The sequence below is a fragment of the Bacillus sp. ISL-4 genome, assembly GCF_018613275.1.
Lineage (GTDB): Bacteria > Bacillota > Bacilli > Bacillales > DSM-1321 > Peribacillus > Peribacillus simplex_E.
The window spans coordinates 1-57,671 of the sequence record NZ_JAGGQN010000043.1 but is presented as its reverse complement, the minus strand read 5'-3'; the positions used below and the strand labels follow the sequence as shown (position 1 = coordinate 57,671).

The window sequence follows — 57,671 nt, the reverse complement described above, 5'->3', positions numbered from 1 at the left end:
CGTTATTGTCCTTTTAATGAACATAATGAACACTTTCTGTTCATTGTTCAACATCGAGGTCATCATTTGCTGATTGTATAAGCCTATTGAAACTAATTATACTATAAAGGAAGTTAGTTAATGAACATCTGTACAATAAGTATCACTTCACTAGAATGAATGGGGGAGTTCAAATGAAATTACAAGACAAAGTTGCAGTAGTGACAGGCGCAGCATCTGGCATGGGGAAACAAATTGCTATAGATTATGCTAGAGAAGGGGCTAAAGTCGTCGTATCGGATTTAAATCTTGATGGTGCGAACGAGACGGTAGAAGAAATAAAAGCGAATGGCGGAATGGCCTTTGCCATTAAAACGAACGTAGCGGTGGAGGAAGATATTCAACATTTGATTGATACCACGGTCAGTACGTATGGTACGGTGGATATTTTGGTGAATAACGCGGGCATCATGGATGGCATGGAACCTGCTGGAGACATTGAAGATTCTAGATGGGATCGGATTTTTGCCATTAACACGACAAGCGTCATGCGTTCGACTAGAAAGGTATTGCCGATCTTTTTAGAAAAACAAAAAGGGGTCATCATCAATATTGCTTCAGCTGGCGGTTTGTACGGTGCTCGAGCAGGCGCAGCATACACTGCCTCTAAGCACGCAGTGGTCGGGTTCACAAAAAACACGGGCTTCATGTATGCCAATAAAGGAATTCGCTGCAATGCAATAGCACCAGGCGGAGTTGAAACTAATATCGGTTCCAGCATGACGAATATCAATGAGTTCGGCATCTCTCGCCAACAATTGGGTATGGCCATCAATCCACGCAATGGCAAACCTGAGGAAATCGCTAAAGTGGCTTTGTTCCTTGCTTCTGACGATTCCAGTTTTGTTAATGGTACTGTCATCACGGCAGATGCTGGTTGGAGTGCATATTAAGCAGTAAATTAAAAAGAGGATGGTCAGAACTTGGGACTGATACATGCATTCCTGCTAGTAAGCAGGGATGCATTTTTTTTGAGTGGAGCTTTGGATGGGGATTTTGGTCAGCCAACAATTTGCAAGAGGAAGGTTTCGCCTTCATCGGGGAACATTTTCATTTCAATCGAAAGTGGATAAGCGGGGGCTGGATAGTTAAACTACTATCCAGTTGGTTTTAAAAAAATTATGCTATCAATTGGATTTAAAAGATAAGTTGAACTCTGAAATCTTGGAAGCAAAATAGGTTCCCTGAAAAATCCACTTTCCCTATGAAATTAGATCATTGAGTGATCCATTAGTTCGCTGCGATTACTTCCATCTTCCACACAAACGATATATTAATTTGCGTGAGAATATTGAAGGACTTTCTGACGGACGTAATCAAGGTGCTTGTACATTTGACTGAATGCTTCATGTGGATCATGCGCTGCAAGTGCAGCATAGATGGCTTTATGATACTTTACAGTCAGTTCCCGTTCCCTGAATTGTATCAGGCTATTTATTTTATTATGGGTAATCAATAAGGAATCAATCATGCCTTCAATAATGGGATTGTTCGCACTTAAAGCAATGATCTTGTGGAATTCTTTATCGGCCTCTCCATAATCGTTGTCTTCACTATTGGCAATCGTGTCAATCGTAACTTGCAGTTTCTCCAGCTGTTCGTCTGTGATTTTCTCGGCAGCCATTGTTACCAGTCCCAACTCCAATGCCATTCGTGCTTCGATGATCGCTGGTAAATTATTCGTAGCCAGCGCCAGCATGACAGAGAATGGATGTGTACCGATTTTATCGTTAAAAAAGGTTCCTTCACGTGTTTTCCGTGTAATGACTCCTAGTGTATCAAGTGCACTGAGTGCCTCCCGTAAAACAGGTCGGCTTACTTCAAGTTCTTTCATAAGTTCCATTTCAGGAGGCAGTTTGTCGCCCGCTTTCATTTGTCCGGTGACGAGCAGATGCACGATTTGATCCACGACTTGTTGTGAAAGAGTGTTGCGATGTACCGATTGTACGCCTAATTTCTTTGACGATTCTTCCATTGTGTAACCCCTTTTCTGTTAAACCCAATATGTATTTATACTGTAAGACTAATTATATAATATAATACACTTATTTGCATGTGAGGAAGAGAAGCTCTATACCCCAAAAAAAGTAAAATGCGCCGCTCTAAAGAGAGAGACGCACGCATTGTTGGAAAAAATCATCTGACAAGGCAAGGTGATTTTGGATTGAACTCCCATCCGGAAATCAGGTATTGCATCGCCATTGAATCATCACGGGCACCAAGTCCTTTTTGTTTATAAAGCTGATGTGCCTTCTCGATTTGTTCCATATCCACTTCAATTCCAAGTCCGGGCTTGGAAGGGACATCGACCATTCCGCCGACAATTTTAAAAGGTTCTTTCGTCAAACGCTGCCCATCCTGCCAAATCCAGTGGGTATCGATCGCAGTGACTTTTCCTGGTGCGGCTGCAGCAACGTGTGTAAACATGGCAAGCGAAATGTCGAAGTGATTATTCGAGTGTGATCCCCATGTCAATCCCCAGTCGTTGCACATTTGAGCGACACGGACGGAGCCTTGCATCGTCCAAAAATGCGGATCGGCAAGAGGGATGTCCACGGATTGTAGTTGAATTGAGTGCCCCATTTGCCTCCAGTCCGTTGCAATCATATTAGTAGCGGTAGGAAGGCCCGTTGCGCGCCTGAATTCCGTCATGATTTCCCGGGCGGAAAAACCATTTTCCGCTCCGCATGGATCTTCCGCATAGGCTAAAACATGATGTTGATCCCGGCAAAGTTCAATCGCATCCTTAAGCAGCCAGCCGCCATTTGGGTCAAGGGTAATCCTGGCTTCAGGGAAGCGTTCCGCAAGTGCCGTCACCGCTTCGATTTCTTCTTCCCCGCGCAAAACTCCGCCTTTCAGTTTAAAATCATTGAATCCATAGCGAGAGTGGGCGGCTTCTGCCAAGCGGACAATCGATTCAGGTGTGAGCGCTTCCTCATGACGGAGGCGAATCCAGTCATCTGCCGCTTCAGGCTCGCTTAAATAACCAAGATCCGTTTTATTGCGGTCACCTATATAAAATAAGTAGCCCAGCATTTCCACCTTATCACGCTGCTGTCCTTCGCCGAGAAGGGCTGCAACTGGAACACCTAAATATTGGCCGACTAAATCTAGAAGTGCCGCTTCCAATGCTGTCACGGCATGGATGGCTATACGGAGATCGAACGTCTGAAGGCCGCGGCCTCCCGCATCCCGGTCCGCAAACTGCTTACGGATGGTATTCAGAATGTTGTTGTATGTCCCAATGGACTGGCCGACAACCAATTGTTTGGCATCTTCGAGTGTTTGGCGAATTTTTTCGCCTCCAGGAACTTCACCTACACCAGTATTACCCGCATTATCTTTCAGAATGACAATGTTCCGGGTGAAATAAGGAGCATGGGCACCGCTCAAGTTCAGCAGCATGCCGTCATGGCCTGCAACTGGAATAACGCTCATTTCTGAAATTACCGGTGTGCCGATTTTTACATGATCCTTTAGCATTTGATTGTTCATAATTTTTCCCCCTACCAGAATATTTAGTTAACTATGATTTTAACTCTACACGTTTAATTTCACCAACAAGGAATAAATAGCTGCAAATCGCGACAAGAGCATTGGCACATACGAAGACTAGCGCACCATTAAATGATCCTGTCGTGGCAATGATGTATCCGATGATAATCGGTGTTGTAATGCCTGCAATGTTACCGAATGTATTGAAAAGCCCGCCACTGACACCGGACATTTCCTTTGGTGAGGTATCGGCCACTACCGCCCAGCCGAGTGCCCCAAATCCTTTACCGAAAAATGCTAGGGCCATAACGAATATAACCACCCATTCCGTATCTACATAGTTTGCAGCTACCAAGCTCATCGATAGAAGCATCCCAACAACAATTGGCAATTTTCGGGCGACAGTCAATGAGAATCCCTTCCGTAACAAGAAATCCGAGAATGTCCCTCCGAGAATGCCGCCAAAAAATCCACAAATGGCTGGAAGGGAAGCGACGAGTCCAACTTCAAGAATGGTCATGCCTCTTTCTTGTACAAGGTACACAGGAAACCATGTAAGGAAAAAGTACGTTAACGTTGTAATGCAATATTGTCCGAGATAAACACCTAACAGCATACGGTTTGATAAAAGCTGCTTAATATTATTCCAGTTGACGCCTTTCTTTTCCTCCTTATTTGTAGTGGTTTGATCCATATTGATCAAAGCGCCGCCTGCTTCGATATATTCAAGCTCAGCTTTGTTGATGCGCGGATGTTCCTTTGGGCCATATATCGTTTTCAGCCAGAAGAAAGCGACGATGATTCCCAAGGCGCCCATAAAGAAGAAGACGTATTCCCAACCAAATTTATACGTAATGTAACCCATGATCGGTGCAAAGAGAACGGTTGCAAAATACTGGGCTGAATTGAAAGTGGCAGCCGCGGTTCCGCGTTCATGGCTTGGGAACCAGGTAGCAACGATGCGGCTGTTGGCCGGGAAGGAAGGAGCCTCTGCCAATCCAACTAAAAAACGCAGTCCGAACAATATTATGACAGCCGTTCCGGCAGAATCGAGAAATCCGATAAATCCTTGTAAAAGCGTAAAGGTAGACCATAGCGTGATACTCCAAAAGTAAACTCTTTTTGAACCAAAGCGGTCCAAAAGCCATCCACCCGGAATTTGACCAGCTACGTAAGACCATGCAAAAGCGGAGAAAACATAGCCCATCATGACTGAATCGAGACCAAGCTGACCAGACATGTCCGTACCTGCGATTGATAGCGTCGCACGATCTGCATAATTCAGAGCAGTAACCAAAAAGAGCATGAAGACAATGAACCATCGTGTCCGTGTTTTTTTCTGGGCATTTGGCAGTTTAGGAGATGCTTGAAAAACTTTTTCTTCAGCGTTCATATACTCACTTCCTTAAACGTATTTAATTATATTTTTCAGTTGATACCGCTTACAATGTTGCCGCTTCTCCCTTCGTGAAAATTCTTAATATTTAGTTTTGTCCAATGGTAAGACAAATAAAATTGTTTGTCAATGGCTTTTTTTTAATAAATCGTTTTTCATTTTTAGCACCTTAATTATCGTGTTTTTTTGTATATATTAGAAGCGAAATTATTGTGGGATGAGGCGATGCTTGATTTTTCAGAAAATAAAAAAAATACGATTGACCAGACGGTATATTTGTCTTACAATAAAACAATAATACACAAGGAGGAATAGAAAATGAATAAAATTCGCAAGGCGCCTAAAGGGATTCTCGGATTTCCCGTAGCACCATTTACAACGAGTAATAAGCTTGATGAACAAGCACTTGCCCGTAATATCCAATTTTTACTAGATGAAGGACTCGAGGCTATTTTCGTAGCATGTGCAGCAGCGGAATATCCATCGTTAAGTAAAGAGGAATATGAAGCGATGGTAGAGGTAGCCGTATCCGTTACGGCTGGAAAAGTCCCTGTATACACAGGGGTAGGCGGGAATATTCAAACGTCCCTGGAACTTGCCAGAATATCAGCGGATAGAGGGGCAGACGGATATTTAATATTACCTCCATATCTTGTTACTGGAGAACAGGCAGGTCTGGCGGCTTATTTCAAAGCTATCGCAGAGAGTACAGACTTAAATTCCATAGTATATCAGCGTGATAATGTTTCACTTTCAATTTCAACTTTGGAAGCGCTTGCTGAGGTCCCACAGGTGGTCGGCGTCAAAGACGGGCTAGGCAATATGGAGTTAAATGGACTCCTTACACAAACGTTCGGAAAGCGTTTCGGCTGGCTGAACGGAATGCCGCTTGCGGAAGTGACCATGTCGGCCTACGTTCCACTTGGCTTTGACTCTTACTCATCCGCGATATCCAATTACATCCCGCACATCTCACGGAAATTCTATAATGGCATTTTGAGCGGAGATCAAGAAACGGTCAAAGAAATTTACCAACAGGTCATCATGCCAATCAACAATATTCGTCGTCAGCGAAAAGGGTATGCCGTTTCTCTCATTAAAGCAGGTATGGAGATTATGGGAATGCCGGTTGGGCAAACAGTCAGATTACCAATTCTTCCGGTGGAAAAAGAACATTATGCAGAAATGCAATCGATATTAGAGAATGCTTTAGATCGTTTTCCAAAAGAAACACCAATTCAATCAATCTAATAAGGGCGGGATTATATATGATAACTACAGTTCAAACAAAAACGTATCTTAACTATATTAACGGTGAATGGGTTACTTCTATCTCAAATGAAGTTGAAAAAAGTTTAAACCCGGCAGATAATCAGGCAATTGTCGGATTTGTACAGAAATCAGCCAAGGAAGATTTGAACCTGGCTGTGGAAGCGGCGAAAAAGGCGAAAGACAAATGGCGCAAACTAGCTGGTTCAGAGCGCGGGGAGTATCTATATAAAGTAGCGCATATTCTTGAAAAGCGGATTGATGAAATCGCAGAATGTGCAACACGTGAAATGGGTAAGACCTTTGCAGAAACAAAAGGGGAAACGGCACGCGGTATTGCGATCCTGAAATACTATGCAGGAGAAGGAATGCGTAAAGTGGGGGATGTCATTCCATCCACCGACAGTTCAGCGCTTATGTTCACGACGCGCGTCCCGCTTGGTGTAGTGGGCGTCATTACACCTTGGAATTTCCCAATCGCCATCCCGATCTGGAAGATGGCTCCTGCTCTCGTTTATGGGAATACGATTGTGGTGAAGCCAGCCACCGAGACGGCCATCACCTGTGCGAAGATCATGGAGTGTTTTGAAGAAGCTGGTTTACCGGCGGGTGTTATCAATATGGTCACAGGGCCGGGCAGTGTCATCGGGCAGGGCATCGCCGATCACGAAGATGTAAACGGCATTACCTTTACCGGCTCAAACGGCGTTGGAAAAAGGATTGGACAAGCGGCGTTAGCACGAGGAGCGAAATACCAGCTTGAAATGGGCGGGAAAAACCCGGTAATCGTTGCAGCGGATGCGGATCTTAATCTGGCTGTAGAAGCAGTCATTACAGGCGCGTTTCGTTCGACGGGGCAAAAATGTACCGCGACAAGCCGTGTCATCGTTGCAGCTGAAGTTTATGAAGAGTTCAAGCAGTTGCTGGTGAAAGAAACGAAAGGCATTTCCATCGGGGATGGATTGGACAGCGGGACATGGATGGGACCATGCGCTAGCGAAAATCAATTAAAAACGGTTCTTTCCTATATCGAAAAAGGAGTCGAGGAAGGCGCTACACTTCTAACTGGCGGAAAGCGTGCTGAAGAAGGCACTCAGGCTAATGGCTTTTATGTAGAGCCTACGATCTTTGATAACTGCACGTCAGATATGGCAATTGTACAGGAAGAAATTTTTGGTCCGGTGATTGCTTTATTGAAAGCTGAATCAGTCGAAGAAGCCCTGCAACTTGCGAACAGCGTCGAATACGGCCTGAGTGCTTCGATTTTTACTGCCAATATCCAACATTTGCTTTCATTTGTTAACGATATGGAAGCCGGATTGATCAGGGTCAACGCTGAGAGCGCAGGCGTTGAATTGCAGGCACCATTTGGCGGCATGAAAAACTCCAGCTCCCACTCCAGGGAACAAGGAGAAGCAGCAAAAGAGTTTTTTACATCCATTAAAACGGTGTTTGTAAAATAATATAATGTGAATGCGGTCAATAGATAACGTTTCGAATGAATGATTAGAGTACTTATGAGGTTAATAAATCTGGAAGGAAGTTAAATAATGAATTCGCACGGATCGCCAATTATTACAGATATGAAGGTTATTCCAGTAGCAGGCTATGATAGTGCCCTACTCACACTAAGTGGCTGTCATGCTCCTTATTTTACTCGTAATATTGTTATTTTAGAAGATGAAACGGGGAATACAGGTATCGGTGAGATTCATGGCGGCGATGATATTACTAGAATGATAGAAAGTTATCGTCCATTTGTAGTAGGACAAGAGATTGCCAATTATAGAGGCTGTATTACTGCCATACGTAAAGGTGGTTTGAGTATAAAAGGTGACTCTGGTGAAGGGCTGCAAGGATTAAATTTAGCCAATTTAAAATTTGTTGTGCAAGCGGAAGCTGCTGTTGAATGCGCCATGATGGACTTGCTTGGTAAATTTGTTAATAAACCAATTGCAGCATTACTTGGCGATGGAGGTATTCAACGGACAGAAGTTCCTTTCTTAGCCTATTTATTCTATATCGCGGATATGGAAAAACTCGATCTTAATTATTCACGTGAAACACAATTTAAGGATGATTGGGATCGCGTTAGACGAATTGAAACATTAACAGCTGAAGGAATTGTCGCTCAAGCAAAAGCAGCTGAAGACCGTTATGGATTTAAGAGTTTCAAATTAAAAGGTGGAGTGCTTCGTGGAGAAGAAGAAATGGAAGCGATTCAAGCTTTACATGAAGCATTCCCTGATTCAAGAATTAATCTTGATCCAAATGGTGCATGGTCATTGGAAGAAGCCATTAAGCTTTGCAAAGGTAAAGGAGATATACTTGCCTATATTGAAGATCCGTGTGGTCCTGAAGCGGGATTCTCTAGCCGTGAAATAATGGCTGAATTCAAGATTGCCACCGGTCTGCCTGTAGCTACAAATATGATTGCGACAAATTGGCGTCAATTCCATCATGCAGCAGCACTTAGAGCAGTCGATATTGTGTTAGCTGACCCTCATTTCTGGACATTGAATGGCAGTATCCGTATGGCACATGTATTAAACGATTGGGGCTTAACATGGGGGTCGCATTCCAATAACCACTTTGATATTACCTTGGCGGCATTTACACAAGTAGCAGCTGCTGCGCCAGGAAATATTTCACCAATCGATACACACTATATTTGGCAAGATGGCCAAGAATTATGTGATGATCCATTACAAATTATAGATGGAATGATTAAACTGCCTGATAAACCAGGTTTAGGTGTAGAAATAAATATGGATAAAGTGATGAAAGCAAATGAATTATATCGCAGTCTGCCATATCATGATCGTGATGATTCAACTTCTATGCAGTATCTAATTAAAGAGTGGCAATATAACTCTAAGAAACCATGTATGGTGAGATAAACTTTTCGATTTAAATGAAGGGTAATTACCATGAGTAAAAGAATGGATATCTCAATCTATTAAAGATGAAAATATTAACATTCTACTCATGGTAGTTGCTAAAAATACATGAATTGTAAGCCCTTACTTTATTACAATTCTTTGAGAAAAAATAAAAGGTATTAAACTGAAATCATTTTTCTGAAAATCAAGAAAAAAAGGAGGAAGCTTATGAACAGTAGCGGTGCTCAACGCATCAGCAATGAGACTGAACATCCTAAAAAAACCAATGTGCGTTTTACGATACTTGCAATGTTATTTATCGTGACCGTCATTAATTATATTGACCGTTCTGCTTTGGGTATAGCTGCTCCAGTAATGAAAGAGGACCTAGCTTTCGATGCAGTGAAATTAGGTGTTGCTTTTTCAGCCTTTAACTGGGCATATACTGCATTTAACATTCCAGGAGGTTGGTTATTAGATAGATATGGAGCACGTAAAGTTTATGGTGTTGCTTTATTATTATGGTCCACATTTACCTTTTTTCAAGGATTTATCAGCACCTTACTTGGATTATTCATTTTAAGATTCTTGGTTGGTATTACTGAAGCTCCATCTTTTCCAGGGAATAGCAGATTGACGACGATGTGGTTTCCACAACATGAACGCGGACGGGCGGTATCGATTTATAACTCTGCACAATATTTTGGATTAGCACTTTTCACGCCAGTCATGGCATGGATATTACAAGAGTTTGGCTGGCACGATGTTTTCTTTGTTGCAGGAGGATTAGGTATCTTTGTAGCCATTTTATGGTTTGCATTTGTACGTGAACCATACAACCATCCACGTGTAAATCAAGCAGAAATCGATTATATTAATTCAGGTGGCGGGTTAGCAAATAAAGAAGAAAAAAGAAAAGTGAACTGGTCTGATATCCGTCTTTTGTTGTCAAACAGACAAATGGTCGGAATTTATATTGGTCAGTATGCGTTGAATACAATTGTTTGGTTTTTCTTAACGTGGTTCCCTACATATCTCGTAACAGAGAAGGGTTTATCTCTAATTCAAACAGGTTTTGCAGCATCGGTACCTTATATAGGAGCCTTTTTTGGAGGTATCGTTGGCGGGATCATGTCCGACAGATTATTGAAAAAAGGAAAATCGCTCGCTGTTGCACGTAAAACACCGATCATCACTGGGTTTCTTTTATCCAGCACTATCGTATTAGCTAACTTCACTTCAAATATTTTTCTTCTTATCCTAATCATGTCCATTGCCTTTTTCGCAAAAGGTTTGGCAGGTCTTACATGGTCTCTTGTCGGTGATATGGCACCAAAAGAACTTATTGGTTTAACTGGCGGTATTTTTAATACCATTGGGAATATCGCAGGTATTGTAACACCACTTGTCATTGGCTTTATTTTAGCCAAAACAAATTCCTTTAGCGGTGCCCTGATCTTTGTTGCAAGTGTATTGTTCGTAGGAGCTCTATCCTACATTTTCATAGTGAATAAACCTGAAAGAATCGTATTAATAGATAAAAATTAACAGAAGAAAAGAAAACGAACTTTTGAAAAATGAAGATCCCCAATAGCATAAGGAATCTAATTGAAGCCATTTAAAAAAGCAACATTTATATCTATAACAGACAAGTATGCTAGCTTTATTATATTGAAAGGGTTGGTAAAGTGGATACAAAAACGCAACTGACGGAGGTACCGCTTTATATTAAGGTTAATAGGATGGACAATGTCGCCATCGTGGTTAATAAGGGGGGCTTGGATCAAGGAACCGTTTTCCCTTGTGGGCTTGAATTGAAAGAAAGAGTACCACAAGGCCACAAAGTGGCTTTAATGGATATAGTCGAGAATGAAGCCATCATCCGCTATGGGGAAGTTATCGGTTATGCGGCTGAATCAATCAGTAAGGGCTGTTGGATTGACGAGTCACTGGTGATGCTTCCGGCTTCTCCGGATTTAAAGAAATTGCCGGTAGCAAATGATATACCCAAAACTTTACCCCCGCTTGAGGGATATACATTTCAAGGATTCCGCAATGAAGATGGCAGTGTTGGAACCAAGAATATATTAGGCATTACAACAAGCGTTCAATGTGTAGTAGGCGTGCTGGATTTCGTCGTGAACCGGATAAAAAAAGAGCTTCTCCCGAAGTATCCCAATGTTGATGATGTTGTCGCCATAAATCACAACTATGGGTGCGGAGTCGCAATCAATGCACCTGAAGCGGTTATTCCCATTCGCACGATACAGAACCTTGCGAAACACCCGAATTTCGGCGGGGAAGCCTTGGTAGTTGGATTGGGGTGTGAAAAACTGTCTCCAATGAGAATAAATCCAAGCGGGGACGATTCAGATATCATTTCACTTCAGGATCAGCAGGGATTTGCGGGAATGGTCCAATCCATTATGGAAATGGCCGAGGAACGTTTAATCAAGTTGAACCGCAGGCAGCGGGAGACGTTTCCGGTTTCCGAATTAGTCATCGGCACGCAGTGTGGAGGAAGTGATGCATTTTCTGGTGTGACAGCTAACCCTGCAGTGGGATATGCTACAGATCTGTTAGTTAGGGCAGGGGCAACCGTTTTATTTTCTGAAGTCACAGAAGTACGGGATGCGATTCATCTATTGACGCCCCGTGCAGTGAATGAAGAAGTAGGGAGAGCGTTAATAAAGGAAATGGACTGGTATGATAACTACCTTGCTTTAGGTGATGCCGATCGAAGTGCCAATCCGTCGCCAGGAAACAAAAAAGGCGGATTGGCCAATGTAGTGGAAAAATCATTAGGCTCCATTGCCAAATCCGGAGGCAGCCCCATTTCAGGCGTACTGGCTCCAGGTGAAAAAGCAACGGAAAAAGGGCTGATTTTTGCAGCTACACCAGCTAGTGACTTTGTTTGCGGAACGCTGCAGCTCGCTTCCGGCATGCACCTTCAAGTTTTTACAACTGGAAGGGGCACACCTTATAATCTGGCAATGGCTTCCGTCATCAAAGTATCTACACGAAATACATTGACCGAGCAATGGAAAGATCTGATTGATATAAATGCAGGAACTATCGCTACAGGTGAGGCAACCATAGAGGATATCGGGTGGGAAATATTTCACCTCATTTTGGAAGTGGCCAGCGGTAAAAAGAAAACCTGGGCAGAGCATTGGGGCCTGCATAATGATTTGGCACTGTTCAATCCTGCGCCAATTACCTAATAATGATTTACTAAGAAGGACTTCCTTTTAAAGGGGGGCCTTTTTTTTGTTGGTCCAATTTTTAAAGCCGTCATTATTTTTCCTTCAGAAAAGAGGACCGCCTAACTTTTAGTTGAAGTTATTAATGAAAGATTGGTTTCCATCATGACGAAAAAAAGGGCGATTCTGAACAGGAGGGATATTATGGTCACATTCAGGAATGCGACAGTAAAAGACTTAAGTAAAATAGTACGGATGCTGGCGGATGATGTATTGGGGAGGGAAAGGGAACGCTATGAAAATCCCCTTCCTGAAAGCTATCTAAAAGCATTTGCATCCATTGATGCAGATGAGAATAATGAATTGATCGTAGCATGTATTGGTGAGGAAATCGTTGGGGTGCAGCAAATCACGTTCACTCCATATATTACCCATCAAGGCGGTTGGAGAGCAACGATCGAAGGGGTTCGGACGGCATCTTCAGAACGAGGGAAAGGCATTGGAAGCAAATTGATTCAATATGCGATTGACCGTGCCAGGAAGCGGGGCTGCCATATCATTCAGCTGACGACCGATAAAAAGCGGGAAGAAACGCTGCGATTTTATGAACGTTTAGGATTTAAAGCCACTCATGAAGGCATGAAAATGAAGCTTTAATTCACCGTCTTTTGACCCCTTTTTCTGTGCACAACAATTCGTCTGGTATTATATGTTAAAATTATTTGTGAGATATTACTAGATGTGCAGGATCTGATGAAAGGGTGTGCTCGATGAAAAACGAAGCATGTATTCAGAGGAGGTACGGTGTAATTAGTTTTACTTCATTCATCATTGGAATCATTTGCTTTTTTACTGTTTTTATTACACCTATTAGAATGGCAAATATCGGGGGCATGACTGGTGATTATATAACTTTTTTCCTTACGATTGCAGGCATCGTCCTCTCTGTCATAGGAATTTTGAAGAAAACGGAGAAAAAAGTAATCCCGATCATTTCTTTGGTTTTTTCCTCGTCTTTCTTTATATTTTGGGTTATCGTCATCACTTTGTTGTTAACTGGGGAAATAGAATTGCCCCGTAGATCAATAAGATAAAAGGATTGAACCAGAATGGTTATGAAGCTTCTTGGGAGATAGATCTGACAAAAGGTGGTTTTTCAATGATAAGAGGTTTATATGAAGCACATTTACCGGTTCGTGATTTGAAACGTTCCATTGAATTCTATGAGGGGCTTGGTTTGCAGTTAGATCATAAGGTTGAAGACAACCTGGCTTTTCTATGGATTGAAAAGGACAAAAGTTGGTTAGGGCTTTGGGAAACGGAAAAAGTGGAGGTTGAGTATCATCCCTCCCTACGGCATATCGCTTTTCAAGTTTCATTGGAAGATCTAAAGAGCTCAGTCGCATGGCTTGAAGATAGAGGCTATGCGCCAAGAGAGGCTTTTGGATTTAAACCAATTGAACCTTTCGTGATGCCTCACGGGGAATACGCCCACGCTAAAATTCACTTTAATGATCCAGACGGAAACAGTTTGGAGTTTATTAGTAAATTGGAGAACCCCCAAAAAATCAAGAATCGTATGTATTTAAGTGAATGGGAACAGATAAATAAATACAGAAGTAAAAAAAGCGAATGACAGATGGGCGGAAATTCAAGAATAATAATCATTCATATAAGTTTTATGTCAGAGCGGAATGGAGAATCATAGAATGAATGTCAAAGCGGAATTATATTGGAATGAATTTTGGCAGGGGAAAGATGAAGAAAAACCCCAGGCAGTCAGTGCATGGCAATTCGGGTCTGATCCCGATCATTTGGCTCAATTAGTGATGGATGGGATAAAAACGGCTACGTGCTCTGGGTATGTTTTTTATGAAGAGGAAAATGAACCATTACCATCCGTGGGTGATTACAGCATTATTTTAAGTAGTGAGGATGAGCCCTTAGCCATCATCCAAACAGTGAAAGTCGAAGTATTGCCCATGAATGAAGTGAGTGAAGAGTTTGCGATTGCAGAGGGGGAAGGAGATCGAACATATACATACTGGTGGGATGCTCATGAAAAATGGCTGAAAAAACATTTGGACAAAATCGGCCAAACCTTTAAAGAAGATATGCTGCTGGTTTGTGAGCGTATTGAATTGATACATGTAAAGTGAATGCAGATGGTTCTTACGGAAGTGAGCAATAAGTGTATTAATAGAGTTTTACTTGTTATGATTGGTTTCTTCAAAAGGATAATCAACAACGTATAATAACCTTCGATTTTAATAAGGGGCAAGATAGGTTTTCATGTAAATGCTTGCCCTTGTCCACCATTCAATCCCTCGTCAAAGCGAATACCCAAATGATCACTAAACTAAATGGTCTGTTAATATCTAATTAGGAGGTGTTTAGATGAAATTAAAGAGCTTCATAGTTACCTTTGGTTCATTTGTATTGACGACAGGAATGCTTTATCTGGTTGGTCATATGTTTACTATTCCTTGGTTAATGTTCCATCACGAATATACAGTGAACGGAAACGGCTTCTTCATTTCAGCTGGTTCGTTGGTTCCACTAATTATCGGTCTGATTGTATGCTTTTTTGCAGAAAAGATTTATATTTACAAGTTCCGATAAAAACTTGGTTGATAATGCCAAGTTTTTTACGCTCTTAATTTAGGAATGTTTGTAAAATTTACTCGCTGACAGGAAGCGAGAAGCAAATCTTTTAGGCGTTCTTGAAAAGGCATTTTTTTATTCAACTCAAGAAATTGGTGCCAGAAAAGGTAATTATCAAGGTACTTAGTGGTTACTCCTTTAAAATGGTCCATCCACTTTTTTAAACGTTTGTGGTAGCCATTTACGTGCTGGATATGATAAATACATTTTCTTACATAGACCTTTTCACTTACGTTAATAGGTTCGTGCTGAAGACCTTTCATTATGGCGAATTTCTTATAGTTAGTGGCTGTATCAGTGCAAAGCAAAGCAGAGGTGTCGATGTGGCTTCCTAACACCTTGTCCAACTCAACAGCAGTAACTCGTCCTTTTCCTGCCATTTGGGAGAGAATTTGACCGTTTCTATCGTGTGCAACGACTACGCAGATTCTTTGGAAATACCACGTTTTTTCGCCACTCCTCCACTTTTTCGAGGTTTTCTACGAGTAATATTTTTCTTGCCCTTTTTGTTCCTAAGAAGAAAGCTTCATCACTCTCAATGCTATCTTTTAAGTGCTGATGACCAAGTGAGCGAATAGCATAAAAGATTTTATGCCGCCAATAGAGTGCGGTGGATATGTGTATATCCAGGGTTTCTGCTATTTTTATATAGTATGATTCCAATAGCAACAATCTATACGAAAACAGCTTTGAAGAATGACTGAGGCGATGAATATAAAGTTAAAGCGTTCAGTGATTTGCTATAATGGGTCATTGGATAAAAAAACTTATAGAAAGATAGGTATTTGCATGAAAAAGAAACTGATATTCATTGGATTGGGAATCCTGGTTGTTTTCCTGCTATTGCTTGGTACGTATAAATTAATGAATTCGAGAACATATCAGGTATTCGGAGGATTGACGGATAATGTCGAGACGAATGAAAAAGTGGTCGCTTTGACTTTTGATGATGGCCCATCGAAAAATGTGAATCAGATCCTTCCGTTATTGGCTAAATACAATGTAAAAGCTACATTCTTCCTGATTGGTAACGAAATCGAAAAGTACCCAGAGGAAGCGGGAAAAATAGCGGAAGCAGGACATCAGATCGGGAATCACACGTATTCCCACAAGCGAATGGTTTTTAAATCGCCTTCTTTTATCAAGGCGGAAATCGAGAAAACGGATAAATTAATTCAGAACTCCGGATATAAGGGTGAAATTGACGTCCGGCCACCAAACGGGAAAAAAATCATAGGTTTGCCTTATTATTTAAATGAAAATGATAGAGAGACCATTACCTGGAATCTGGAACCAGATAGCTATTACACTTCCGCTTCAGACAAAGTGAAGTATGTGAAGGAAAATATCAAACCAGGTTCGATCATCCTGATGCATCCGATGTATGATAATACGGGTAAAGAACTTCAAGCGATTGAAGGGATCTTACAAGAGTTAACGAACGAAGGGTATACATTTGTAACGGTCAATGAACTTCAAGAAATGTAATTTCAAAAAAATCGGGTTGCTGCGGCAGCCCTTTTTTATTTGATAATACAGAATAGTACAAAACGTGGGCTGCATATTGTTTCTTAACGGAATTCGTTATATGGGCATGCATTCGCATGAATTATTCCTTAGTGTTAATAAAGCTATTTAAAATGGGGCTGGTTACTTGTATCGAAATAAATATACCGCTCTGATCATCATTTTGTGTTTCCTGTTATTCCTATTTCTTGTCTTGCTCCTTTTTCGCCACATCACGGTATACTTCGTTTATAGCTCGGGCATCGGCCCGTTATTGTTTATCGGGGTAATGGTTTTGGGTATCGTTATGCTTTTTTTCAAGGGATATAAATAATCGAGTTTCTTCATTTTTTTAGGTTTGTGCAATTTGAACGTTGATTGGAACGTAGGGCACTCGCTTTTCCCGCAGGAGTCTCGTAGTTTTAAAATTTAGATAGAACTCCTTTTGTCTAAAAACTGGAGGCTGCTGCGGCAGCCTTTTTTATGTGGAAAAAAGTTCTCCGCATCGAGAGATATATAAAAATATAAAAATCAATAAAAAATTAACACTCCAACATTAGTAATATATGGTAATATTTGAAATGGAATTATTTTCTTATAAATTATATTCAGGGGTGATTTGTACGTGGAGTTTTTTACTAAGTGGTCATTTAAGAACAAGGCTGCCGTATCATTGGTAACCATATTTATTTTGTTGATAGGAGTTTTCAGTTATTTTAAACTGCCGATGGAATTTTTACCATCTGCTGATAATCCTCAAGTTACGATTATCACAATGGGGCAGGGCACCGATTCGAAAACGATGGAAGCACAAGTTACAGATCCGATTGAAAGAGCAGTCACTGGAGTTAAGGGAAAGAGCTCAATATACTCCACAACGGGAGATGGATTTTCAAAAGTAGATCTATTCTTTGAAGCCGGATCGGATATGAAACAAGCGAAACTTGATGTTCAAGAGGCTTTAGGCAGTGTAGCATTGCCACAAAGCATGACTAAGCCTACTGTTACACAGTTAAATACATCTATGATTCCCATTTCATTTGTTTCCGTTACTTTTAAGGATGGATTAACAGCTGAAAATATAGACTTTACCAAGAAAGAATTAGAGCCTCTGTATAAAGATATTAAAGGGGTTTCGGATATACAGACATTTGGAGTTTCCCAATCCGTTCTTTCAGTCAAAGTGGATAATGAAGAATTGGCTAAAAAGAAAGTCTCCATTCAAGATGTCATGAGCGTCCTTAACGGTCAAAATGCAGCTTTGGCCGTAGGCGAAAAAGTGATTGATGGGAAGGCAAGTAACATCAAGGTTATCGGGGATTTAACAAGTATTGAAAAATTAAAAGCGTTAAAGGTCACTCCAAATGTCACACTTGGAGAGATAGCAAAAGTTGAAGAAGCGAAGGATGGCAACCTTATCAGTCGTTTTAACGGAAAGGAAAGCATTGATTTAAGCATTATCAAGGACAGTCAATCAAATGCTGTCACAATCAGTAAAGAGGTTGAAAAAGTAGCTAAAGAAATTAATGAAAAGTATAGTGACCAGAAATCGACCATTTATTTATCTACAGCTGATATGGTGGAGACTTCCGTTCAGACGATGGTAAAAGAGGTTCTGCTAGGTGCGCTATTCGCCACGATTGTAATCATGGTCTTTTTACGGAATGTACGATCTACATTCATTACAATCGTATCCATACCGCTATCTCTTGGCTTTACGTTATTTTTGCTGTCATTGTCGGGAGTGACGCTGAATATTTTGACGCTGGGCGGTGTCGCTGTAGCGATCGGGCGCTTGGTGGACGATAGTATTGTTGTTATTGAAAATATTTTCCGGAAAATGCAGCAGGAGAAGATTTCAATTGAATTGGTAATGGATGCAACTAAAGAAGTGGGAGTGGCGATAACAGCTTCAACCCTAACGACTGTAGCCGTTTTCTTGCCGGTTGCTTTATTGAATGGAGGGCTTCAAGAGTTTCTTCTTCCTTTCGCTTTGACTGTCACGTATTCTTTGCTGGCTTCTTTAATCGTGGCATTAACGGTCGTTCCGTTAATGAGTGCAGGATTGCTGAAAAGGACGGAGCTGCCAAAGCATCGCCCGGCCAAGCGTTTTACCAAGCTGGTTACTTGGTCACTGAACCATAAATGGGTTGTCTTGATTGTTGCTATGCTGTTGTTCGTCGGTTCCATTGGTACATATTTTGCCATGCCAAAAGGGGCGATTGATAATTCTTCAGCAGACTATGTCTCCGTGACATTAACTTATCCAAATGATCAGCCCTATGAAAAAGTGAAGGAAAAAGCGATTGAACTCGAAGAAACGATACAGGGTATGAGTGAAGTGGATAATATTTTCATGCAATTAGGCAACTCTGCCGAATCAGCACAATATGGCGAAGTCACATCACCTACAGAAGCGATTTTCGGCATCCTGGTAAAGGATAAAGCAAATGTAGATACGATCCTGAAAAAAATGGAAAAGGAACAGGAAAACTATCCTGATGCGAAGCTTACGGCCACCGCCTCTTCATTTATGATGGGGGCATCAAAGACGAACATTACGATAGATGTGATCGGCAGTAATGTTGAAGATTTGGAACTGACGGGCAATAAGGTCAAAGAAAGTATAAAGGATATTAAAGGAATTGAAGAAGTAACAACGAACCAAGACGAAAAGAAAACCATATATTCATTCAAGGTAGATCCGGCTAAAGGCAATACAGAACAAATAGGTCAACAATTAGGTATCATGCTAAATAAAACGCCTATCGGAAATATAATTTTACAGGATAAGCAGACACCTGTCGTCCTTGAACCAATTTTAGATCCTAAAAAACCAGAGGATTTAAAAAGCATTCCAATCATGACAGATGGCGGTCTAACCCCAGTGTCAAAGGTCGCTTCTTTAAAGAGCGAAGAAAGTGCAACAACGCAGTTCCATAAAGATGGGGAAACGTATCTTCAATTGACGGCAACGGTCGATCCGACTAAGCTTTCCGATATTGCTAGCAAAATAAATCTTGAGATATTTGGAGATAAAGAGAACAAAGGCCTTGTTATTCCGAATGATGTAGATATCCTAGTCGGGGGAGCCAGTGCTCAGCAAACAGACGATTTTTCCGATTTGTTCCTTACTATGTTAATATCAATCGGCATTGTCTTTTTAATCATGGTTATAACATTCAAATCGATCAAAGCACCGATCGCCATTCTATTTTCCTTGCCATTCGCTGCCATTGGAGCGGTATTAGGATTGGTTATCAGTCGAATTCCAGTCGATATTACAGCACTGCTGGGTGCTCTCATGTTAATTGGAATTGTTGTGACAAACGCGATTGTGCTTCTGGATCGAGTCAAACAAAACGAAGAAAAAATGATTATCCGTGATGCAATCGTCGAAGCGACAGCTACAAGATTCCGTCCAATCATTATGACGGCTGTAGCAACGATTTGTGCCATGCTGCCACTTTTATATAAAAAAGCGGAAACAGGAAGCTTGGTTTCACAAAGTTTAGCGATCGTTGTCATTGGCGGACTAGCTGTGTCTACACTGCTCACACTTATCGTCATTCCATGTATATACGAATTGCTGTACTATAAAAAATCGAAAAAACAGAGAAAGAAAAAGAGAGAACCCGTTAACGAACAAATCGAGATGTAATAATAAAAAGTTTGTAGAGAAAGCAACGCTTTCTTTACAAACTTTTTTTCTAAAATAGTACTTGTTTTTTCGTTTTTTTAAAATAATGGTTGACTTTCTTTTAACCTGTAACTAGAATGGTTACAGCGGAGGATGATACAATCGGCTGTGCAGTTACTAAATGCAATGTTCTTATATTAATATTTTTTTGGTCTGTATTGTAACTGATTCGATTACAAGTTTAGCCAATGATGAAAAGTGAGGGAATATATGATGACAGTGAAAATTAAAGCGTATTCTGATTTTATATGTCCATTTTGTTTTTTAGGTAAAGGTCCTTTGGACGAAATCGTGAAGGAAAAGGATGTAGAAGTGGAATGGATGCCATTTGAATTGCGTCCGAGTCCATATTCCAAAATTGATCCATGGAATGAACCCGATAAGTTGAATTCATGGGATTCTTACATTCTTCCTGCTGCGAAGAAACTAGGAGTGGATATGCGTTTACCCCGTGTCTCCCCGCATCCATATACACATTTGGCGTTCGAAGGGTGCCATTTTGCAAAGGAGCACGGAAAAGGGAACGAGTTCCACAACAGAGTCTTTACAGCATTTTTTCAAGAGGAACAAAATATTGAAGATATTGAAGTATTGACAAAATTAGCGGGTGAAGTTGAACTTCCCGTAGATGCCTTTAGAGAAGCATTAGTGTCACGAAAGTATCGGGAAGTGCACCAAGAAGCACTAAAACATGCTTATGAAGAAGCAGATATCAGGGCTGTCCCGACGTTTATTATTGGTGATGAAGTTATTCAAGGACTAGCCAGCAAAGAAAGGTTAGCGCAAGTCATTGAGAAGGAAGAAGCAAAAAATAAACGGAATGAATTTGATGGCTTGCAATGTGATGGTAAGGGAAATTGCTAAAAGCCATTTGAGGATTAAATGAAATTAAATAAATCATAATTTGGAGGAATAAAAATGTCAGCAACTACAACAAATTTAAAAGAAGCAATTATCAATCGTCGTTCCATCCGTAAGGTGAAAAAGAACGAAAATATTACAAAAGAAAGAATTAATGAAGTATTAAAAACGGCTTTACATGCACCAACTTCATTTAATATGCAAAGTGGACGAGTGGTGGTAGTGATGGATGACGAGCATGAAAAGTTCTGGGATATTGTAAAAGAAACACTTCGTTCCCGTGTTCCGGAAGAGAGCTTTGCGGCAACAGTAGAACGATTACAAGGATTTCGTGATGGAGTGGGTACCATTCTATTCTTTGAAAATCAAAAAACAATAGAACAAATGCAAGAAAAAGCACCCTCCTATAAAGAACAGTTTCCATATTGGTCCCATCAAGGAAATGCTATGCTTCAGTATGCAATATGGATGACTTTATCAGCGGAAGGTATAGGGGCATCTTTACAACATTATAATCCAATCATTGATGAAGAAGTGATGAAGACTTGGGATCTTCCAGGGGAATGGTCGTTGATAGCTCAAATGCCATTTGGTGAGCCGAATGAACAACCAGGAGATAAAACGTTCCTACCTTTCGAAGATATTGTGAAATTTTATTAATTCAAAGATTTAGGGTTGGGATACTAGATTAACCAAGAGCGCGTTTACTCTTAATGAGTAAAACGTGCTCTTTTTTTGAAGAAACGTTCCAGCAGCATTACAGATACAGGGAAGGTAAAGCGAAAATATTCGTTCCTGATATTCATCCTGCAAATAATAGCGGAGGTAAATAATTGACAATGAGAATCATTTTCATTTATAGTGAAGTGTGTAATGAAAGTAATTCTCAATTAGAAGGTGATATAGATGAAGGTATTCATTGGTTATGTCAGTTTATCCGGTAATACCGAGAAAATGGCTATAAACATAAAGAATAGAATGAAGGCTGTCGGCTGTGAAGTATATATGGAAAGATTGGATACTGTTGAAGTTGATGCATTAAAGGATTTTGATTTGGCCTTTATTGGTTTATATACATGGAATCTTGAAGATTTACCGTATGAAGCACACGAGTTTTATGAAGAAATGGACCAAGTGGACTTTGCTGGAGTGAAAGTCGCATTCTTTGGTGCCGGCGACTTGACCCATTCGAAACCTTGCGCCGCGATGGATATCCTTTCCGATAAAATGAAGCAATGTGGATTTGATGTTTATGATCGAGTATTGAAAATACACCATGAAAGCAGTACGTACGAACAATTAAGGAAAAGTGAAGACTTTGCAGAGCATGCCCTTATATGGGGAAGCAATAGGAAGAAGTGGAGATTCTTCATGTGGGATCGGATGCTAGGCAGCCCAAAATACCAAAAGTCAGCATTTTTGTTAAGGAGGGTCCTTGATGATTACCCAATTAAGTTCAAAGGCAGAAGCAAAAAAAGAGGAACTTATACAAGAACTTCTGAAATTAGGGATTTTTAAAAAATATAATAAGCAACTATACGAGCTTCCGATAGTTGTTTTACAGAAGGAATTCAATCACTTGAGAGGTGAATTAAAAAATGTCTAGGAGAAGGAAATCTTATACTGAACTGCTAAAAGAAAACCGCGAACTTCTGTTGCATGACAAAATGGAAGTGGAACGCATCTATACAAAAATCGACCAAAAAGCTATCAATGAAAAAAAGGGAAGTAAGCAAGTACAATCATGACTCGTTAAAAATGAAAACCGAAGACCATTGTTCGATTTCGGTTCAGTCGATAAAATGAGGTTCAGATGTTTTTTTGAGGGTTTATGAAATTTGAACGTTGATTTCCACTCTAGGCACTCGCTTTCCCCGCAGGAGTCTCGAACACCCGCTCCAATCAACTGGACTGTATTTAAAGAAAAAACTGTAGGAGGGTCTCATCCCGAACCATGATTTTAAAACAAGGCTAGATGATCCTTGATGTTATTTTACTGTAACCCCTATTGGATGAAGAAATTTGCGACACTCCTGCCGAAATAATGGCTAGCCGAGACCCCGGTGACGCTTGCTTTGAGGAGGCTTGGCAGACAGTCGGCGGAAAGGGAGCGGATTTCTGAAATCAACTGGCACGTCTTTTAGAAAACAACTGCATGTAAAACTCTACAGTCTGAACCGAAATCCTTTTGTTGATTTCGGTTTTTTCTTTTGGGTCTGTCATTGAAAGATGTTGATTCCATATTCAACAAACCGTGCAGATTATTTGAAAGAAGGAATTTTCCAGTTGATTGCCGAATAAAAATCCTTACGCAAAAAAACTTAGGGGGAGTTCCACAATGGAAAATGTAATAGATGGAATCAATCATTGGATAGGTTTTATACCTGAAGAGTTCAACCGGATGACAGAAAAAGAATTAAATCATCGACCAATGCCACACAAATGGTCCAAAAAAGAGATTTTAGGACATCTATGCGATTCTGCATTGAACAATATGAATAGGTTTATCAAGATTCAGTACGAAGAACAGCCATATGTTATACAATCATATAATCAAGACCAATGGGTATTAGTTCAGAATTATCAAGAGCGACCAATGGATGAGGTAGTTAACCTTTTTTGTGCTCTAAATAAGCAAATCATACATATAATAACGAATACACCAAATGATAGATTATCTAATCTTTGTGATATAGGAAATAATCAACAAAAATCATTGGAGTGGCTAATAAAAGATTATCTAGAACATATGGAACATCATTTTAACAATCAAATTCTAATTAAAAAATAGTGATCTATATAGGTCACTAATTTTTTAATTTATCCATTTTTCAGAGCCTTTCTTTAAAGGGAAATGGGAGATTATATCTTGTTAGATAAGAAGGGAAGATGTCATCGTTAAAATTCAGTACAGATATTAAAAGGCTTCATGAATCCTGATTGTAATACCTTTAGGCCTTTACAGTTTTTGTTTGAAGGTCTGACACATAATTACATCTTTTTTTCTTCTTAATTTTTCACTTTTCGCAACAGCTTGTCATGAAGTTTGGACAAGGTAAACAATACAAGGATAGAGCCGATTAATGTTAACGACATATCCCATTGTGCGTCCCAGATATCACCTTGTGTTCCTAAAAATTCTTTTGAAGTTTTTCCGCCTTTTGAAATGATGGCAGTTATCCATTCGATGATTTCATATAAGGCTCCAATGGCAAGAGCAAAACTTAAGGTAACAGCAAATAACCACGGTCCTTTTGTTAGTGGGGTTTTACGTATTACTATTTCTCTAATCACAATCGCAAATAAACCTTTTAGGAAATGCCCGAACCGATCATAATGGTTCCGGGTTAGATCGTAATGATCTTTTAGCCAATTAAATAAAGGGACTTTTGAGTACGTATAATGGGCCCCGATGAACATGGTGATTGAAAGAACGGCAATAATGAAATAGGATAATGTAGTGAGGCGGAATTTATTATATGTAGCAAGTACAAAAATCAGAAACACAACGGCAGGAAGTACTTCCATTGTCCATATCAAGTATCCTTCAGGCTTAATGACTGACCAAATAAAAACGGCAGTGACTAGCAATAGTAATATTAAATGAATCAGTATACTTTTGTTTCTTTCCAATTTTTTCACTCCATTAAATTTATCAGATGATAGAATCAAACAGTTTGTGTATGGATAAAATGCTTAATGCTTTCATTTAAATCATTAGCCGCTTTTGTAGGGATCTGATGCTTAGCATGATCAATGAATTTTAATTCCGTACACGGCAATTTTTCATGCAATAAATTAGCGTAATGATGCAATGGTTTATCTTTTTTACCATAGATCAGTAAAATGGGCAGGTTGATTTTCTCTAGCTGGTGGGTACAGTTATAATGCAAACTATAATGGTAATACTGCTCGATGTTTCTAGCATCTCCCTTTAGGGCTTCATTAAACATTTTGTAGAACAACTTTTCGGTATTTGAATTGCTCCATGAAATGGAAAGCGCAAGAATTGGAACTGCGTCTTTATTTGCAAGTGATATTCCTAAAGAAATCTTTTGATTTAAATATTTATCCCTCACTTCTGACATTCCACCTATTACAATGCCTCCTAGAGCCCTATCGGCACAGGTCAGCAAATATTCCAATACGATGGAGCCGCCGGTCGAGTATCCGCATATGATAGCTTTTTTTATTTTTAAATGATCCAACAGATGTTTGATATCTTCTATAATCAGGGGATAGGTTACTGGCAGTCTTGAATACTGACTTCTTCCGTGGCCCCTAATATCAAAAGTGATAACTTTGAACTCTTCGGATAATTTCTCCATTTGGTATTGGAAATTCACACTTGTCAGTACTGGAGGATGAATAAAAACAATAGGAACACCGTTTCCCTTAACAGAATAATACAAGCTAATACCTTCCACATCTAACATTGGCATGAATATTCACCTCAATAATCTTAAATCATTTTCCACTAGCACTGAAAATGAAATTCCCATTCGAAGAGTGCTAATATCTCTCCTGAAAGAATTTTCCCTTTAAAACGTATTTTTATAACTATTTGTTTCGGTTACAATCATCTTGAATTTTTTGGTTTTTTTTGAACAAGATATAAGAGTTCAAGAAATGAACAAAAATATATAAAATAAGGTGATTAAGATGAAGGCTAATATGAATAAAATTTTACCAGTTGTCGCTTCGGTCGGAGTAGGTATTGCTACTTATCAGATGTTGAGTGGAAATGGCGGGAAAATGAAAAATATGGTGCCGCTTGCCACTAACTTGATGGGCATGGGAACTGGGATGCAAGGGCAGAATCAACAACAGCCATAAAGTCACTAAAACAAAATAATCCCCTTTTGGGGATTATATTGTTTTAGACAAGAAAAGGGACCTCCATCATATAAGCTTAATGCACACTATGGATACTATTTACCATTTTTTATAATTTAAGTAATAAAACACCAATAAAATAACTCCATACGTTATAATAAATGGGCTCCAAGGAAAGTTTCAGAAACCTGCCGGAGTGATTAAATGAATGGAGGTTATATGTGTTGAAGAAAAAATTATTGGTCATTATTCCAACAGTAGCCCTGATGTTGGCCCCACTAGGAGCGGGAACTTCAATTACCCACGCAGCAACAAAGGAGAAAATCGAAACGAAGGCGGAAACGCGCCCGACCCTCAGGAAAGGCTCACGTTCGAGTTATGTAAGAGACTTACAGCAAAGCCTTAAAGATGTTAAATATAATGTAGGCGTTGATGGGATTTTCGGTACCCAAACACAAAATGTGGTAAGGGAGTTTCAAGTGGATCATAACTTGAGTTCAGATGGTATCGTCGGTCCGCTGACATGGGCTGCTTTAGATGAAAATAAGGTGGAAAGAAAACAGTTTACGGAGAAAGACGCGATTGCGTTAGGGAAGAAGAAGCTGGGTAACAAGATCATATTCAGCGGTGATGGCAGATTGCTGAAAGATGGCAAAGGAAAATCATATTACAATTTTAAAGCTGCTAATAAAGATTGGATCGATCAAGGCGGCACAGGAACGATTGGGTGGTTCAACATTTATAAAGATGGCCGTGTAGTGGAACAATAAAGGGATATACATGCAAAGAATGTTCTCACTTTATGTGGGATTTTTTTTATGTAAAGCATGGTTATAATAAGAAGACTAAATACATCTATTTTTGGCTATAAATAACAAGTAAATATAGATATAATAGTAAATGGACAGCAATTGGTATAGTGGGCAGCGGTCACTCCTTTTTAGAAAGGGGGTGTCGCTGGTGATTTCTATTATGGACGGACTGATGCTAATGATTTCATTCGCCTCTTTAATCGTCGCAATAATCGCGGTTACATTAAAAAAGTAACCCCCTCCATACCATCCGGCCAGATGTATGTAGAAAAAGGGTTACTTTCATGATTGAGTAGCTACTGACTTACCACAGAAAGCCGCTGCTCTTTATGCAGTTTGCTGTTCATTAAGACGCTGGTTTAACCAGTGTCTTTTTTTTTATATATGTTAGTTATCATTATTATATCCTCATTTTACCTATACATTCAACTAAAAAACATGGAAATAGTATCGAATGGTTTCTTTACGTACATTCAAGAGTTTCCTGGGGAGCTCTTGGATTAACGAAGCTTTTGGTAAATAATTAGATTTTCGTTAATTTCCCGCCGGCTTCCAGTTTGAATAATTTCATTCCTTTATAAGATAAAATCGAAGGAATCATACAAAGCAAGGCCATCGGTAAACAATAAAGAAGATAGAAGTGCCCTCCGTTTTCCAGCGAGGGAATAAAGGCTAAAGCAACTAAAAGTAAAGTGAAAAAAATGATCGCGAAAATCCCGAAAGATTGATGATAGAATGCATGAATTTCCCTTCTTCGTTCCTCTTGGTTGGGTAAGGTCTTTACTTCTTTGTGCGTTCGAAGGAATAGGTACAAGGAGAACATTAGAAATAAAGCGGAACATGGTAAAGCGATCGCAAATAATGAAACGTCAAGAATGGAAAGATAAAAGCTGGATAAAAAGAAAACTTCTGACACCCCTAATGCAAAACAATAATTGAAGATACTTATTCTATCAGGTTGTTTAAGCATGAAATCCCTCCTTCTATATCATATTATGCAACTGCTTTCATGTTCACCACTTTGTCACATTTAAAAAGAAAAAAAGTGCACCTAGAATCAAGCAAAGTGGGTTAGTGGCATCGGTCGCTAACTAGTCAGAATTATCAGGCATGCAGATGTTGAATAGAGTCTTCGCATATTACAAATAGTAATAAAATATCGCGAAGGGGGGAGTGCTCAATGACTGTAAAAACGGCAATAATAGGATTTCTGCTCGTTCTTCTATTATATTTCCTTTATGTAGTGGTGATGGCAGTGGTTCTTTTCCCCAAAGCAGAAAAAAAAGAAAATAGGCCGATTAAACATGTGAGTGCATATATGGGTGAGAAGGAATCCACCGTGGATCGTGTCCTGCTTCTCGAAGACGGTTATGAGTCGGGACTCGCTCGGATGCGAATGATCCAGGAAGCCCAGCATTCAATCAATATTGCCTACTATGCTTTTGGAAAAGGCAAATCAACCGAACTTATTATTGGAGCTTTGATCGAAGCGGCTGACAGAGGTGTCAAAGTCCGAATTCTTTTGGATGGAATATCTCATGGACTCAGAGGCCAATTAAGCAGTGCCCGTTATGCATTGGCCTCGCATGAAAACATTGAATTAAGATATTACGAAACCGTTAAGCCATTTAAGCCGTGGACCTGGCATAATCGCCTTCATGACAAAATCATCATTGTAGATGGAAAGTTGGGCATCATCGGAGGGAGAAATATCGCCGATAAGTATTTAGCCAGCAAGCCGCCTAGGGATTATGTCTATGACAGGGATGTACTCATTTTCAATGCTAAAGAGGAAAAAGATAGTGTAATCGTTGAAATGAAGGACTATTTGAATGAATTATGGAACCATCCGTATACGAGCGATGTCTTTTCAGACCTTTCGAAAAGGCAAACGGAAAAAGGGAAACGTGAAAGAGATGCATTGGTGAATCAATACAGCGCAGCTTTACAAACTGATGCCGATTTCGTTAATCCAGCCGTCGATTGGAGCAAGGCTACAACACCTACTAAAAAAGTGTCCTTCATTCATAATCCAATCGAACGTTTCAATAAATACCCTTTTGTGTGGAGATCTCTATTGGATATTGCGGCGAATGCCAATCAATCGGTACTTATCCAAAGTCCCTATATTGTTCCTGCGGATGCCTTAAAGGAATATGTACCGAAGAAGATGGATTCAAAGGCTGATTGGACGATACTTACCAACTCGACGGCATCAACCCCGAATGTGATCGCTTTTTCCGGATACTTAGCGCTTAGGGATCGTATCGTTGAGACGGGGGCAAGGCTTTATGAATATTCAAAGCCTTATTCTTTGCATGGTAAATCAGTTGTCTATGACCAACGATTAAGTGCAGTGGGTTCCTACAATTTGGATTCTCGATCTGCCTTTTTAAATACAGAATCGATGGTGGTCATCGATAGTGAAGCATTTGCAGCGCAGTTGACAGGAGCCATCGAGTCGAAAATCTCGAATAGTACACTCGTTGCTGACAATAAAAAATATATAGAAGCACCTGAAGATCAGAAAAAGGAAGAGTCTTTTTTTAAAGCCACCTTTTTAAATGCCCTCTCGAAAATTACGGTATATTTGAATAGGTTCATTTAAATGATGACAAAAAGACAGCAATCTGAGTGATTGTTGTCTTTTTAACCTTTCGCGGAGTTTATCTTATGAATACATATGTAATTTGCTATACTTGAGCAAGCTAATCACAACTATCGTAAGGAGAACAGAAACATGCAAACATTACAGCACCTATCGCAACATATTGCCTACCTGACGCCAGTTCAGGAAACGGATCGCCCGGTACTTGCCGCCGTTACGGGAAACAAGAAAACGCTCATCATCGATGCCGGTAACTCTGTCCGGCATGCACAGCTCTTTAAGGACGAATTGCTTCGGAATGATAGATGCGGGAATTTCCTCGTTCTTACCCATTCACACTGGGACCATGTATTCGGGCTGGAGAATATCAAGATTCCGGTGATTTGTCAGGAAAAAACATACACAAACATTAAAGATATGCAGCAGCTTTCCTGGGAAGATCAAGCCCTTGATCAACGGGTCGAAGAAGGGACGGAGATTCCCTTTTGCGCCGATGCAATCAAATTGGAACATGGGACGAATAGAGAGATTACCTTCCCCCTGCCTGATATCATCTTTGAAAAAACGATGACGATCGATCTCGGCAATATAACCTGTATCATTGAACATGTTGGCGGCGACCATGCCAAAGATTCCTGCATCATTTATGTACAAGAAGAAAAAACACTATTTCTGGGAGACTGCCTTTATGCCAATCTTTATGCTGAAAAATGGAATTATACGGCTGAACAGGCTTCACTGCTCATTAAGAAAATTGAAGCCTATGATGCCGAAATATATATCCTCTCCCATCATGCTCGGCCTTGCACGAGACAGGAGATGGAGGCGGAGCTTAAGTTAATGAAAGAATGTGCCAGAACCGTGGTCGAACATCGGGGGAACCGAGATTTAATGGAGAAGGAACTGGCTAAAGAATTAAAGCGGGGTTTAACCGAGGACGAGCTCGAAACGATTGGCTTTTTCGTGAATGGGTATGTTGAGTGATTTAAGCACTGAAGAACCCAAAAAGTTAAACACTTTATTATAAAGGTTGGGTGGGGTATGGGTTCGGTATTATTGGGCTCATACTCTTTTATTTGCCCTTTTTCCGCAACAGCCCTACAAAAAATCGATAATAATCGTTAATAGTACTGAAACAATAAGAATGGATAGGAAACCTGAGATAATGTTCCCTGCCTTTGCTCCTCTATTATCGGGATGAATATGACCAATGATAAAGGAGGGGATGAAAAATATAGTCGAATAGAACATTGTATAATGAATACCTGAACCTCCATTTAACAAGAAGCTAAGTCCGATAGTATTTAAAATATGATCTCCAATGAAAGGCTTATCACCAAATTGAAAGGTAAACACTATTCCGATTAAACATAGCGCAAAAGAAAGTGAACCTAAACCGATATTCTTTGTTTTCCTAACTTCAATAGTTGGCATGCCATTTTCTCCTTGTATAAAAACACCAAATTATGGTTTTTTTATTGTATTACTTAAATCGCTACACCTGTATCAGAACCAAAATATAAAAACTGCACCTCCAATTGTTAGATGTTGTCTAACGATTAGGGTGCAGTTCAAATTAATTATGAGCTTTTTCCAGAGCTAGCTTTATCCCGAAACCAATCAAGACCGCACCGGTTATACCCTCGAAAATCGCTTGGGTTCTAGGCTTTTTCATAAAAGCACTGATCTGGTTCAACAGATAGATATAAAATACAAACCACAACGCAGTTAACACGGTATATGTTATGCCCATGATCAGGAAGGGTAAAAACGTATCATTTCCCGGATTCACGAACTGAGGCAGAAACGTTAAAAAGAAGACGGCCACTTTAGGGTTCAGCAGATTGGTAAGGAACCCTTGTTTAAAGCAAGACTGGTTTTCGTACTTACTTTTGACCGACGTTTCCGCCGCTGCGGCCACTTGCTTATTCCTTAACCCCCATAGGGTTTTGAAGCCTATATATACCAAGTAAACGGCACCAACATATTTGAAGATGGAAAATAGTAAAGCGGATTTCACAATGATTGCTGAAAGTCCGAACACGGCAGCTGATGTATGAATAAGCAGGGCACAGCATGTGCCGAACATCGTTTTAAAACCACCCGACGTTCCCACGGTAACGGTGTTCCTTGTGGCTATTGCTGTATCTGGACCAGGTAAGATGATGAGAAGGATACACATGATGATGAAGAAATAAAAGTTTTCCATATTCGGACCTCCACTCTTAGTGATGAATTCTGAAAATTATAACATAGATGTAGTTGGTTTAGGGAAAAAATTTGATGGTCATGATTATTTCAGGACAATGCAGGAGAGGGGAAATCGGCTAGACTAATAAACACGGTGTTTAATGAAACAAAAAACGAGCCAGATCATTTATTGATCTGGCTCGTTTTTTTGAAAAAATTTTGTTAGGGTAACTTTTTCAACACAGCACGTACCGGACTTCCATCTGCTTCAACTAATGGAAGAGGGAGGGCTGCCAACTGATAATTACCCGGTCCTATACCGTCTAGTACAAGACCTTCCAAAATGTGAATTCCATGTCCGGCAAGTTCATGATGTGCAGACAGTTCTTTACTATCCAATGGATCTACTGATGGTAAATCAAGACCAATAAGACGAACGCCGTGTTCTGAAAGATATGCCGCTAATTCTGGTTGGATATGAGGAATCGTTTGTGGAAACACACTCCGATCATTCCATGCATCCGTCCGAATTAACAGACGGGTAACGCCTTGCAGGTCTATACTGGATAATTCATTGACACCGATGCTTGTCTTGTTAGGTAAATGGATAACTCGGGCACTTCCCATATATAAATCGAGATCCAAATCTATCACTCTTTTTCCATCGTCATCAAAATGAAAAGGAGCATCAATATGGGTACCGGTGTGGATACTCATATTGATTTGACCTACATTGACAGATCCACTTTCTTCTTTACTCCAATTGACTTTGTATGAGAAAGGTGTATCTCCAGGCCAAACTGCAACGTTTTCATCCAGACGTTGTGAAATATCAATCCATGTCCCCATGCACCTTACCTCCATCTCTTCTGGCTGTTTCTTGAATATCTTATAGCTTCGTTCTTAGGCTCCATAATTCTGGGAAAAAGTGTTGATCCAGTGCTCTTTTTAAATACGTTACACCTGATGATCCGCCAGTACCTTGTTTATTACCAATAATTCTTTCCACCGTGGTCATATGATTAAAACGCCATAATTGCTGTTGATGGCCAATGTCCACTAACTTCTCGCCCAGCTCATATAAGTCCCAATATTGCTCAACATCGCGGTAAACTGTCAGCCATGCCTCTTCTACACTGGCATTTGGTTCATATCTTTGTGACCAATCCCTGCTGAGGGCTTCTTGATCAATAGGTAATCCGCGCGCCACAAGAGCATTGATTGCCGCGTCATAAATACTTGGCTCATGAAGGGCCAGCTGCATTTGCTCGTATAAATCCGTTTGGTGCTGATAGACTGATAGCGTATGGACATTTTTGTTTCCTAATGCAAATTCAATCAAACGATTCTGATAAGATTGGAATCCGGAAGATTGCCCCAGTTTATCCCTGAACTCCATGTATTCAGCCGGCGTCAAAGTTGAAAGGACATTCCATGACTGGATCAATTGCTGCTGGATCCTCGAAACGCGCGACAGCATTTTAAACGAAGGTTCCAACTTGTTTTGGCGGATGGACTCAGTTGCTGCTGTCAACTCATGTAAAATGAGCTTCATCCATAGCTCACTCGCTTGATGGATAATGATGAATAGCATTTCATCATGATGATCGGAACATCTATGTTGACTAGTTAAAATCTTATCAAGGTGGAGATAATCTCCGTAAGACATCGATTTTTGAAAATCGGTTTGAATTTCTTTCTCTAGACCAGTTATCGTTTGTTCATTTTTATCCATATTCTTCATTCCAAAATCCCCTCACTTTTCCATATGCAAAACTATTTATTCCGTCATTCTATTCTATCTTCTTTTCCAGAGATTCTTCCATTACATTATGGTTAATATTTCTTCTTTTTGAAACAAAATATGCAATAGCTAAAAATAGTAACCAAGGTATCCCGAATTGAAGCATGATCTTGAAATCTGTAAACCATGTTGTAATCATTAAGCTAAATAGAAGAACGGCTCCCAGTATCGTTAAATAGGGAAAACCGATCATCCTTACCGGTAATTTGCGACCGCCGCTTTTCTCCCATTTAACCCTGAAAAACAAATGGGAAATGAAGATCATGAGCCATGTGAACATAGCACCGAACATGGAAATCCCCATCATGAATGCATAGGATGAACCAGGAAGTAACGCATGAACGCCTGCAGCAATGAAAATCCCAGTTGTAGAGACAGCAAGTGCTTTTCCCGGAACGCCCCTTTTGTTTAACTTTCCTAAAAAGCTAGGTGCATGTTTTCCGCGAGCTAATGAAAACATCATGCGTGTTGAGGCATAGAGCTGGGCATTCATGGCAGATAAGGCAGCCGTTAAAATAATAAAGTTCATGATCCCGGATGCACCAGGAATGTTCAGGATTTCCATCACTTTTACGAATGGACTTTCCTCGATCCCAGCCGTTTTCCACGGAACGATCATCAACATGATGCCGATTGTCAACACATAGAAGGTGGATAAACGGAACACGGTCGCTTTTAAGGCTTTTGGAACAGCTGCATCCGGATCTTTTGCTTCTCCTGATGTAACCGCTATCATTTCGGTTCCAAGAAAGCTGAATAAAGAAATAAATACGGCTACCCACATTCCCCACCAACCAAATGGGAAAAAACCGCCTTCGTTTACAAAGTTCTCAGGTCCTATATGTGGCTGATCGGATGAACCAAATAGTACATAGGATCCAAGAAGAATAAAACCAACAATGGCACTTATTTTAATAAAGGAGAACCAATACTCAAATGTAGCGAATGTATTCACGCTAGTAGCATTTACATAAACCAGGGCACCTGCAAACAGAAAAATCCATACGATTCCCGGCACGGTCGGAAACCAATACTTCATATACACGCTGACTGCACTTACTTCAACCCCAACAGCCAAAACATTGGCAATCCAATAAGAATAGCGGACAAGATAGCCTGCCATTGGAGTCATGTACTTTTCAGCAATTGCCCCAAAAGATCCGGAAGTAGGATGGGCAACCGTCATTTCGGCTAAACAGCCCATCAACAGTAAAACAATGAATGCCCCGAGTGCATAGCTGAGCAATACACTTGGCCCTGCCGCTTGAATGGCAAGCCCGCTGCCAAGGAATAACCCTGTCCCGATGGCACAGCCCATCGCGATCATGGAAAGCTGATTTGTTTCCAGCTCACGTTTTAACCCTTTTTCTGGCTCATCTTTAAAGTTCAATTGAGTATTTTTGTTCTCCATAGTTCATCCCCTTTTTATCCAAAAAGATTTTACCCTGGCTTAATTAACTAACCATTTGAGGGATGATCCCCATCTGGCGGAATTCCATGTTATGCGACCACTTCACGCTCATTCTTGAATTTTTCATATTGTTTTTCTGACATGATTTTCTTGAGTATTTGTACAACTTCCCAAACTTCTGCGTAGGAAGTATATAGTGCAACCGGCGCAAGACGAATGATGTTTGGTGCTCGGAAATCTGGAATGACACCGTTCTCTTTCAAGGCCTTGCATATCCGTGCAGCTTCTTTATGCTCGAGGCTTACATGACCTCCGCGGCGCATGTCTTCTCTAGGAGTTCCAATGTAAAATCCCATGTCTGCCAATTCGGATTCGACTAAATCCATTAAATATTGATTGATTTTCAGGGATTTTTCGCGAATATTCTCGATTCCCGCTTCAATAAAAATGTCCAAAGACCCAATCAAAGGTGCGCAACTTAACACATGCGGTGTGCCAATTTGATACGCGCCTGCTGATTCAGCTGGTGTTAACGTATGTTCCATATCGAATTGTTTATCTTTTTTGGAGCCGAACCATCCAGCCAATCCAGGCATCGTTCCAAAATGTTTTCGATTTACATATAAACCGCCAACACCGCCAGGACCGCCATTTAAATGTTTATAATTGCACCAATACGCAAAATCCACATCCCATTCGCTGAATGAATGCGGAATCGCACCGATAGAATGACATCCGTCAAATCCGATTACTATTCCTCTTTTATGAGCTTCAGCAGTTAATCGTTTCATATCCAATATTTGACCGCTGCGATACAGGACTGTTGGCAAGATGATCAAAGCGATGTCATCGGTCATTGCTTCGATGATGTCATCCTCTTCAAGAAATCTGCCATCCGAACTTTTGACGCGGATGAGATCTGTTTCCGGATCGTATCCATGTGTACGCAGCTGACTTTGAAGAGCATAAATATCAGTCGGAAAGGTTAATTCATCTGCTAAAATTTTTGTGCGCGTACCTTCAGGCTTATAAAAAGTGGCAACAAGCTGATGCAGATTTACAGTTGTGGAGCCGGTTACGATAACTTCCTCGGGAGAAGCTCCGACCAATGGGGCCAACTTCGCGCCCAATTTCTCAGCCATGAAAAACCATGGGTGATTCCCTTGCGTCCATCCATCAATCCCATGTTCCTTCCAATCTTCCAATGATTCCAAAAGAGTGCGTTCAGCCCTCTTCGAAAGAAGCCCCAATGAATTTCCATCCATATAGATGGAATCCGGCTTTAAATAAAACTCTTCTCGAAATCCTTTAAGAGTATCTTCCTCATCCATTTGTTTAGCGTGATCCAATGTGTATTCAGAAACCATAATCATCCTCCTATATTAGTATTCTAAATAATTCTAGGAGAATCGTACCAGAGAATATGACATCATGTCAATAATTTAATTCAGAAAATTATAAACATTGAATCGAACTTTCCAACAAATGTTTTTTATTTTATGGAAATCCTTTATGCTAGAAGATAAGGGGAGGAATAAGCATGGAGAATGGCAAAGTAGGGGATAAACGGCATTTACGCTCGGTCATGACACGGCAAAAGTTATTAGAAGCTGCAAAGGCAACATTTCTTGAAGAAGGTTATCAAGCTGCGCTTATTTCCCAAATGATCAAAAGGGCAAACATCGGATACGGAACGGCCTATGTTCATTTTAAAGGGAAAGAGGATCTGTTAATTGTATTAATGGAAAATGTAATGGAGCAATTTTATGAAATTGCCGAGACATCTTTCTTTCCAAAATCAAAAGACGAAGCAAAACATATCATAAACAGACAAGCTAATGCTTTTTTGAAAATGGCAGAAGCCGAACGCAATATGATGCAAGTTTTCGAACAGGCCATTGGGATCTCAACCATTATTTCAGATAAATGGAAAGCGATCCGCATGAAATTCATTCAGCGAATTTCAAAGGACGTCGCCTATGCACAGCAAAATGGGCTGGCAAGAGCTGAACTAAACCATGAGTTAGTGGCAAGAGGCTGGTTTTTCACAAATGAAATGTATCTATGGGAAATTGTCCGAAACGAACATCAAAGTTCTGTCGAAGAAATTGCCCAAACCATCACCTCAGTTTACGTCGAAGGCTTGTATTTGTAATGATAATAGCAGTTCACCAATCTTCCGGTTATATCGGAAGATTTTTTTTATATTAAGCATTTATAACAAAAACACTAAACTCACGAGTAAACCGGCAGAATTCACGAGTAAACCGTCCAAACTCACGAGTAAAGGCGCAGAATTCACGAGTAAAGGCGCAGAATTGACGAGTAAACCGTCCAAACTCACGAGTAAAGGCGCAGAATTCACGAGTAAACCGCCCAAATTCACGAGTAAAGGCGCAGAATTCACGAGTAAACGCCATATTCACGAGTAAAGGAGCAGAATTCACGAGTAAACCACCCAAACTCACGAGTAAAGGCGCAGAATTCACGAGTAAACCGCCAAATTCACGAGTAAACCATCCAAACTCACGAGTAAAGGCGCAGAATTCACGAGTAAACGCCAAACTCACGAGTAAAGCACTCAAACTCACGAGTAAAGGCGCAGAATTCACGAGTAAACCACCCAAACTCACGAGTAAACCACCCAAATTCACGAGTAAATCGTCCAAACTCACGAGTAAAGGCGCAGAATTCACGAGTAAACGCCAAATTCACGAGTAAGGCGCAGAATTCACGAGTAAACGCCAAATTCACGAGTAAACCGCCCAAACTCACGAGTAAAGGCGCAGAATTCACGAGTAAACCGCCCAAACTCACGAGTAAAGGCGCAGAATTCACGAGTAACCTCCAAATTCACGAGTAAAGGCGCAGAATTCACGAGTAAACGGCCCAAATTCACGGGTAAAGATGCAGAATTTACGAGTAAACCATCCAAACTCACGAGTAAAGCACTCAAACACACGATCAAAACGCCTTTATTAGCGTGGGACTTATAGCGTCTACGCCTTAAGTCTTACTAGAAAATATAGCTAAGGCTCATTATACGAAGTTGTAAAAGTAGATAAGATATAAACAAGGAAAGGAGGACGAAAACAATGAAGAAATTTGGTTTATTTATTGTAGGACTGATCGCATTATTTTTTTTACTGGCGAATGTTGGTCCATTGATCAGCCTGGCGATTTGCTTGGCGATCCTATACTTTGGATTCAAGCAGTTCATGAAGTCCGAATCGACAGGAGCCAAGATTGCATGGGGGTCAGTCTCTATTATCGTGCTGATCATTTCTATTTCCCATATCCCGGCAATATTGGGATTGGTGGCAGCTTATGTTCTTTACCTAGTCTATAAAAAATGGAATGAAAATGATGAAAGTGCATCATCGAAAGAAAATGACCCATTCTCAAATTTTGAAAGAGAGTGGAAAGAGTTGAATAAGAACTAATAGAAGGGATGTAATTAGAATGGGTAATTTATTTTCAAGAATGAAACAAACGATTTCGGCTGATTTTCACGACTTGTTGGATAAAAAGGAGCAAAAAAATCCAATTGGAATGTTAAATCAATATCTGCGTCAATGTGAGCAGGAGGCGGAAAAGGTCGGTAAGCTGCTTGAACGTCAATATCTTTTGAAAGAAGAGTTTACGCGTGAATATAATCAAGCGCAAAATCTGGCTGAAAAGCGTAAGCATCAGACTGAGATTGCCAAGCAGTCGGGAGAAATTGATTTAATGGAGTTTGCTGTAAAGGAAAGCCTGCACTATGAAGAGCGAGCGCTAAGTTTGAAGGAGGCGCATAAAAGTGCAGAGGTTCAGTTGGCTGAACTGGAGCGGAAATATGAAGAAATGAAGCATAAGCTGAAGGATATGCATCTAAAGCGTCTGGAGCTGATGGGCAGGGAAAATATTGCCCGGGCAAACAACCGGATCAATCGGGTTTTGGATGGGGGCAGATCCGAAGCCAAACCGGTAGCGATGTTTGAAGAAATGGAGCAATATATAGATCGCATCGAGCACCAGGTCCATACTGATTATAATCGGCATACGATTGATTCCAGGATTGTCCAGCTTGAAAAGGAATTGGAACAGAAAGAGGCGTAAAGGTTTTTTAAGGCATCGCTGTTATCCCCTGACCTTTTGGAATGGAGGGCGGGGGAAAACGGGCTGTCAGAACATGATAATTTCATGGTATTCTTAAAAGGCACGGGTTCCTGTGCCTTTTAAGAATATCGTGATCATATAAAGGGGAGGCGAACCGATGTTGAACAAGATGAAGACGGACTATATGGGATGGATACTTCTCATCGGAGTCGTCCTGATTTTTTTGGAGATTGCATTTACGGGTGGAGGTCTCCTTTTTTCCCTTGCTTTTTCAATAGGATGCATCTATTTAGGCAGGAAATTCACAAAACGGAAAATCGGGAAAACCCTATTTTTTATAGGGTTGATTTCGCTTATCATCAATGTCTTGAATATGTTCGTCTTTAAATTTTTCCTAATGGCGATCCTCATTTATCTTTTGTTTTTATATTATCAGTCCAAAAAGAATCCTGATTGGGTCAGTCCCATTTTAACCAATGATGATTCGGAAGAAGAAAAGATCAATAAGGAACAATTGCTGAAAATCGATTACCTTTTTAAAAATAAGTTTTTCGGTCATCAACAGACGGCCGAGCATGTATATGAATGGAATTCCGTGAATGTTCAGGGCGGGATCGGTGATACGGTTATCGATTTAAGCAAAACGATTTTACCGAAAGACGACGCTGTCATTTCCATCAGGAATATCATTGGCAATATCACTGTTCTCGTACCATATGGCATCGAAATCAGGGTCCATCATTCTGTCATTGCAGGCAGAGCGAGGATTTTTGAAAATAAGCCTGAATCCAGGGTCTTTAATCAAATTTATTCCTACCAAACGGAAGGGTTCAATGAAACGGATCAAAAGGTCCATATCATCACTTCAATCTTAGTTGGGGATTTAGAGGTGAAGCGGATATGAGTATACTGACACGGCAGATATTGACTGCCCTTGGTGTTGCTTTCGTTCTTTCCCTTGCCTTGCCGGCGGCGGTTTTCTTCATCTTTCCTTTATCCGACTGGAGCTTATTGTGGGAGAAAGTGGTCATGGGTTTACCCTTCGTCATATTCCTGCCAAGCCTGGTCATGACGGTAGGGCTGATTTATGGAGTCGTTTCAGGAATGTTTTGGAAGAGGCAGCTGGAAAGGGTGGATGAAGGGCTGTACTTACTTGAACAGGGCCGCTTACCTTCGCAACAGGAGACGTATCCGGTCCAAGAGATGGCTAAAATGGTGGAACGGATGCATCTAATCCATAAGCAAATCAATGAGCAGGCAAAATTATCACAAAAAATGGCGAATGAAAAGGCCATAGATCAGGAGAAACAGATCCAGGAAATCGTTTCCCAGGAACGAAACCGTTTGGCGCGGGAGTTGCATGATTCGGTGAGCCAGCAATTGTTTGCCGCTTCGATGTTCATGTCGGCCATCACCGAGTCACAATCCGATATGGAAAAAACGGAAATGAAACAATTCAAGGTAGTGGAAGAAATGATCCATCAATCCCAGCTTGAGATGAGGGCGTTATTGCTTCACTTGAGGCCTGTTGCATTAAAGGGAAAATCTTTACATGAAGGAATGAAGGAGCTTCTTTTGGAATTGGCCCAAAAAGTGACGATGGATATAAATTGGAAGATGGAGCCTGTCACTCTGGATAAGGGAATTGAGGATCATCTGTTTCGGATTTTACAAGAATCGATTTCCAATACACTGAGACATGCAAAAGCGAACTCGCTTGAAGTGCTATTGATCGTTCGTGATGGGATGATCATTTTACGGATAACGGATGACGGCATCGGTTTTAACGTCAAGGAGTCGAAAACGGGATCATATGGTCTGCAAAACATGCATGAGCGGGCTGTTGAATTAGGCGGAACGATGCAACTTGTAAGCGTTCCGAATAAAGGAACCAAACTTGAGGTGAAAATCCCATTATTAAATGCTGGAGGTGATCATGATGATTAAAGTATTATTTGTCGATGACCATGAAATGGTAAGGATAGGGGTATCGGCTTATTTATCTGCACAGCCGGATATCGAAGTGATCGGGGAAGCGGACAATGGCTTGAAAGCTGTCGAACTGGCATTGGAATTGCGTCCGGATATCATTTTGATGGATTTGGTGATGCCGGAAATGGACGGCATAGAAGCGACGAAACGAATTATCGAAAAATGGCCTGAAGCAAAGATCATCATTGTGACAAGCTTCCTGGATGATGAAAAAGTGTACCCTGCATTGGAAGCCGGAGCGACGAGCTATATGTTGAAAACATCAAAGGCCAGCGAGATTGCGAGAGCCGTCCGTTCCACTTTCCAGGGACAAAGCGTACTTGAACCTGAAGTGACGGGAAAAATGATGGAGAAGTTGCGTCGTCCAAAGATTACCCAGCTTCATGATCAATTGACAAACCGTGAAATGGAAATTTTGCTTCTGATGACACAAGGGAAAACGAATCAGGAAATAGCGGATGAACTATACATAGCCCTGAAAACAGCCAAAGTGCATGTCAGCAATATATTAAGTAAGCTTGCCGTACAGGACCGCACGCAAGCAGTGATTTACGCATTTAAACATTCGCTCGTTCAAGAAGAAGAGTAAAGAGCGTCTATTTACCAATAGAGGAAAGTTTGTTATATTTAGGTAAATATCCCATCCTGTAAAGTTATTTTCAAGGTTGCTGATTGCAGCCTTTTTTTATGGACGGGAAAAAGGCTGGTGAAATGATGTTAAGAGTGATCTTAGAATTATTTCGGATAATCACCATTATTTTCGTTATGGAATGATAATGGGGTTCATCATTAATTCAATCTATGCGATTTTTGGTATAACCGTAGAGAATACCACGGGTGGATGGATTGTTGCTATGGCAATTTTCCCATTACTTTATGTACTCTATAAAAACCGGCTTCAATTTTCGGGGTTCTATAAAAATGGCGGACAAGTAAAACTCTCAAACAGGACAACTACTATACTGCTTTGCTTCTCTGTGATAATGTTAACGGTTGCCCCATTATTTCGCTAACGGAATGCAAAAAGAGCATGTTTTGATTAAAACATGCTCTTTTTTATACGGTTTTTTTGATTATACAGCTTCCTCTGCGGTATCGAGCCTCTTGCCGTAGATCCGATAAAGAACCAAAGCGAATACCATTCCTATAAAGGAGATGGAGGAGATGAACAGGTAAAGGGTCTTACCGCCGTATGCCCCATATATGGCTCCGCCTATATAAGAAGCAATGATTCCCGAAACCCCGAAGAATAGCAGCGCCAGTACGGTCTGGCCTGTGGCACGCCATTCCACTGGAACGATCCGGTACAGATATTGGATGGCCGCCGAGTAGAAAATCGGGAAAGTCAATATCTGCATGACTTGCAAATAAGCTAATAGCTGTGGATCGGTAATCCACGCAGAGACGAAATAACGGATAAAGAAAAACGCTGCTGCAAACGAAATGATGATGATTTCCTTACCCTTGCGAAGCCACCAAAAGCTTAGGGCGAACACAACGATTTCACTTCCCGCCGCTAAGAACCAGGTCAAGCCTACAAGCTTGGCACTTCCTCCAAGTTCCCGGATATACACTCCGAGGAAAGTATCGTTCATCCTTGCTGGAACAGCACATATGAAGACCAATAACAGAAAGAGAAGCGTCTCTTTATTGCTGAAAAAATGCTTAAGGCTGCTTAAGGTGACGGGTTTCCCCGAAACGGGTGCATCAGGCATCATCCAGCTGATAATGAAACTGATCAATCCTATGCCCGCAAAAAGGAAGGCTAGGCTGTTCGCTCCGAAATATGACATAACATAGCCGGTGATCAGCGATATGACCGCATAACCCAATGCACCATATGTCCGGATGGAACCGTAACTGATCCCGGATTTCTCTGCCGTCGTAAAGTTAAGGCTTTCCGTCAGGGGATCGATCGGCATCAGAAAGAAATATAGAAGCATGGCAAACAGGATGAGCTGAAGATAACTGCTTGAATCATAGAGGAAATAACCGATTACGCTCGAGAAAAAGATGAGTAACAACAGAACTTTTCGTATCGTCCTCGTTTTGTCGCTGATCATTCCCCATAAAGGCTGGGTGATGAGGGTGACAAAACCTCCTGTACCGATGATGAACCCGATTTGGGCTGGACGCAAACCTTGATCAGCCAGATAGACTGGGAGAAACGGAATGAAAATGGCAAGCAGTCCAAAATATAAAAAGTTAAAACCCTTTAATAATCGTATTGCTTTCATAAAAAATATGATACCTCACGTGTTCTATAGATTGATTTCAACCTTGTTATTGTATCATTTATGACAGAATTTGAAAAAATAGTTTTAATTTTATGGAAAAAAATAGAATGATAGAGTTGGTTTCGAGGTTAAATTTCACTTTTTGAAAATGGATGTAAATGATAGAATTAACACTTATTGTTAATTGAAGAAGGTGATATTTAATGGACCAAGACACAAGAGTAATTCAGGAGTTGCAGGAACTGAAGCAAAAAGTCGGTCATCTTGAAGACTTATTAACACAGCAACAGAATAAAAGGGGAAAAGCAGGACTATTTCGAACCTTCATGGATGCAGTAGTCTCATTGCTATTTGGATTATTTGTTGTAGGACCGGTTATAGTGATTGTCGTTGGGATCCTGATGGTGGCTGCATCATGGTTAGGGATGGAGTTTTAGAGCCTGGGCTTGTGTTAATTGTTGGTTATTCCAGCGGGGATTTTTGATGCTTGATAGGAAAATGTCCTTTAAAAGCAGTCCATCCGGATATGTAAGTTCAATTTTGATGTTAGGATATTAGAGGGTATTTATCCTATATTGATATAAAACGGATGGATTTTGTTTAAAATTTATCCAAAGAAATTTGAGCTAATTAGAGCGGTGTCATTAGTTGTTATTGCGGGAAGCCTTTTCGTCATTGCTTATACGTTGGCTACTTATTTTGGTGATCTTGTTCAGATGTTAGCTGTACTTGTAAACTAAGGGAATTAATTTGGGCTAGAGGGCAATTATGCCTTCTTTTTATTTGCTTTGCTCTAAAGAAAAGCTTTCTTCATTACCATCCCAATTAATTGTTATATATATCGGTATACTTTCATTAGTTACTGAACAGCCGCTACATGAAGTTTGAATTTCAACTGTTGGTTCGTTGTAGTTTGTCGTTTTCTGCTTAGTTTCACCATCATTAATTGAAATCTCCAAATTCTTGAAAAATACATCGCTGGCTACATCTTTATATTTAAAAGTAAAAGTTCCATTTTCTGAACTTTCGGTTGCGGTTGCAACATACTCTCCTTTCCAATGACCGCTCTCCCCAGAAAGTTTTATATATTTATCATCGTTACTACAGCCAACCAAAACAGATAATATAAAAATCATACTAATTAGCGTTTTTTATTATGTCCTCCCAACCGATATTAAGTTATTCGTTAGACTTATTTTCATCATATAAATACTATAACAGGAAATATATAACAATATTGAGGGCCAACTGAGGATAGAGTGGAAGGTCACGGTTTTTCTTTTCCATCTTACTATAGATGGGGAAGGAGACCGTATGATTCATTTCTTATTGAACTTAATTACAGATATGGATAAAGGACTTGCATCAACTTTATTTTAAATAGTATTTTACGGATAACATATGGCTGGCTCAACACGATTTCCGATGATGTGTTTCTTTTAAAATATTATCCTAAGAAAGTTATTGACAAATTTACTTCGGGTCCGTATAGTAATGGATATTATTAAAAATATTCAGATATAATTTAATTTTTGAAACGCAATGATCAGGAGTAGTAAAAGCACATTATTCGGTAAAGAGAGCTGCGGGTTGGTGCAACGCAGTCCAATGATACTTTGAACTTGCCTGGGAGTGGTAAAGCGAAAGATAGTAATTATTCCATTCTTTTGTTTTAACGATTGACCTTCGTTACAAGGTTTTTAAAGCAGGGTTCTAGAAAAGAGCCAATAAGAGTGGTACCGCGGTAAGCTTAAGGCATATCGTCTCTTTCTTCATTTGATTATGAAGGAAGAGACGATATGCTTTTTTTGATTTTGGGGAGGTAAGGATATGGAGACGGACAAACGGAATTTACAGAGGACAATGACTTCAAGGCATATTACGATGATGGCATTAGGCGGTGCCATCGGGGCAGGTTTATTTAAAGGAAGCAGTTCAGCCATTGATATGGCAGGCCCTTCCGTAATCATTGCATACTTGATAGGGGGCATCATCCTATTATTCATCATGCAAGGTTTAGCTGAAATGGCGGTCCGCAATAGCGGTGCACGAACATTCAGGGATTTGGTCCAATCGATTTTAGGAGAGTATCCTGCCTATTTCCTGGATTGGATCTATTGGAAAATGTGGGTATTGAATATCGCGGCCGAATCAGTGGTTGCCGCGATTTTCCTTCAATATTGGCTGCCTGGATATCCAATCTGGATACTGGCATTAGCTGTTTCGGTTTTAGTTACTGCGGTTAACTTGCTGTCGGTTAAGGTTTTTGCTGAAACGGAGTACTGGCTTGCTTTAATTAAAATAACCGTCATCATTGTGTTCATCATGGCTGGATTATTGTTGCTGCTCGTTACTTTTGGTGATCATACAGCCGTCGGTTTTTCTAACTTGACTGAGCATGGCGGTTTCTTTCCGAATGGATCGACAGGTTTGATTACGGCGATGCTGGTGGTAATCTATTCATATGGCGGTACGGAAATCATCGGTGTCACATTAGCTGAAACGAAAAATCCTGAAAAAGTGGTTCCAAAAGCCGTTCGCAGTACATTAATCAGGATCATTTCTTTCTATATCATTCCTTTTTTCATCATCGTTAGCTTAATTCCTTGGAACGAAGTAAACGGGGTGCAGGAAAGTCCGTTTGTAATGGTCTTTCAAATGATTGGGATTCCTGGTGCCGACCATATTATGAACGCCGTTGTTCTATTAGCGATCATTTCATCGATGAACTCCGGGTTGTATGGTTCATCCCGCGTTCTGTATACACAAGCTGTGGATGGGCGCATTCCGAAAATCTTTTCCCGTTTATCCAAGAAGAAAGTACCTGTTCCCGCAATATTAATGTGTACTTCCGCTTTATATGGAGGAGTACTGATTTCCTTATTTGCTGGAAGCAAGACCTTCGATTTCCTAATGGGTTCGCTGGGATATACCGTATTATTCATCTGGTTGATCATTGCTTTCGCCCATTTGAAATCACGTAAACAACAGTCCCAAAAAACAAGTGCCTATTCGGTAAAATGGTTCCCGTATACGACTTGGGCTGCGATCATCGCTTTAATAACGATCCTGATCGGAATCATTTTCACGACATCCATAATCGTTACGATCATTACACTTTGCATCTACATCTTCATATCCTTGACGTTTGTATGGAAAAAACGCCATAACAAAATTTAGAGAAAGCGTGGATATCGCTTTTGCCTTCCCGCATAGAAGTTTCAGTTTCAAGCCATGGTAGCATTGCCATGGCTTTCTTTATGTATTTTTGGTCTGATGAAAAGTAAGAGATATCCATTTTACTAGTTCATGGGAATCATTAACTTTAGCATTTAAAGAGATAATCTAGTGAAAAATGTTGTATAATAATCTTTGGAAAAAAACCAATATATTGAAAGCCGGAGCGAGCTATGAAAAACAATTCCATACTATCCTTTCACCCGCTATATTATTTATTACTTTTGGTGATTACGAGTTCCATCTATTCAATCATCAATCAATCTTCAGGTCATGCTGTCGATGTTACGACTATAATAGATAGGGAGATTCCCTTTATTAAAGAATTTGTCGTTCCATATTTACTTTGGTATCCGTATATTTATGGATTGCTGATTTACTACTGTTTTGTTGACCGAAAGCACTATTTCGTAGGATTAGGCAGTTTGGTATCGGGGAAACTACTCTGTTTTCTTGTATATTGCCTTTGGCAATCGACAGTCCCGCGTCCAGAAGTGGTGGGCAACGATATCTTTGCCCATTTAATGAGAATCGTCTATAGTCATGATCAACCTGTCAACTGTCTTCCCAGCATTCATGTACTGACTACATTCATCATGATGATCGTCGCCCATAAGCGGAAAGAACAGCACAAATGGGAGTATGCAAGTGTCACTGCATTCGGAACACTGATTATCCTTTCCACGCTATTTACGAAGCAACATGCTGTATTGGATGTACTCGCAGGGATACTTCTTGCATGTGGGGTATATGCAGCTGTCCAGTATATGTTCCAAGCCCTATCGGCTTATCAGGCCAATCATTACGCAGCAAGGCAAATTAAAAAATGACCACAGGAAATAGCCACTGTAAGAACATTAGCTCCCATGAGCTGATATGTTACAGTGGCTTTTTTTGTATTAAAAATTTGGATATTTATGTTAAATTATATATGATATTATTTTTTAAATGAAATTCAATGGCGAGAGGAAAGGAATGCCACATTATCTTAATCGAATTGCTGAAGACTTGGTTAAAGTGAAGTTGGAAAATTATTGGTCGGGTTTTGAACTTGCTGCATATGCATTATATGATAAGAGAAAAGTTTATCTATTCAATCATCCCAAATTCAGTAACAATTCACATTGTGCATATCATACTTTAAAGTGGGATGTACAGTTTACCGGCGACACAATTATTTTGTATGAAGAATATCCCACTGCAATTGTTAATATGGATTCGTATGAGGAATATGAAGATTTGTATTCAATAGTGGTTCACGAATTATTTCACGGCTATCAATATATTAAAGATGAAAAGCGGTTTCCTGATGAAATGATGGGGATCACATATCCGTTGTCAAAAGAAAATGTGGAATTACGAAATCAGGAAAGAACAAATCTTTATCATGCGTTGGTGGAAAATAACATAATTAAGAAGAAACAATACCTTAATGCTTTCATTGCACTAAGGGAAAAAAGAGCAGCCAGGATTGAAGAGTACCTAACATATGAAAAGATGATTGAAACCATTGAGGGACCTGCGTGGTATGTCGAATTAAGGGCTTACTCCGAAAAAGGCCCGCTTGATTACCATTCAGTTTTAAAAAAGTATGCACAACAGCTAATAAACGAATATGAATCTACTTCTAGTATTAGAAGAAGTTGTTATAGTTCCGGTTTGTTTATGTGTTTGTTACTTGAGGAGCTTTCACCAGGCTGGATGGAAAGTTTTTTTGATAGAGAAGAAACATTATATGACCTATTAAAACTTCATACCGGTGACTATATCGAAGATTCAATAGCTGATGTGAAGATAAGTTCTGAAACAGAGGAGGTCGTTAACTTTGCCATAGAAAAGAGAATAAAAGCATTTGAAGAGTTTAATGAACAAGCAGGAATTCATTTATATATTGAAGGGGAAATAACTGCTGAATCCTTTGACCCGATGAATATCATCCCATTAGAAGATAAACTTTTACATAAGAGCTTTATAAAAGTAAGAATGAACAACCAAGATTTTCTTATTCAACAACCTGTTATTGCCCATGTTGGTAATGGAATTAAAAATATAAATAAATTACACCTGATATTAGGGAAAAGACCCATTGAAAACAGTGATTCGCTTACAATTGATGGTGTTGGAGAAATAAAGGGAAAATATAAGGAACAAGAAAATATCTTGCATGTACTTATTTAAAATGAATTACATCGGTGCTTAAAATGTACAAGTAAAGCATGGAGATCAATACCACGTTTATTTTTTTAAAGTTTTGGGGAGTGTCTGCTAAATTTGATACCGACATCCCATAAAAAAAAAGCACCAGACTTCCCATACAGGAAGTCCGATGCTTTTTTCTTTTACATTTCAGCTTCAATTTTCAAAGACGATTCTTCGCTAAACTGTTCCTTATCCAGGTCGCCTGTTATTTTACTGGTAAGAATACCGGAAGTCATGCTACCGCTGACATTCACAGCCGTTCTTCCCATATCGATCAATGGCTCGACAGAAATCAACAATCCGGCCAAGGCGATTGGCAAGTTCATTGCAGATAATACTAGGATGGCAGCGAATGTTGCTCCTCCGCCTACACCTGCAACCCCGAAAGAGCTAATGGCCACGATGGCAATCAACATGGCGATAAATGAAGGCTCCAGTGGGTTGATTCCAACCGTTGGAGCGATCATGACCGCTAACATGGCCGGATAGATTCCGGCACAGCCGTTTTGCCCGATCGACAAACCGAAGGATCCGGCAAAGTTGGCAATACCTTCCGACACCCCTAGTTGTTTCTGTGTTTGGATGTTCAAAGGAAGAGCTCCTGCACTTGTTCTTGAAGTGAAGGCAAACGATAATACCGGGAACGCTTTTCTTAAATATACGATTGGGTTCAATCCTGCAAGCATCAGCAATAGCAAATGGATGAGGAACATGACGATCAGTGCGACATAAGAGGCTCCCACGAATTTCCCCAATTTCAGGATGGCATCCAAATCACTCGTAGCTACCGTCTTCGTCATGATCGCCAAGATTCCGTAAGGTGTTAAACGAAGGATCAATGTTACGACGCGCATGATGATGCTGTGCAATGTATCTACTATTTTAGCAAAAAATTCAGCATGTTCAGGCTGCTTCCGTTTGACTCCTAAATAGGCAATCCCAAGAAATGCAGCAAAAATTACAACGGAAATGGTTGATGTCGGACGTGCTCCCGTTAAATCAAGGAAAGGATTGGATGGAATCAATTCAAGGATTTGCTGCGGCATCGTTTTATCCTGAATCGTACCGTATGTTTCCGATATTTGATCCCCGCGGCTTAACTCCGCTTCCCCTTGCTCAATTTGAACGGCTTCCAAATTGAATACAGTTGCCGAGGTGATCCCGACAGCCGCTGCAATCGCAGTCGTTCCAAGCAGGATTCCGATGATCAGGACACTGATCTTTCCAATATTGCTAGTCAGTTTCAATCTTGTGAATGCTGATAAGATCGAAATGAAGACAAGCGGCATGACGATCATTTGCAGGAACTTGACATAGCCGGAACCTACAATGTTAAACCAATCGACCGATTTAACGATCGCTTCTGACTGAGGTTCATAGAAATACTGCAAAAGAAGTCCGAATACGATCCCTAAACCAAGTCCAGTAAAGACCCTTTTTGTAAAGGAAACATGCTTCTTATTCATGTAAAATAAAACGCCTAAAAGAACGAGCATTATGGCAAGATTTAAAAACACATAACCAATCATATATATTCCTCCTAATTCCGATTAACCAAATAAGAATAATAAATATCTGAAGACAATGATACATCATCCGTTGATCTTTTACCAGAAGAAAATAATTTATTTTTGACTTTTCAAGTAATTCATGTATATATCTCTATTCACGAACTGGGTTAGAGGGAACAATAAAGAGGAGGCTGAAACAAACTGGGTCAAAATCTTCCATTATATACATTTAACAGGGAGGATAATCCCTTGGTTTTCTTGAATGATATATCAGGTCGCATATGCTTAGCATTTTTTGAGAGGATGAAGGAATGATGGATATATATATTCACATGCTAAATGAACAGGATGCACAAGCGTTATTTGCATTTGAATGCAGTAATAGAAGGTTTTTCGAGCAAACGGTGCCAGGCCGGGGAGATGATTATTATAGTTTTGGAACGTTTGAGATCAGGCATAAGGAATTATTAAAAGAACAAGAAGATGCCATCTCCTCTTTTTATTTAATTAAGGATGGTTCAGGCATAATCGTCGGCAGGATTAACCTTGTAGATATCGATCCCATTAATGGTACGGCTCATGTCGGTTACAGAATCGGTGAAACGTTTACGCAAAAGGGGATAGCGAATGAAGCTTTAAAGCTCTTGGTTAATCTGGCGCCGGCATTGAATGTGACTCAAATACATGCCAAAACGACAAGCGACAATATTGCCTCCCAAAAGGTTTTAGTGAAAAACGGTTTTGAACGGATTTCGATTAATGAGGAAATTAGTGCGGATTTCGGTCAAAAGCTAATATTCTACCATTATAGTAGGAACCTTTAAATCCATTTTCTTCTATTAATAGACCGCATAAATTGTAAAGGAAGAGATGAAGAAATAATCTCGAGATATTTTCGCGGCAAAAGATTTCATCACTTTAAAGGAGAAAGGATAATATAATATGATAGAAGGTTTATATGAAGCCCATCTACCCGTCAAGAACCTGGCCATCTCTATGGATTTTTATAAGAAAATAGGCTTGAAACTAGCTTGGAGGGATGAAGATACTGCCTTCTTTTGGATAGAGGAAAACAAAAGCTGGGTCGGATTATGGGAGGGGAAAGAATATCAAACTCTATACCATCCTTCAATAAGGCATATCGCATTTCGGGTATCTTATGAAAATATGAAAAATGCATTAACTTGGCTCCAATCCTTAAAAATTGAAGTGGTACCTTTTGGAAAAAGGACATCGATTGAACCTTTTGTACGCCCGCACCAAGGTAACGCTTCCGTCTATTTCAATGACCCGGATGGAAATAGTCTCGAACTCATGTGTTCGGTAGAAGTCCCTGATGCATATAAGCATATGACTGAAAAACTTTCACTTGATGAATGGGAAGAACTATTAACTAAGTGAACTCTGTAAAGAAAAAGGTTCCCGCTTGGTCTCAACCCTGGTATAAATAAACTGTTTTCTTACATAGGAAATTACTATTATTTTCTTCATATAGAATTAGAAAAGCCAAAATTTTTATTTCAATTTATATGTGATACGAAACATCATTTTATTTTTATACTCTACGAGTATGAGCAATTATTACAGAAAGGTTAAGGGCATAAAAGTGGAGTTTAAAATTAGAGTGAACTTATTAACTCAAATGACATTACTTATCATATTCGTTGTTTTTATCAGTACCTTGCTTGTGAGCCTTCTATTCTCTACACTGTTGGAGGACATCGTCGAAAACCATATGGGTAAGCAAGCAATGACGGTGGCTAAATTAGCAGCCCAAAATCCAACGATCATCCAGGGATTTAACAATAACAAGCCCTCAGAGGTGATTCAACCCGCATCAGAAATGATTCGTCAAACAACAGGTGCCGATTATGTAACCATTGCGAACCATAAAGGACTTCGATACTCTCATCCTAATCCAGAATATATTGGGAAGCCTACTGCTACTAGTAATGATGCAGTACTTAATGAACACAAATCAATTATTTATCAAGGTAATGGGATTTCAGGTCCAGCGATTAAAGCTAAGGCGCCTATCTGGAATGATAAAGGGGAAGTTATCGGTGTTTCATCTGTAGGGTTTTTGGTAGAGAATGTGCAAGATCAACTATCCGATTATAAAATGAAGATTATTCATTTGTCACTTATCCCAATTGGTGTAGGAATCGTATGGGCAATATTTATAGCGCGACGCTTAAAAAAGCTTACTTTAGGACTAGAGCCGGAGGAAATTTCTTTTCTATTTCAAGAAAGGGAAGCGACACTTGATGCCATCCGATATGCTACCATTACGATTAATATTGAAAAACAGGTTACTTCCATGAATAAAAGAGCACGTGAATTGTTTCATGATCATCAGCTTATGGTGGGAAAGCGGGTTGTAAATGGGCATTTAGAAAAACTCATCAAAATAGTAATCAGCACAAAAGAGGGACAGTTCAATCGTAAGTTACTTTTAGGCCAGCAGCTATACATTTTGGATTTATCCCCAATCCTAAATCATAATGACGTCAGGGGCATCGTTTTAACAATAAGAACAGTATCCGAAATTGAACAATTAACAAATGAATTTTCAGAAATCAAGGCCTTTTCAGAAAATATGCGGGCACAAAACCATGAGTTTTTAAATAAATTAAATACCATTTATGGACTACTAAGTTTGAAACAATATGATAGGGCATTGACTATCATTTCTTCTGAAGTGAGGGAGAGGCAAGATATCATTTCGTTTCTTATGTCATCGGTTAAAGATCCGTTAATCGCCGCCTGTTTACTTGGAAAGATAAACCGTTCAAAAGAATTGCAGGTTATATTAGAAATAGAACAGGAAAGCAATTTAAACAGTTCATTAAAGCCTGAGGATTCCCATCACTTGGTTTCCGTTATTGGTAATGTCATCGATAATGCGATGGAGGCAGCACGGCAAAAAAACAAAAATGAGGGAAAGGTCAAAGTTTCGTTTACTGATTTAGGAAACGAAATTATATTTGATATCGAGGATAACGGTCCAGGTATCCCTCATGCAATGGAAGATATTATTTTTACAGATGGTTATACGACTAAAAATGGGGAAAATCATGGGATCGGCTTGGCCATTGTAAAAAACTCCATTGGTCTTTTAAGCGGTGAAATTTATATTGATCAAAGTTATTTGGGCGGAGCAAGATTTACAATCGCCTTCCCGAAGAATATAAAAGCAGAACAGGAGGCGTGAGAATGTCCAAAGGACCGATTACAGTTGTCATTGTTGAAGATGACGAGAATGCAGTGAATATATATAAACAATTTACCAATCAACTAGATCAATTCACTGTCATTGCTACAGCTAGCACAGGCAAGCAAGCGTTAAATATATTACATGCCGCACAGCCGGATTTAATTTTATTGGATATCTTTTTACCGGATATGAATGGAATTGACCTTCTTCGGGAAATTAGGAGAGAATACCGGGGCATTGATGTAATTCTGATCACCGCCGCGAATGATACCGAAACAGTCAGTGAAGCGATTAGGGGAGGGGCTTTTGGTTACCTAATAAAACCCATCATTATCGATAAGCTTCTAGCGACGCTCGGCCAATACGACCTGACGAGACAGCAGCTGCATAATAATAACTTAGTAAATCAAGATAAAGTCGATACGCTTTTTCGGACCATAAGTAACCCAAATAAAGCAAATGATGTCCAAATAAATCCTCTTCCCAAGGGAATTGACAAACATACCTTGAAAATGGTCAGAAGTAAGATTCAAAACGTCAATGGCAGTTTAAATGCTGATGAACTAGGTCAACTCGTTGGAATTAGTTATTCAACCATGCGCAGATATTTGGAGTATTTAGTTTCCTGTAATGAAATGGAAGTTGAAGTTTTGTATGGTAGTGTAGGAAGGCCTGAAAGAAAATATAAAACAAAACACCTTTAAATCCCTGTTGATGAAATTAGGTTTCATCAATGGGGTTTTTTTCTTTTTCAGGCGTGAAAAAAATGAATAAAACTCCATTTATAAAAAAAACTCTTATTACTTTCTTTATATGTGAATAAGGCTTGATGGATGATAGTCTCTAAAGAAAGCGCCATCAAAAAAAGATGGCGGTAAACAGAAGGGAGCTTGAAGATGTTATCCATTTTAGGATTTTCAATGATTGCTGTATTCATGTATTTAATTATGTCGAAGCGACTATCGGCATTAGTGGCCATTATGCTCGTTCCAATCATATTTGGCGTGATCGGAGGGTTTTTTACAGAACTGGGACCCATGATGCAGGATGGTGTTGAAGGAATAGCTTCTACAGCCATAATGATTTTATTTGCGATTTTATATTTTGGAATAATGATAGATTCGGGTTTATTTGATCCTCTCATTTCTAAAATATTGAAGATAGTAAAAGGAGATCCTTTAAAAATAGTATTGGGAACCGCTATTCTTTCAATGACCGTCGCATTAGATGGGGACGGTACAACAACTTACATCATAACGGTCTCAGCTCTTTTACCCCTTTATAAGCGTCTAGGGATGAACAAAATAATATTAGCCACTGTTGCCATGTTATCCATGGGTGTAATGAATATGACACCGTGGGGGGGAGCTTCCGCTATGGCAATGGCTTCGTTAAATCTTGACGCATCGGAGTTGTTCTTGCCAATGATTCCAGTCATGGGTTTTGGGCTCATTTGGGTTCTTGTCGTGGCTTTTATATTGGGAAAAGGGGAACGAAAGAGATTGGGCGTAGTGGAGATCCAGCATAATCACACTAAAGAAATGAATTCAGAGGCCAATTCTGAGTTAGCGGCAACAACGGTCTCCCATGATTATCGCAGACCGAAATTGGTCTGGTTCAACTTTATTTTAACGATTGTGCTCATGGCATCTTTAATCATTGATTTTATGTCTTTGACCATTTTATTCATGATTGCTTTCGCTATTGCGTTATTGGTCAATTATCCTGATTTGAAAGATCAGCAGGATCGAATCGCCGTTCATTCGAAAAATGCATTGGCCGTTGTTTCAATTGTCATTGCAGCCGGGATTTTTACCGGCATCATGTCTGGAACGAAAATGATTGATGCAATGGCCATTACATTGGTTTCGCTTATTCCAGAACCTTTAGGACCATTTTTACCGGTAATTGTAGCGTATGCAAGTGCCCCTTTTACTTTCTTTATGTCTAATAATGCATTCTATTTTGGCGTACTTCCAATTATCGCTCAGGCCGCTGATGCTTATGGAATTAGCGCGGCAGAAATAGGGCGCGCCTCGTTAATAGGGCAGCCGATACACGTATTGAGTCCTTTAGTAGCTGCAGCACATTTGCTAATAGGTTTAGTTGGCACTGACTTTGGGGATTTACAGCGGTTTGCCGTGAAATGGGCATTAGGGACTGTCACTGTCATGACAATAGTAGCGATAATCTTGGGAGTCATTTAGTAAAAGGGATGGTTACCCTATCTTGTAGATTGTGCAATGTGGATCATCACACTCTATTAAAACAGAGATATTGTAATGTATGAATTTGAAACAGAACAAGCAGCAAGGGAAGTTTTCCGGAATATTCAAGGCAATAAGGTTCTTTCAGAAATCATTTACTTTAATGACCCAGGTTTAGCATAGTGATAGCATGAATCGTAGAGGTGTTTATGGCTAGTTAACAATAAAAGGTTAATTTACATAATATGATGATTAAAACACAAAACATCAGAGTGTCCTTTAAGACTATGCATTTAAGTGTACCCCGAAAAAGCTAAAGCTTTATTGGGGTTTTACTATTATATTAGACGGTTTTAACAATGATTTTTGTGGTAATCTTCGCCAGATTCATGACAGTATCCAGTCGCGTATCATTTAAGGATTGTTTGGGGAAAAGGGGATCTAAATAATTCACGACGGCTTTTAGGTGATAATCACCCAATTCAGGTAAGGATTTATTCATGGCTTCACCAGGGGTAAAAGGACCTTTTGTCAGAAAAATGGAACCAATTTGATGATAACCACCCAAACAAGCATCGATGCCAAAAATAAAGGGATTTTTAAATTGCTTTTTTATTTCTTTCAAAACACTTTTCAAATTAAGGGCGTGAACTGGCTCTGCAAGTGTTCCGTAGACATGGTAAGGGACTTGGTTTTCTCTTAGCATCGTCCCTACTAAAGGCCCGAATGAATCTCCTGTGGAGCGATCTGAGCCAATACATAAAAAGATGATCTCTTTGGACGTTGGCGGAAAAACTCTTGCGATTTGAAAAGACATTTCGTCTATTTCTCCTTCTGCCTCTGTTTGAAATGTGTAGTTGCAATACGGCAAATCTTTTTTTGTCTCCCCTTTCTTTCTGCCATTAAAAGGATACATGCCTACACTCCCTTATCTTATTTACTAGAGTTCTGTGACATCTTGTAGAAATTATAACATGATTAATAATTTGGAAATTACTTGTTTTCCCTCTAATGATTAATTTAATTGCCTCATATCGTGTTTACTTGTATTTTGTTAATATATAGATTTACTGGAATTTTTGATAAAATAGAAGAAAACTAAAAAATCTACTAGTATGAAACGATTGGTTTTATTTAATAGAAGGAAGTGTAAGTATTGTTCAATCAATTAACGAATAACGATAGTATTCTTAATCATTTACGTGCAGACTGTGAGAATTGTTTTGGTTTGTGCTGTGTAGCTTTGCCTTATGCAAAATCTGCTGATTTTGCATTTGATAAAGATGGAGGTACACCATGTTCAAACCTGCAATCGAATTATCGTTGCGGCATCCATGAAAATCTCAGAGCAAAAGGATTTAGGGGCTGCACGGTATATGAATGCTTCGGTGCGGGTCAAAAGGTATCTCAACTCACATATGATGGAACCGATTGGAGAGACAACCCGGCGTCAGCAAAGGAAATGTTCGATGTATTTCCTATTATGCAACAACTTCATGAAATGCTTTGTTACTTAAATGAAGCACTGAATTTAGAAGATGCGAAACCTCTTTATCAAGATTTGCAGGCTGCTTTTGAAGAAACGGAATATCTCACTAAGCAAAGTCCAAAGTCTATCATGGACCTGAATGTACCAGCTCATAGAACGATCGTTAATGATTTACTTCTGCGCACAAGTGAACTCGTACGTGCAAAGGTATCATTTAAGAAAAATAAAAATCAGAAAAAACAGAACAATATAGGTAGGGGAAGTGACCTTATCGGTGCAAAGTTGAGACGTGCTGACCTTAGGGGAGCGAACTTAAGAGGAGCTTTACTTATCGCATCCGACCTCAGAGAAGCTGACATGAGAGTGACGGATCTTATCGGTGCAGACTTTAGGGACGCTGATTTAAGCGGTGCCGATCTCACCGGGAGTTTCTTCATCACACAAGCACAGATTAACTCGGCTAAAGGCGATACGAAGACAAAATTACCGGTCACATTAAGCATTCCCGATCATTGGAGATAGAAGTAAAGCTAATATCAGAGCTAACTTTCCTGCAGAGTATACGCCTCATGAATGAAAATGGTTTTATTCACGAGTAAATGGCGCAAACTCACGAGTAAAAGCGTCAAAATCACGAGTAAAAGCGTCAAACTCACGAGTAAAGCCCAAATTCACGAGTAAAAGGCGGAAACTCACGAGTAAAGCCCAAACTCACGAGTAAAAACACCAAATTCACGAGTAAAAGGCGGAAACTCACGAGTAAAAGGCGGAAACTCACGAGTAAAGGCGTCAAACTCACGAGTAAAAG

The 57,671-nt window shown here is 39.9% G+C and carries 59 protein-coding genes, 1 pseudogene and 1 other annotated feature; of the genes and pseudogenes, 40 read left to right on the top strand and 20 right to left on the bottom strand.

Going from position 1 to position 57,671, the window contains the following annotated elements; genetic code table 11:
• Positions 1-173: 173 nt before the first annotated feature.
• A complete protein-coding gene (locus J7J00_RS22920) occupies positions 174-932 on the top strand; it encodes an SDR family oxidoreductase (protein ID WP_214794873.1) in 759 nt (252 codons plus the stop codon).
• The gene (locus J7J00_RS22915) at positions 917-1,153 is read left to right on the top strand and encodes a hypothetical protein (protein WP_214794872.1); all 237 of its coding nucleotides are present in this window, start codon (positions 917-919) and stop codon (positions 1,151-1,153) included. Before J7J00_RS22920 ends, J7J00_RS22915 begins: the two co-directional genes overlap by 16 nt.
• Positions 1,154-1,312: 159 nt before the next feature.
• Here J7J00_RS22915 and J7J00_RS22910 read toward each other — a convergent pair whose 3' ends face one another.
• The 3 genes from J7J00_RS22910 to J7J00_RS22900 all read right to left on the bottom strand — a co-directional run bounded on the left by J7J00_RS22910 (position 1,313) and on the right by J7J00_RS22900 (position 4,927).
• Complete coding sequence (locus J7J00_RS22910; protein WP_061464596.1) at positions 1,313-2,014, bottom strand: FadR/GntR family transcriptional regulator; 702 nt, start codon at positions 2,012-2,014, stop codon at positions 1,313-1,315.
• A gap of 161 nt (positions 2,015-2,175) precedes the next feature.
• Positions 2,176-3,534, bottom strand: coding sequence for a glucarate dehydratase (gene gudD, locus J7J00_RS22905; protein WP_214794870.1), 1,359 nt, complete (start codon positions 3,532-3,534; stop codon positions 2,176-2,178).
• Between the two features lie 31 nt (positions 3,535-3,565).
• The gene (locus J7J00_RS22900; RefSeq protein ID WP_214794868.1) at positions 3,566-4,927 is read right to left on the bottom strand and encodes an MFS transporter; all 1,362 of its coding nucleotides are present in this window, start codon (positions 4,925-4,927) and stop codon (positions 3,566-3,568) included.
• Between the two features lie 321 nt (positions 4,928-5,248).
• Here J7J00_RS22900 and kdgD point away from each other — a divergent pair, with 321 nt between their 5' ends.
• The 10 genes from kdgD (at position 5,249) to J7J00_RS22850 (ending at position 14,906) form a co-directional block, all read left to right on the top strand.
• Positions 5,249-6,181 (top strand): 5-dehydro-4-deoxyglucarate dehydratase, encoded by a 933-nt coding sequence (gene kdgD, locus J7J00_RS22895; protein ID WP_214794866.1) that lies wholly within the window; start codon positions 5,249-5,251, stop codon positions 6,179-6,181.
• A gap of 17 nt (positions 6,182-6,198) precedes the next feature.
• Positions 6,199-7,662, top strand: a complete 1,464-nt coding sequence (gene gucD, locus J7J00_RS22890; RefSeq protein WP_214794864.1) for an alpha-ketoglutaric semialdehyde dehydrogenase GucD — start codon at positions 6,199-6,201, stop codon at positions 7,660-7,662.
• Between the two features lie 87 nt (positions 7,663-7,749).
• Entirely contained in the window at positions 7,750-9,099 is a 1,350-nt protein-coding gene (locus J7J00_RS22885; protein ID WP_214794862.1) for a glucarate dehydratase family protein, read from the top strand.
• A gap of 210 nt (positions 9,100-9,309) precedes the next feature.
• Positions 9,310-10,629 (top strand): MFS transporter, encoded by a 1,320-nt coding sequence (locus J7J00_RS22880; protein ID WP_214794860.1) that lies wholly within the window; start codon positions 9,310-9,312, stop codon positions 10,627-10,629.
• 140 nt (positions 10,630-10,769) lie between these two features.
• Entirely contained in the window at positions 10,770-12,305 is a 1,536-nt protein-coding gene (gene garD / locus J7J00_RS22875) for a galactarate dehydratase (RefSeq protein ID WP_214794858.1), read from the top strand.
• Between the two features lie 183 nt (positions 12,306-12,488).
• The gene (locus J7J00_RS22870; RefSeq protein ID WP_214794856.1) at positions 12,489-12,941 is read left to right on the top strand and encodes a GNAT family N-acetyltransferase; all 453 of its coding nucleotides are present in this window, start codon (positions 12,489-12,491) and stop codon (positions 12,939-12,941) included.
• A gap of 113 nt (positions 12,942-13,054) precedes the next feature.
• A complete protein-coding gene (locus J7J00_RS22865; RefSeq protein WP_214794854.1) occupies positions 13,055-13,378 on the top strand; it encodes a hypothetical protein in 324 nt (107 codons plus the stop codon).
• 65 nt (positions 13,379-13,443) lie between these two features.
• Positions 13,444-13,920 carry a VOC family protein gene (locus J7J00_RS22860; protein WP_214794852.1) on the top strand — a complete coding sequence of 159 codons (477 nt, stop codon included), beginning with the start codon at positions 13,444-13,446 and terminating at the stop codon, positions 13,918-13,920.
• Positions 13,921-13,993: 73 nt separating this feature from the next.
• On the top strand, positions 13,994-14,443 hold the full coding sequence (locus J7J00_RS22855; protein WP_214794850.1) for an ASCH domain-containing protein: 450 nt from the start codon (positions 13,994-13,996) through the stop codon (positions 14,441-14,443).
• 238 nt (positions 14,444-14,681) lie between these two features.
• The gene (locus J7J00_RS22850; protein WP_214794848.1) at positions 14,682-14,906 is read left to right on the top strand and encodes a hypothetical protein; all 225 of its coding nucleotides are present in this window, start codon (positions 14,682-14,684) and stop codon (positions 14,904-14,906) included.
• A 26-nt stretch (positions 14,907-14,932) separates the two neighbouring features.
• Here J7J00_RS22850 and J7J00_RS22845 read toward each other — a convergent pair.
• Positions 14,933-15,596 (bottom strand): annotated as a pseudogene (locus J7J00_RS22845) (IS1595 family transposase); the annotation flags it as partial.
• 141 nt (positions 15,597-15,737) lie between these two features.
• Here J7J00_RS22845 and J7J00_RS22840 point away from each other — a divergent pair.
• From J7J00_RS22840 to J7J00_RS22805, 8 genes are all read left to right on the top strand, one after another.
• The gene (locus tag J7J00_RS22840; protein WP_214794948.1) at positions 15,738-16,436 is read left to right on the top strand and encodes a polysaccharide deacetylase family protein; all 699 of its coding nucleotides are present in this window, start codon (positions 15,738-15,740) and stop codon (positions 16,434-16,436) included.
• A gap of 643 nt (positions 16,437-17,079) precedes the next feature.
• Positions 17,080-20,115, top strand: coding sequence for an efflux RND transporter permease subunit (locus J7J00_RS22835; RefSeq protein ID WP_214794846.1), 3,036 nt, complete (start codon positions 17,080-17,082; stop codon positions 20,113-20,115).
• Positions 20,116-20,367: 252 nt separating this feature from the next.
• A complete protein-coding gene (locus tag J7J00_RS22830; RefSeq protein ID WP_214794844.1) occupies positions 20,368-21,018 on the top strand; it encodes a DsbA family oxidoreductase in 651 nt (216 codons plus the stop codon).
• 54 nt (positions 21,019-21,072) lie between these two features.
• The gene (locus tag J7J00_RS22825) at positions 21,073-21,675 is read left to right on the top strand and encodes a nitroreductase family protein (protein WP_214794842.1); all 603 of its coding nucleotides are present in this window, start codon (positions 21,073-21,075) and stop codon (positions 21,673-21,675) included.
• Between the two features lie 246 nt (positions 21,676-21,921).
• The gene (locus J7J00_RS22820) at positions 21,922-22,533 is read left to right on the top strand and encodes a flavodoxin domain-containing protein (RefSeq protein WP_214794841.1); all 612 of its coding nucleotides are present in this window, start codon (positions 21,922-21,924) and stop codon (positions 22,531-22,533) included.
• Positions 22,454-22,621 carry a Fur-regulated basic protein FbpA gene (locus J7J00_RS28965; RefSeq protein ID WP_098372440.1) on the top strand — a complete coding sequence of 56 codons (168 nt, stop codon included), beginning with the start codon at positions 22,454-22,456 and terminating at the stop codon, positions 22,619-22,621. The genes J7J00_RS22820 and J7J00_RS28965 overlap by 80 nt, the downstream gene beginning before the upstream one ends.
• A complete protein-coding gene (locus J7J00_RS22810; RefSeq protein ID WP_098372439.1) occupies positions 22,614-22,763 on the top strand; it encodes an FbpB family small basic protein in 150 nt (49 codons plus the stop codon). The genes J7J00_RS28965 and J7J00_RS22810 overlap by 8 nt, the downstream gene beginning before the upstream one ends.
• 590 nt (positions 22,764-23,353) lie before the next feature.
• Positions 23,354-23,806 (top strand): DinB family protein, encoded by a 453-nt coding sequence (locus tag J7J00_RS22805; protein WP_214794840.1) that lies wholly within the window; start codon positions 23,354-23,356, stop codon positions 23,804-23,806.
• Positions 23,807-24,024: 218 nt separating this feature from the next.
• Here the strand turns inward: J7J00_RS22805 and J7J00_RS22800 are convergent, their stop codons facing one another.
• On the bottom strand, positions 24,025-24,657 hold the full coding sequence (locus tag J7J00_RS22800) for a DUF2238 domain-containing protein (protein ID WP_396020602.1): 633 nt from the start codon (positions 24,655-24,657) through the stop codon (positions 24,025-24,027).
• 26 nt (positions 24,658-24,683) lie between these two features.
• Positions 24,684-25,457, bottom strand: a complete 774-nt coding sequence (locus tag J7J00_RS22795; RefSeq protein ID WP_214794838.1) for an alpha/beta fold hydrolase — start codon at positions 25,455-25,457, stop codon at positions 24,684-24,686.
• 220 nt (positions 25,458-25,677) lie between these two features.
• Between J7J00_RS22795 and J7J00_RS22790 the strand changes: the two genes are divergently transcribed.
• Positions 25,678-25,851 carry a hypothetical protein gene (locus J7J00_RS22790; protein WP_185151391.1) on the top strand — a complete coding sequence of 58 codons (174 nt, stop codon included), beginning with the start codon at positions 25,678-25,680 and terminating at the stop codon, positions 25,849-25,851.
• Between the two features lie 221 nt (positions 25,852-26,072).
• Positions 26,073-26,621, top strand: coding sequence for a peptidoglycan-binding domain-containing protein (locus tag J7J00_RS22785; RefSeq protein ID WP_214794837.1), 549 nt, complete (start codon positions 26,073-26,075; stop codon positions 26,619-26,621).
• A 565-nt stretch (positions 26,622-27,186) separates the two neighbouring features.
• Here J7J00_RS22785 and J7J00_RS22780 read toward each other — a convergent pair.
• A complete protein-coding gene (locus J7J00_RS22780) occupies positions 27,187-27,633 on the bottom strand; it encodes a hypothetical protein (RefSeq protein WP_214794836.1) in 447 nt (148 codons plus the stop codon).
• A gap of 210 nt (positions 27,634-27,843) precedes the next feature.
• Here J7J00_RS22780 and J7J00_RS22775 point away from each other — a divergent pair, with 210 nt between their 5' ends.
• Both J7J00_RS22775 and J7J00_RS22770 read left to right on the top strand, forming a co-directional pair.
• Positions 27,844-29,271 (top strand): phospholipase D-like domain-containing protein, encoded by a 1,428-nt coding sequence (locus J7J00_RS22775; RefSeq protein WP_214794834.1) that lies wholly within the window; start codon positions 27,844-27,846, stop codon positions 29,269-29,271.
• A 132-nt stretch (positions 29,272-29,403) separates the two neighbouring features.
• On the top strand, positions 29,404-30,255 hold the full coding sequence (locus J7J00_RS22770; protein ID WP_214794832.1) for an MBL fold metallo-hydrolase: 852 nt from the start codon (positions 29,404-29,406) through the stop codon (positions 30,253-30,255).
• Positions 30,256-30,369: 114 nt separating this feature from the next.
• Here the strand turns inward: J7J00_RS22770 and J7J00_RS22765 are convergent, their stop codons facing one another.
• From J7J00_RS22765 to kynU, 6 genes are all read right to left on the bottom strand, one after another.
• On the bottom strand, positions 30,370-30,705 hold the full coding sequence (locus J7J00_RS22765) for a hypothetical protein (RefSeq protein WP_214794830.1): 336 nt from the start codon (positions 30,703-30,705) through the stop codon (positions 30,370-30,372).
• A 142-nt stretch (positions 30,706-30,847) separates the two neighbouring features.
• The gene (locus J7J00_RS22760; RefSeq protein WP_214794828.1) at positions 30,848-31,480 is read right to left on the bottom strand and encodes a LysE family translocator; all 633 of its coding nucleotides are present in this window, start codon (positions 31,478-31,480) and stop codon (positions 30,848-30,850) included.
• Positions 31,481-31,683: 203 nt separating this feature from the next.
• Positions 31,684-32,310 carry an arylformamidase gene (gene kynB, locus J7J00_RS22755; RefSeq protein WP_214794826.1) on the bottom strand — a complete coding sequence of 209 codons (627 nt, stop codon included), beginning with the start codon at positions 32,308-32,310 and terminating at the stop codon, positions 31,684-31,686.
• Between the two features lie 40 nt (positions 32,311-32,350).
• Positions 32,351-33,196, bottom strand: coding sequence for a tryptophan 2,3-dioxygenase (kynA, locus tag J7J00_RS22750; protein ID WP_396020601.1), 846 nt, complete (start codon positions 33,194-33,196; stop codon positions 32,351-32,353).
• A gap of 58 nt (positions 33,197-33,254) precedes the next feature.
• Positions 33,255-34,676 carry an amino acid permease gene (locus J7J00_RS22745; protein ID WP_214794822.1) on the bottom strand — a complete coding sequence of 474 codons (1,422 nt, stop codon included), beginning with the start codon at positions 34,674-34,676 and terminating at the stop codon, positions 33,255-33,257.
• A gap of 89 nt (positions 34,677-34,765) precedes the next feature.
• Complete coding sequence (kynU, locus tag J7J00_RS22740; RefSeq protein ID WP_214794820.1) at positions 34,766-36,043, bottom strand: kynureninase; 1,278 nt, start codon at positions 36,041-36,043, stop codon at positions 34,766-34,768.
• A 173-nt stretch (positions 36,044-36,216) separates the two neighbouring features.
• On the opposite strand from kynU, the gene J7J00_RS22735 reads away from it, so the two are divergent.
• Positions 36,217-36,831 (top strand): TetR/AcrR family transcriptional regulator, encoded by a 615-nt coding sequence (locus J7J00_RS22735; protein ID WP_214794817.1) that lies wholly within the window; start codon positions 36,217-36,219, stop codon positions 36,829-36,831.
• A gap of 52 nt (positions 36,832-36,883) precedes the next feature.
• Here J7J00_RS22735 and J7J00_RS22730 read toward each other — a convergent pair whose 3' ends face one another.
• The 3 genes from J7J00_RS22730 to J7J00_RS22720 are packed head-to-tail and all read right to left on the bottom strand — an operon-like array spanning position 36,884 to position 37,638.
• Positions 36,884-37,309, bottom strand: coding sequence for a hypothetical protein (locus J7J00_RS22730; protein ID WP_214794815.1), 426 nt, complete (start codon positions 37,307-37,309; stop codon positions 36,884-36,886).
• Entirely contained in the window at positions 37,224-37,472 is a 249-nt protein-coding gene (locus J7J00_RS22725; RefSeq protein ID WP_214794813.1) for a hypothetical protein, read from the bottom strand. The genes J7J00_RS22730 and J7J00_RS22725 overlap by 86 nt, the downstream gene beginning before the upstream one ends.
• Positions 37,408-37,638, bottom strand: a complete 231-nt coding sequence (locus J7J00_RS22720; protein ID WP_214794811.1) for a hypothetical protein — start codon at positions 37,636-37,638, stop codon at positions 37,408-37,410. Before J7J00_RS22720 ends, J7J00_RS22725 begins: the two co-directional genes overlap by 65 nt.
• A 133-nt stretch (positions 37,639-37,771) precedes the next feature.
• Here J7J00_RS22720 and J7J00_RS22715 point away from each other — a divergent pair, with 133 nt between their 5' ends.
• The 5 genes from J7J00_RS22715 to J7J00_RS22695 all read left to right on the top strand — a co-directional run bounded on the left by J7J00_RS22715 (position 37,772) and on the right by J7J00_RS22695 (position 41,355).
• Entirely contained in the window at positions 37,772-38,119 is a 348-nt protein-coding gene (locus J7J00_RS22715) for a lmo0954 family membrane protein (protein WP_098373729.1), read from the top strand.
• Between the two features lie 19 nt (positions 38,120-38,138).
• Positions 38,139-38,774: a PspA/IM30 family protein gene (locus J7J00_RS22710; RefSeq protein ID WP_214794809.1), complete on the top strand. Its 636-nt coding sequence runs from the start codon at positions 38,139-38,141 to the stop codon at positions 38,772-38,774.
• Between the two features lie 157 nt (positions 38,775-38,931).
• Positions 38,932-39,678 (top strand): cell wall-active antibiotics response protein LiaF, encoded by a 747-nt coding sequence (liaF, locus tag J7J00_RS22705; protein WP_214794807.1) that lies wholly within the window; start codon positions 38,932-38,934, stop codon positions 39,676-39,678.
• Positions 39,675-40,721, top strand: a complete 1,047-nt coding sequence (locus J7J00_RS22700) for a sensor histidine kinase (RefSeq protein ID WP_214794805.1) — start codon at positions 39,675-39,677, stop codon at positions 40,719-40,721. The genes liaF and J7J00_RS22700 overlap by 4 nt, the downstream gene beginning before the upstream one ends.
• Positions 40,714-41,355, top strand: a complete 642-nt coding sequence (locus tag J7J00_RS22695; RefSeq protein ID WP_214794803.1) for a response regulator transcription factor — start codon at positions 40,714-40,716, stop codon at positions 41,353-41,355. Before J7J00_RS22700 ends, J7J00_RS22695 begins: the two co-directional genes overlap by 8 nt.
• A 484-nt stretch (positions 41,356-41,839) precedes the next feature.
• On the opposite strand, the gene J7J00_RS22690 is transcribed toward J7J00_RS22695, so the two are convergent.
• Positions 41,840-43,003: an MFS transporter gene (locus J7J00_RS22690; protein ID WP_214794801.1), complete on the bottom strand. Its 1,164-nt coding sequence runs from the start codon at positions 43,001-43,003 to the stop codon at positions 41,840-41,842.
• Between the two features lie 203 nt (positions 43,004-43,206).
• Here J7J00_RS22690 and J7J00_RS22685 point away from each other — a divergent pair, with 203 nt between their 5' ends.
• Positions 43,207-43,440, top strand: coding sequence for a hypothetical protein (locus J7J00_RS22685; protein WP_214794799.1), 234 nt, complete (start codon positions 43,207-43,209; stop codon positions 43,438-43,440).
• A gap of 342 nt (positions 43,441-43,782) precedes the next feature.
• Here J7J00_RS22685 and J7J00_RS22680 read toward each other — a convergent pair whose 3' ends face one another.
• Complete coding sequence (locus J7J00_RS22680; protein ID WP_214794797.1) at positions 43,783-44,139, bottom strand: hypothetical protein; 357 nt, start codon at positions 44,137-44,139, stop codon at positions 43,783-43,785.
• Positions 44,140-44,536: 397 nt separating this feature from the next.
• Positions 44,537-44,774: a binding site (T-box leader), on the top strand.
• 59 nt (positions 44,775-44,833) lie between these two features.
• Here J7J00_RS22680 and J7J00_RS22675 point away from each other — a divergent pair.
• The 3 genes from J7J00_RS22675 (at position 44,834) to J7J00_RS22665 (ending at position 48,418) form a co-directional block, all read left to right on the top strand.
• A complete protein-coding gene (locus tag J7J00_RS22675) occupies positions 44,834-46,183 on the top strand; it encodes an amino acid permease (RefSeq protein ID WP_214794795.1) in 1,350 nt (449 codons plus the stop codon).
• Positions 46,184-46,413: 230 nt separating this feature from the next.
• Positions 46,414-47,070 (top strand): phosphatase PAP2 family protein, encoded by a 657-nt coding sequence (locus J7J00_RS22670; protein WP_098373721.1) that lies wholly within the window; start codon positions 46,414-46,416, stop codon positions 47,068-47,070.
• A 187-nt stretch (positions 47,071-47,257) separates the two neighbouring features.
• Entirely contained in the window at positions 47,258-48,418 is a 1,161-nt protein-coding gene (locus J7J00_RS22665; RefSeq protein WP_309487228.1) for a hypothetical protein, read from the top strand.
• Between the two features lie 161 nt (positions 48,419-48,579).
• Here J7J00_RS22665 and J7J00_RS22660 read toward each other — a convergent pair whose 3' ends face one another.
• Positions 48,580-49,968, bottom strand: a complete 1,389-nt coding sequence (locus tag J7J00_RS22660) for an L-cystine transporter (RefSeq protein ID WP_144528202.1) — start codon at positions 49,966-49,968, stop codon at positions 48,580-48,582.
• Between the two features lie 296 nt (positions 49,969-50,264).
• Here J7J00_RS22660 and J7J00_RS22655 point away from each other — a divergent pair, with 296 nt between their 5' ends.
• The 5 genes from J7J00_RS22655 (at position 50,265) to J7J00_RS22635 (ending at position 55,374) form a co-directional block, all read left to right on the top strand.
• Positions 50,265-50,774: a GNAT family N-acetyltransferase gene (locus J7J00_RS22655; RefSeq protein ID WP_214794791.1), complete on the top strand. Its 510-nt coding sequence runs from the start codon at positions 50,265-50,267 to the stop codon at positions 50,772-50,774.
• 118 nt (positions 50,775-50,892) lie between these two features.
• Positions 50,893-51,351 (top strand): VOC family protein, encoded by a 459-nt coding sequence (locus J7J00_RS22650; protein ID WP_214794789.1) that lies wholly within the window; start codon positions 50,893-50,895, stop codon positions 51,349-51,351.
• 241 nt (positions 51,352-51,592) lie between these two features.
• A complete protein-coding gene (locus J7J00_RS22645) occupies positions 51,593-53,164 on the top strand; it encodes an ATP-binding protein (RefSeq protein ID WP_286201524.1) in 1,572 nt (523 codons plus the stop codon).
• Positions 53,165-53,166: 2 nt separating this feature from the next.
• Complete coding sequence (locus J7J00_RS22640) at positions 53,167-53,871, top strand: response regulator (RefSeq protein ID WP_214794785.1); 705 nt, start codon at positions 53,167-53,169, stop codon at positions 53,869-53,871.
• Between the two features lie 192 nt (positions 53,872-54,063).
• Positions 54,064-55,374 (top strand): CitMHS family transporter, encoded by a 1,311-nt coding sequence (locus J7J00_RS22635; RefSeq protein WP_214794783.1) that lies wholly within the window; start codon positions 54,064-54,066, stop codon positions 55,372-55,374.
• A gap of 343 nt (positions 55,375-55,717) precedes the next feature.
• Here J7J00_RS22635 and yyaC read toward each other — a convergent pair whose 3' ends face one another.
• The gene (gene yyaC, locus J7J00_RS22630; protein WP_214794781.1) at positions 55,718-56,290 is read right to left on the bottom strand and encodes a spore protease YyaC; all 573 of its coding nucleotides are present in this window, start codon (positions 56,288-56,290) and stop codon (positions 55,718-55,720) included.
• 240 nt (positions 56,291-56,530) lie between these two features.
• Here yyaC and J7J00_RS22625 point away from each other — a divergent pair, with 240 nt between their 5' ends.
• Positions 56,531-57,385 carry a pentapeptide repeat-containing protein gene (locus tag J7J00_RS22625; protein ID WP_214794779.1) on the top strand — a complete coding sequence of 285 codons (855 nt, stop codon included), beginning with the start codon at positions 56,531-56,533 and terminating at the stop codon, positions 57,383-57,385.
• Positions 57,386-57,671 lie beyond the last annotated feature (286 nt).

What these genes read in the sequence shown, in the direction of transcription:
- J7J00_RS22920 (WP_214794873.1), top strand. Translation starts at nt 174, where the DNA reads ATGAAATTACAAGACAAAGTTGCAGTAGTGACAGGCGCAGCATCTGGC.
- J7J00_RS22910 (WP_061464596.1), bottom strand. Translation starts at nt 2,014, where the DNA reads ATGGAAGAATCGTCAAAGAAATTAGGCGTACAATCGGTACATCGCAAC.
- gudD (WP_214794870.1), bottom strand. Translation starts at nt 3,534, where the DNA reads ATGAACAATCAAATGCTAAAGGATCATGTAAAAATCGGCACACCGGTA.
- J7J00_RS22900 (WP_214794868.1), bottom strand. Translation starts at nt 4,927, where the DNA reads ATGAACGCTGAAGAAAAAGTTTTTCAAGCATCTCCTAAACTGCCAAAT.
- kdgD (WP_214794866.1), top strand. Translation starts at nt 5,249, where the DNA reads ATGAATAAAATTCGCAAGGCGCCTAAAGGGATTCTCGGATTTCCCGTA.
- gucD (WP_214794864.1), top strand. Translation starts at nt 6,199, where the DNA reads ATGATAACTACAGTTCAAACAAAAACGTATCTTAACTATATTAACGGT.
- J7J00_RS22885 (WP_214794862.1), top strand. Translation starts at nt 7,750, where the DNA reads ATGAATTCGCACGGATCGCCAATTATTACAGATATGAAGGTTATTCCA.
- J7J00_RS22880 (WP_214794860.1), top strand. Translation starts at nt 9,310, where the DNA reads ATGAACAGTAGCGGTGCTCAACGCATCAGCAATGAGACTGAACATCCT.
- J7J00_RS22870 (WP_214794856.1), top strand. Translation starts at nt 12,489, where the DNA reads ATGGTCACATTCAGGAATGCGACAGTAAAAGACTTAAGTAAAATAGTA.
- J7J00_RS22865 (WP_214794854.1), top strand. Translation starts at nt 13,055, where the DNA reads ATGAAAAACGAAGCATGTATTCAGAGGAGGTACGGTGTAATTAGTTTT.
- J7J00_RS22860 (WP_214794852.1), top strand. Translation starts at nt 13,444, where the DNA reads ATGATAAGAGGTTTATATGAAGCACATTTACCGGTTCGTGATTTGAAA.
- J7J00_RS22855 (WP_214794850.1), top strand. Translation starts at nt 13,994, where the DNA reads ATGAATGTCAAAGCGGAATTATATTGGAATGAATTTTGGCAGGGGAAA.
- J7J00_RS22850 (WP_214794848.1), top strand. Translation starts at nt 14,682, where the DNA reads ATGAAATTAAAGAGCTTCATAGTTACCTTTGGTTCATTTGTATTGACG.
- J7J00_RS22840 (WP_214794948.1), top strand. Translation starts at nt 15,738, where the DNA reads ATGAAAAAGAAACTGATATTCATTGGATTGGGAATCCTGGTTGTTTTC.
- J7J00_RS22830 (WP_214794844.1), top strand. Translation starts at nt 20,368, where the DNA reads ATGACAGTGAAAATTAAAGCGTATTCTGATTTTATATGTCCATTTTGT.
- J7J00_RS22825 (WP_214794842.1), top strand. Translation starts at nt 21,073, where the DNA reads ATGTCAGCAACTACAACAAATTTAAAAGAAGCAATTATCAATCGTCGT.
- J7J00_RS22820 (WP_214794841.1), top strand. Translation starts at nt 21,922, where the DNA reads ATGAAGGTATTCATTGGTTATGTCAGTTTATCCGGTAATACCGAGAAA.
- J7J00_RS28965 (WP_098372440.1), top strand. Translation starts at nt 22,454, where the DNA reads ATGATTACCCAATTAAGTTCAAAGGCAGAAGCAAAAAAAGAGGAACTT.
- J7J00_RS22810 (WP_098372439.1), top strand. Translation starts at nt 22,614, where the DNA reads ATGTCTAGGAGAAGGAAATCTTATACTGAACTGCTAAAAGAAAACCGC.
- J7J00_RS22805 (WP_214794840.1), top strand. Translation starts at nt 23,354, where the DNA reads ATGGAAAATGTAATAGATGGAATCAATCATTGGATAGGTTTTATACCT.
- J7J00_RS22795 (WP_214794838.1), bottom strand. Translation starts at nt 25,457, where the DNA reads ATGCCAATGTTAGATGTGGAAGGTATTAGCTTGTATTATTCTGTTAAG.
- J7J00_RS22790 (WP_185151391.1), top strand. Translation starts at nt 25,678, where the DNA reads ATGAAGGCTAATATGAATAAAATTTTACCAGTTGTCGCTTCGGTCGGA.
- J7J00_RS22780 (WP_214794836.1), bottom strand. Translation starts at nt 27,633, where the DNA reads ATGCTTAAACAACCTGATAGAATAAGTATCTTCAATTATTGTTTTGCA.
- J7J00_RS22775 (WP_214794834.1), top strand. Translation starts at nt 27,844, where the DNA reads ATGACTGTAAAAACGGCAATAATAGGATTTCTGCTCGTTCTTCTATTA.
- J7J00_RS22770 (WP_214794832.1), top strand. Translation starts at nt 29,404, where the DNA reads ATGCAAACATTACAGCACCTATCGCAACATATTGCCTACCTGACGCCA.
- J7J00_RS22765 (WP_214794830.1), bottom strand. Translation starts at nt 30,705, where the DNA reads ATGCCAACTATTGAAGTTAGGAAAACAAAGAATATCGGTTTAGGTTCA.
- J7J00_RS22760 (WP_214794828.1), bottom strand. Translation starts at nt 31,480, where the DNA reads ATGGAAAACTTTTATTTCTTCATCATCATGTGTATCCTTCTCATCATC.
- kynB (WP_214794826.1), bottom strand. Translation starts at nt 32,310, where the DNA reads ATGGGGACATGGATTGATATTTCACAACGTCTGGATGAAAACGTTGCA.
- kynA (WP_396020601.1), bottom strand. Translation starts at nt 33,196, where the DNA reads ATGGATAAAAATGAACAAACGATAACTGGTCTAGAGAAAGAAATTCAA.
- J7J00_RS22745 (WP_214794822.1), bottom strand. Translation starts at nt 34,676, where the DNA reads ATGGAGAACAAAAATACTCAATTGAACTTTAAAGATGAGCCAGAAAAA.
- kynU (WP_214794820.1), bottom strand. Translation starts at nt 36,043, where the DNA reads ATGGTTTCTGAATACACATTGGATCACGCTAAACAAATGGATGAGGAA.
- J7J00_RS22735 (WP_214794817.1), top strand. Translation starts at nt 36,217, where the DNA reads ATGGAGAATGGCAAAGTAGGGGATAAACGGCATTTACGCTCGGTCATG.
- J7J00_RS22715 (WP_098373729.1), top strand. Translation starts at nt 37,772, where the DNA reads ATGAAGAAATTTGGTTTATTTATTGTAGGACTGATCGCATTATTTTTT.
- J7J00_RS22710 (WP_214794809.1), top strand. Translation starts at nt 38,139, where the DNA reads ATGGGTAATTTATTTTCAAGAATGAAACAAACGATTTCGGCTGATTTT.
- liaF (WP_214794807.1), top strand. Translation starts at nt 38,932, where the DNA reads ATGTTGAACAAGATGAAGACGGACTATATGGGATGGATACTTCTCATC.
- J7J00_RS22700 (WP_214794805.1), top strand. Translation starts at nt 39,675, where the DNA reads ATGAGTATACTGACACGGCAGATATTGACTGCCCTTGGTGTTGCTTTC.
- J7J00_RS22695 (WP_214794803.1), top strand. Translation starts at nt 40,714, where the DNA reads ATGATTAAAGTATTATTTGTCGATGACCATGAAATGGTAAGGATAGGG.
- J7J00_RS22690 (WP_214794801.1), bottom strand. Translation starts at nt 43,003, where the DNA reads ATGAAAGCAATACGATTATTAAAGGGTTTTAACTTTTTATATTTTGGA.
- J7J00_RS22685 (WP_214794799.1), top strand. Translation starts at nt 43,207, where the DNA reads ATGGACCAAGACACAAGAGTAATTCAGGAGTTGCAGGAACTGAAGCAA.
- J7J00_RS22680 (WP_214794797.1), bottom strand. Translation starts at nt 44,139, where the DNA reads ATGATTTTTATATTATCTGTTTTGGTTGGCTGTAGTAACGATGATAAA.
- J7J00_RS22675 (WP_214794795.1), top strand. Translation starts at nt 44,834, where the DNA reads ATGGAGACGGACAAACGGAATTTACAGAGGACAATGACTTCAAGGCAT.
- J7J00_RS22670 (WP_098373721.1), top strand. Translation starts at nt 46,414, where the DNA reads ATGAAAAACAATTCCATACTATCCTTTCACCCGCTATATTATTTATTA.
- J7J00_RS22660 (WP_144528202.1), bottom strand. Translation starts at nt 49,968, where the DNA reads ATGATTGGTTATGTGTTTTTAAATCTTGCCATAATGCTCGTTCTTTTA.
- J7J00_RS22655 (WP_214794791.1), top strand. Translation starts at nt 50,265, where the DNA reads ATGGATATATATATTCACATGCTAAATGAACAGGATGCACAAGCGTTA.
- J7J00_RS22650 (WP_214794789.1), top strand. Translation starts at nt 50,893, where the DNA reads ATGATAGAAGGTTTATATGAAGCCCATCTACCCGTCAAGAACCTGGCC.
- J7J00_RS22645 (WP_286201524.1), top strand. Translation starts at nt 51,593, where the DNA reads ATGACATTACTTATCATATTCGTTGTTTTTATCAGTACCTTGCTTGTG.
- J7J00_RS22640 (WP_214794785.1), top strand. Translation starts at nt 53,167, where the DNA reads ATGTCCAAAGGACCGATTACAGTTGTCATTGTTGAAGATGACGAGAAT.
- J7J00_RS22635 (WP_214794783.1), top strand. Translation starts at nt 54,064, where the DNA reads ATGTTATCCATTTTAGGATTTTCAATGATTGCTGTATTCATGTATTTA.
- yyaC (WP_214794781.1), bottom strand. Translation starts at nt 56,290, where the DNA reads ATGTATCCTTTTAATGGCAGAAAGAAAGGGGAGACAAAAAAAGATTTG.